The organism is Myroides sp. N17-2 (assembly GCF_002286775.1).
Classification (GTDB): domain Bacteria; phylum Bacteroidota; class Bacteroidia; order Flavobacteriales; family Flavobacteriaceae; genus Flavobacterium.
The window spans coordinates 57,672-115,342 of the sequence record NZ_NSGJ01000007.1; the positions used below are offsets into that span (position 1 = coordinate 57,672).

At 35.1% G+C, this 57,671-nt stretch carries 40 protein-coding genes (1 of these 40 only partly in view); 17 read left to right on the forward strand and 23 right to left on the reverse strand.

Annotation, left to right across the window (positions count from 1 at the left end; translation table 11 throughout):
* Positions 1-152: 152 nt before the first annotated feature.
* The 16 genes from deoC to CF599_RS04955 form a co-directional block, all read right to left on the reverse strand.
* A complete protein-coding gene (deoC, locus tag CF599_RS04880; protein ID WP_121964922.1) occupies positions 153-899 on the reverse strand; it encodes a deoxyribose-phosphate aldolase in 747 nt (248 codons plus the stop codon).
* Positions 900-955: 56 nt separating this feature from the next.
* Positions 956-1,336, reverse strand: a complete 381-nt coding sequence (locus CF599_RS04885) for a VanZ family protein (protein WP_121964923.1) — start codon at positions 1,334-1,336, stop codon at positions 956-958.
* Positions 1,326-1,706 carry a glycine cleavage system protein GcvH gene (gene gcvH, locus CF599_RS04890; RefSeq protein WP_121964924.1) on the reverse strand — a complete coding sequence of 127 codons (381 nt, stop codon included), beginning with the start codon at positions 1,704-1,706 and terminating at the stop codon, positions 1,326-1,328. The genes CF599_RS04885 and gcvH overlap by 11 nt, the downstream gene beginning before the upstream one ends.
* Before the next feature lie 57 nt (positions 1,707-1,763).
* Complete coding sequence (gene sprA, locus CF599_RS04895; protein ID WP_121964925.1) at positions 1,764-9,266, reverse strand: cell surface protein SprA; 7,503 nt, start codon at positions 9,264-9,266, stop codon at positions 1,764-1,766.
* 3 nt (positions 9,267-9,269) lie between these two features.
* Positions 9,270-9,851, reverse strand: coding sequence for a Holliday junction branch migration protein RuvA (ruvA, locus tag CF599_RS04900; RefSeq protein WP_121964926.1), 582 nt, complete (start codon positions 9,849-9,851; stop codon positions 9,270-9,272).
* 95 nt (positions 9,852-9,946) lie between these two features.
* The gene (locus tag CF599_RS04905) at positions 9,947-12,226 is read right to left on the reverse strand and encodes an NADP-dependent malic enzyme (RefSeq protein ID WP_121964927.1); all 2,280 of its coding nucleotides are present in this window, start codon (positions 12,224-12,226) and stop codon (positions 9,947-9,949) included.
* A 64-nt stretch (positions 12,227-12,290) separates the two neighbouring features.
* Positions 12,291-13,217: a tRNA epoxyqueuosine(34) reductase QueG gene (queG, locus tag CF599_RS04910; protein WP_121964928.1), complete on the reverse strand. Its 927-nt coding sequence runs from the start codon at positions 13,215-13,217 to the stop codon at positions 12,291-12,293.
* Positions 13,218-13,241: 24 nt separating this feature from the next.
* Positions 13,242-14,270, reverse strand: coding sequence for a Holliday junction branch migration DNA helicase RuvB (ruvB, locus tag CF599_RS04915; protein ID WP_121964929.1), 1,029 nt, complete (start codon positions 14,268-14,270; stop codon positions 13,242-13,244).
* Positions 14,271-14,514: 244 nt separating this feature from the next.
* A complete protein-coding gene (locus tag CF599_RS04920) occupies positions 14,515-16,317 on the reverse strand; it encodes a cbb3-type cytochrome c oxidase subunit I (protein ID WP_121964930.1) in 1,803 nt (600 codons plus the stop codon).
* A gap of 28 nt (positions 16,318-16,345) precedes the next feature.
* Positions 16,346-17,512, reverse strand: coding sequence for a cytochrome c oxidase subunit II (locus CF599_RS04925; RefSeq protein WP_121964931.1), 1,167 nt, complete (start codon positions 17,510-17,512; stop codon positions 16,346-16,348).
* A gap of 17 nt (positions 17,513-17,529) precedes the next feature.
* Positions 17,530-18,837 (reverse strand): quinol:cytochrome C oxidoreductase, encoded by a 1,308-nt coding sequence (locus tag CF599_RS04930; protein ID WP_121964932.1) that lies wholly within the window; start codon positions 18,835-18,837, stop codon positions 17,530-17,532.
* A 31-nt stretch (positions 18,838-18,868) separates the two neighbouring features.
* Complete coding sequence (locus tag CF599_RS04935) at positions 18,869-19,417, reverse strand: cytochrome c (protein WP_121964933.1); 549 nt, start codon at positions 19,415-19,417, stop codon at positions 18,869-18,871.
* 1 nt (position 19,418) lies between these two features.
* On the reverse strand, positions 19,419-19,946 hold the full coding sequence (locus CF599_RS04940) for a DUF3341 domain-containing protein (RefSeq protein WP_121964934.1): 528 nt from the start codon (positions 19,944-19,946) through the stop codon (positions 19,419-19,421).
* 6 nt (positions 19,947-19,952) lie between these two features.
* Positions 19,953-21,362 (reverse strand): NrfD/PsrC family molybdoenzyme membrane anchor subunit, encoded by a 1,410-nt coding sequence (gene nrfD, locus CF599_RS04945; RefSeq protein WP_121964935.1) that lies wholly within the window; start codon positions 21,360-21,362, stop codon positions 19,953-19,955.
* Between the two features lie 38 nt (positions 21,363-21,400).
* Positions 21,401-24,457, reverse strand: a complete 3,057-nt coding sequence (locus CF599_RS04950) for a TAT-variant-translocated molybdopterin oxidoreductase (protein ID WP_121964936.1) — start codon at positions 24,455-24,457, stop codon at positions 21,401-21,403.
* 34 nt (positions 24,458-24,491) lie between these two features.
* Positions 24,492-25,766, reverse strand: coding sequence for a c-type cytochrome (locus tag CF599_RS04955; protein ID WP_121964937.1), 1,275 nt, complete (start codon positions 25,764-25,766; stop codon positions 24,492-24,494).
* A 217-nt stretch (positions 25,767-25,983) separates the two neighbouring features.
* Here CF599_RS04955 and CF599_RS04960 point away from each other — a divergent pair, with 217 nt between their 5' ends.
* Positions 25,984-26,364: an SPOR domain-containing protein gene (locus tag CF599_RS04960; RefSeq protein ID WP_121964938.1), complete on the forward strand. Its 381-nt coding sequence runs from the start codon at positions 25,984-25,986 to the stop codon at positions 26,362-26,364.
* 184 nt (positions 26,365-26,548) lie between these two features.
* On the opposite strand, the gene leuS is transcribed toward CF599_RS04960, so the two are convergent.
* Positions 26,549-29,362: a leucine--tRNA ligase gene (leuS, locus tag CF599_RS04965; RefSeq protein ID WP_121964939.1), complete on the reverse strand. Its 2,814-nt coding sequence runs from the start codon at positions 29,360-29,362 to the stop codon at positions 26,549-26,551.
* A 313-nt stretch (positions 29,363-29,675) separates the two neighbouring features.
* On the opposite strand from leuS, the gene CF599_RS04970 reads away from it, so the two are divergent.
* From CF599_RS04970 to truB, 4 genes are read left to right on the forward strand one after another with little or no spacing between them, the layout of a single operon-like run.
* Positions 29,676-30,557: an ABC transporter permease gene (locus CF599_RS04970; protein ID WP_121964940.1), complete on the forward strand. Its 882-nt coding sequence runs from the start codon at positions 29,676-29,678 to the stop codon at positions 30,555-30,557.
* 1 nt (position 30,558) lies between these two features.
* On the forward strand, positions 30,559-30,801 hold the full coding sequence (locus CF599_RS04975; protein ID WP_121964941.1) for a DUF3098 domain-containing protein: 243 nt from the start codon (positions 30,559-30,561) through the stop codon (positions 30,799-30,801).
* Between the two features lie 17 nt (positions 30,802-30,818).
* Positions 30,819-31,628 (forward strand): undecaprenyl-diphosphate phosphatase, encoded by an 810-nt coding sequence (locus CF599_RS04980; RefSeq protein WP_121964942.1) that lies wholly within the window; start codon positions 30,819-30,821, stop codon positions 31,626-31,628.
* Positions 31,628-32,356 (forward strand): tRNA pseudouridine(55) synthase TruB, encoded by a 729-nt coding sequence (gene truB, locus CF599_RS04985; RefSeq protein WP_121964943.1) that lies wholly within the window; start codon positions 31,628-31,630, stop codon positions 32,354-32,356. The genes CF599_RS04980 and truB overlap by 1 nt, the downstream gene beginning before the upstream one ends.
* 493 nt (positions 32,357-32,849) lie before the next feature.
* Here the strand turns inward: truB and CF599_RS19705 are convergent, their stop codons facing one another.
* Positions 32,850-33,551 carry a hypothetical protein gene (locus CF599_RS19705; protein WP_216821864.1) on the reverse strand — a complete coding sequence of 234 codons (702 nt, stop codon included), beginning with the start codon at positions 33,549-33,551 and terminating at the stop codon, positions 32,850-32,852.
* Positions 33,552-35,905: 2,354 nt separating this feature from the next.
* Here CF599_RS19705 and CF599_RS05015 point away from each other — a divergent pair.
* Positions 35,906-37,618: a hypothetical protein gene (locus CF599_RS05015; RefSeq protein WP_121964946.1), complete on the forward strand. Its 1,713-nt coding sequence runs from the start codon at positions 35,906-35,908 to the stop codon at positions 37,616-37,618.
* Between the two features lie 5 nt (positions 37,619-37,623).
* Here the strand turns inward: CF599_RS05015 and CF599_RS05020 are convergent, their stop codons facing one another.
* Positions 37,624-37,986 (reverse strand): hypothetical protein, encoded by a 363-nt coding sequence (locus CF599_RS05020; RefSeq protein WP_143824792.1) that lies wholly within the window; start codon positions 37,984-37,986, stop codon positions 37,624-37,626.
* 159 nt (positions 37,987-38,145) lie between these two features.
* On the opposite strand from CF599_RS05020, the gene CF599_RS05025 reads away from it, so the two are divergent.
* Complete coding sequence (locus tag CF599_RS05025) at positions 38,146-38,763, forward strand: YiiX/YebB-like N1pC/P60 family cysteine hydrolase (RefSeq protein ID WP_121964990.1); 618 nt, start codon at positions 38,146-38,148, stop codon at positions 38,761-38,763.
* Between the two features lie 130 nt (positions 38,764-38,893).
* Here the strand turns inward: CF599_RS05025 and CF599_RS05030 are convergent, their stop codons facing one another.
* Positions 38,894-39,493, reverse strand: coding sequence for a thioredoxin family protein (locus CF599_RS05030; protein ID WP_121964948.1), 600 nt, complete (start codon positions 39,491-39,493; stop codon positions 38,894-38,896).
* 172 nt (positions 39,494-39,665) lie between these two features.
* Here CF599_RS05030 and CF599_RS05035 point away from each other — a divergent pair, with 172 nt between their 5' ends.
* The 7 genes from CF599_RS05035 (at position 39,666) to CF599_RS05065 (ending at position 46,922) form a co-directional block, all read left to right on the forward strand.
* Positions 39,666-40,460, forward strand: coding sequence for a patatin-like phospholipase family protein (locus CF599_RS05035; RefSeq protein WP_216821865.1), 795 nt, complete (start codon positions 39,666-39,668; stop codon positions 40,458-40,460).
* A 45-nt stretch (positions 40,461-40,505) separates the two neighbouring features.
* Positions 40,506-41,225, forward strand: a complete 720-nt coding sequence (gene pyrH, locus CF599_RS05040) for a UMP kinase (protein WP_121964950.1) — start codon at positions 40,506-40,508, stop codon at positions 41,223-41,225.
* Between the two features lie 9 nt (positions 41,226-41,234).
* On the forward strand, positions 41,235-41,798 hold the full coding sequence (gene frr, locus CF599_RS05045; RefSeq protein WP_121964951.1) for a ribosome recycling factor: 564 nt from the start codon (positions 41,235-41,237) through the stop codon (positions 41,796-41,798).
* A gap of 187 nt (positions 41,799-41,985) precedes the next feature.
* Entirely contained in the window at positions 41,986-43,077 is a 1,092-nt protein-coding gene (locus CF599_RS05050; protein ID WP_121964952.1) for a Glu/Leu/Phe/Val dehydrogenase dimerization domain-containing protein, read from the forward strand.
* Between the two features lie 219 nt (positions 43,078-43,296).
* Positions 43,297-44,730: an asparagine--tRNA ligase gene (gene asnS / locus CF599_RS05055; RefSeq protein ID WP_121964953.1), complete on the forward strand. Its 1,434-nt coding sequence runs from the start codon at positions 43,297-43,299 to the stop codon at positions 44,728-44,730.
* A gap of 112 nt (positions 44,731-44,842) precedes the next feature.
* Positions 44,843-46,297 carry an RNA polymerase factor sigma-54 gene (gene rpoN / locus CF599_RS05060; protein ID WP_121964954.1) on the forward strand — a complete coding sequence of 485 codons (1,455 nt, stop codon included), beginning with the start codon at positions 44,843-44,845 and terminating at the stop codon, positions 46,295-46,297.
* A 10-nt stretch (positions 46,298-46,307) separates the two neighbouring features.
* Positions 46,308-46,922, forward strand: coding sequence for a hypothetical protein (locus tag CF599_RS05065; RefSeq protein ID WP_121964955.1), 615 nt, complete (start codon positions 46,308-46,310; stop codon positions 46,920-46,922).
* Here the strand turns inward: CF599_RS05065 and CF599_RS05070 are convergent.
* The 3 genes from CF599_RS05070 to CF599_RS05080 are packed head-to-tail and all read right to left on the reverse strand — an operon-like array spanning position 46,910 to position 50,591.
* Positions 46,910-47,605, reverse strand: a complete 696-nt coding sequence (locus CF599_RS05070; protein ID WP_121964956.1) for a porin family protein — start codon at positions 47,603-47,605, stop codon at positions 46,910-46,912. The genes CF599_RS05065 and CF599_RS05070 overlap by 13 nt on opposite strands.
* A 10-nt stretch (positions 47,606-47,615) precedes the next feature.
* On the reverse strand, positions 47,616-48,821 hold the full coding sequence (locus tag CF599_RS05075; RefSeq protein ID WP_121964957.1) for a DUF3078 domain-containing protein: 1,206 nt from the start codon (positions 48,819-48,821) through the stop codon (positions 47,616-47,618).
* Between the two features lie 3 nt (positions 48,822-48,824).
* Positions 48,825-50,591, reverse strand: a complete 1,767-nt coding sequence (locus CF599_RS05080) for a 1-deoxy-D-xylulose-5-phosphate synthase (protein WP_121964958.1) — start codon at positions 50,589-50,591, stop codon at positions 48,825-48,827.
* Between the two features lie 72 nt (positions 50,592-50,663).
* Between CF599_RS05080 and CF599_RS05085 the strand changes: the two genes are divergently transcribed.
* The 3 genes in view from CF599_RS05085 to pbpC are tightly spaced (at most 59 nt apart) and all read left to right on the forward strand, a layout consistent with a single transcriptional unit that may run on beyond the window.
* The gene (locus CF599_RS05085) at positions 50,664-51,107 is read left to right on the forward strand and encodes a nucleoside deaminase (RefSeq protein WP_121964959.1); all 444 of its coding nucleotides are present in this window, start codon (positions 50,664-50,666) and stop codon (positions 51,105-51,107) included.
* A gap of 15 nt (positions 51,108-51,122) precedes the next feature.
* Complete coding sequence (locus CF599_RS05090) at positions 51,123-56,651, forward strand: alpha-2-macroglobulin (protein ID WP_121964960.1); 5,529 nt, start codon at positions 51,123-51,125, stop codon at positions 56,649-56,651.
* Between the two features lie 59 nt (positions 56,652-56,710).
* Positions 56,711-57,671, forward strand: the 5' portion of a protein-coding gene (pbpC, locus tag CF599_RS05095; RefSeq protein ID WP_121964961.1) for a penicillin-binding protein 1C. It continues 1,424 nt past the right edge of the window; 961 of the gene's 2,385 nt are visible here — the first part of the coding sequence; the start codon lies at positions 56,711-56,713; the stop codon falls past the right edge of the window.

Sequence of the window (57,671 nt, forward strand, 5' to 3'; positions counted from 1 at the left end):
TACCAACACGTTAAACTAACATTTAGAAGTCAATAACGCATTAAGTCTCAAAAATAAAGTAACACCCCATAATAGAATAGATCGGAGACTTAAAGGCATAAAAAAAGACATCTTTATAAGATGTCTTTTTCATATTTTGGAAGATATATTACTTAGTAACTATCTACAGTACCTGTACCATCAACGATAGTCTTAGCAGATGATGTTCCTAAACGCTTAACTCCTAAGTCAATTAACTTAACAGCGAAGTCTTTATCTCTAACACCACCAGAAGCTTTAACTGATAATGGCCCAGCATTCTCTAACATAAGAACCATAGCCTCTAGTGTAGCACCATTAGGCTTTCCTCCTTCTGTTTTATAGAATCCAGTAGATGATTTTACAAATACCTTTTCATAATCCTTCTCACTAAACTTAGACATTACTACATTTTTAATTAATGCAGTTAACTGAACGATTTGATTATCTGTCAAAGCAGCAGTCTCTAATATCCATTTAACAACTTTTCCAGCTTCAAGACCATACTTAGTACACTCTTCTACTTCTTTTTTCACTTTCTCAACTTCTCCGTTTTTAAACGCAGTATAGTCTACAACATAATCAATCTCATCAACTCCATCAGCTACAGCTTGTTTAGCTTCAGCTAACTTAGCTTCAAGTCCACGATTTCCTTCTGGAAAGTCGATAACTGTACCGATTGCTACTTTAGAGTTAGCAGCATCTACCATTTTACGTCCCATTTTTACTTGATCAGGACGGATCATCGCTAACTTAAATTTTTCATCAATTGCTTCTTGAATCAAATCAGCTACTATTTGATTATTTTCTACTTCACTAACTCCAGCTTGATCAGCTAATTTTAAGTAAGTAGAATCCATAAATTCCCTTAAGTCTTTCATAATCTAAATATATTAAAAACAAAAAATGACCCCAACATTGAGGTCATTTTGTAATCTTATTTCTTTCTTTTGAAAAGAGTCAAACATAGTAATACCCCAAATAAACTACCTAGACAGTTTGCTAGTTCATCCGCCCATTCGGCGCTTCGTGTAGGTGAGAAGAAATATTGTAACATTTCGACTATACCACCCATCACACTAGCAATAGTAAAGATAAGGATACTTAACCAAATTCTTGACTTATTTGGCATACTTTTTACACTATATACAAACCAAATTATGGAAAATACAAAATAAAAAGTAAAATGTGCAACTTTGTCCTTATAAGGGATATCAAATCGTGGTGCTTTTGCAATAGCTTCACTACTTAACAAGCAAGCTGCCAAAACAGCTCCTGTCCAGAGTACTCCTAATGCAAAGTATAATTTACGCTCCAATCAATTCTTTATATTGTGCATCTGTTAATAGATCAGCAATCTCATCTACATTAGATACTTTAATTTTAATCATCCATCCTGCTCCGTAAGCATCTGTGTTTACTAATTCTGGTTCAGTCTCTAAACCTTCATTAAATTCAATAACCTCTCCTGACAATGGTAAGAATAAGTCAGAAACCGTTTTTACTGCTTCTACAGTACCGAAAACTTCGTCTTTATCTAAAGTTTGATCCAATGTCTCAACCTCTACATAAACGATGTCTCCCAATTCTCTCTGTGCGAAATCAGTAATTCCTACAGTAGCAACATCTCCTTCGATAGCTACCCATTCGTGATCTTTTGTGTACTTTAAATTAGCTGGTATATTCATTATAATAAGTTTTTAGCAAATGTATAATATTATTACATAATGTGGAATTAATAAGCATTAATTTCCAAAATTATATCGCATTGTAAACCCTGCGCGGATATTCGTGATAGGATACATTGTAGAAATAACTGCTTTAGAGAATGAATGATCATAAAAGAAGAGAACTTGCAAGTTTTTACTTAACATATAGTCTGCTCCTAATCTTAAAGACCACATATCTTGCCCTCCTCCTGATTGGCTATTACCATAATCAAGGTATCTAACCACTGTCTCTCTCTTAGTAAGTGTAAAATCTGCTTTAATATTAATATCACTAGATATTCTACCTCCCATACCTCCATTAGCATAAGATGAAACAAACCCAACATCTTTCACTCTATATCCCAATCCTAAAACGAAGTCATTTCCATTGGTCTCAGTCAATAAATTATTATCAAAACTCAATGACAACATTCTATCTTTTCTCATCTCTAAAGACATTCTAATCGAGGTCTTAGTCTCAGCATCAAATCGAATCAAAGGATTAAACTGCTCAAACATCGTTGCGTTATTAACCACATATTTATCAGGGTAATTTCCGTATTTATTTGGCGTATTTGGCGCTTTATAATAATCCGTATTATAACTAAATAACCCAAGTGTATAAGATGCTCTATATCCGTGAGAAAGAGAGAAGTTTTTAAAGTTTTCTTTAAACCAACCTATTTTCATTAACCCTCTATACTTCAAGTTCCAGTTTGGCAATGGTAAATTTCTAAATAAACCAGTCGATACCTTATTCGCATCTTGTCCTGTGTAAGCTGCCAAGAAAGATGGCAATAACACTGACTGGCTTCCTTTACTATATCCTAATGGAAATCCTTCTTTGTCAAGGTTATTTGGATTAGTAATATCTATACCGCGCTCTGTCGCTAATCTATTCGCTACGATAATACGATTATCTAACATCCTATCGAATGTAGCCGAACTCATTAGATCACTACTAGAGAATGACGTTCCGATCATTACAGTAGAGATACTGAAGTTTCCATAGCTATAAGGAGCCTGTGCCTTGTATTCACCATTCTCTACGGCAAATTGCTCAGAGTAATTATCCGACTTCATACGCTCTGCATATAAATCAATCGTCAAGTCGGGAATCAATACTACAGAAGCATTAATGTTCAATGTCTTATTACTAATCGTTGTATAAGGTTGATTCATTTCAGGGAATTCTGTTAAGTATCCACTGCGAGCAGCACTATATCTAATGTCAGCTTGACTACCAAATACAAATCCTAAATCAGGTTTTGTTGTTCCAAAGAACCCTACACTAGGCAAAAATCCAGGTAACATCGTACCGCTATTTTCAGAGTAATTAACTTGAATATTCTTCACTGATGTAAGCACTCCAATCATCAAATCTTTAGTAGCTGTCATAAAAGCAGAAGGCTCACTATCTCCCTTCTCTTTTTTATCTTTCTTCTTCACATCGTCTTTCGTCTGCACTACTTTTTGTCCAGGTACTATAGCTGCTTTTTTCGCTTTTGAAGTAGTCTTATTACGATCAGTACTCTTCACTAATCCCAAATAGCGATAAAGCGTTTCCATACCTAATGTCGTATTTAAACGTTGCGTTCTAGCATTCTGAATCGTATTTCCTAGATTGTAATTTACACCGTCAATCTCAATATTAGAATATGCTTCTGATGCACGTTGCCAGTTAAAACTTCCTGTATAAGCATAATTAGAACGAATAAATGATAAAGCTGGTATTTTACTAAAAGGCAATTCATAGTTAACAGTTAACTGCTGTGTAAACTGATTCGGCTCACCAATATTAAAATAATCATCCCAAATAGTATTCGAATTATCAATCACTCCATTCACACTATCATAGTAATTACGCACAACATTATTACTACCCCCAATATAACTTAATCTTAAAGATTTAGTCAAATCAAAGTTGAATCCAAAGTTATAGTTAAAGAAGTAGTTTCTTCTGTATAATGGGTCTAGCCCAATACCTTCCACATCTATTAATCTAAACTCTTGTCTATTATACTGACGCATAATATTAGAACTAAATGAGATATTACTTGGCACATAATTAAAGTTAAAATCCTTCAATAATGCCCAATAATTACCTTGCATAAAACCAACCTTCTTAAATGGTTCAATAGTTTTGGTCTCGAATGCATAAGTGTAATCTAATGATGAACGCACCTGTTGTTCTAACATAGATTCTATCTCAAAGTCGTGGTGTTTTACCTCATTATATGAATGTGATAAAGTAACATTCTCTATATCATAAATATGATTTTTCTTCTCAGGATTCTTCTGTTTATTAACCCCAATAAAGTTGATACTTTTACGTCTCGTATAATCCATCGCACGCTTCTCAGCTTCTTCAGCTTCTGCAGAAGACTTCGCTCCAGACTTAATTAAACTCAACTTTAAATCTGGATTCATAGGGTCGTATTCTGGAGTAATAAACTCCTCACTCACTGCGTAATTAAAAGGCAAAGTAATACCCCATTTCTTAGGTAGTAATTGTCCTAAATTCACATTAGTCATTACGCTATATGACTTTCTATCTTCACGACTACGTTGCTGTGGTCCTTGCTCTAATCCTCCAAAACCTATAGTAGATTTCATCCCTGTCACAGAGAAGTTAGCGAAATCTGCAAGATTACCATCAACAGTAGCCATTGCTGCCCATCCTCCTTTATTGTCCATATCAGACATACGCAACTCATCAAACCAAAACTCTCCTGACAATGCCTCTGCTCCAGGTGTAATATTTCTAACACCTATCATCATCATTCTTACCTTACCAAAGTTAGGATTACCCTTAATACCGTATCTCAGTTTATTTGGTTTATCCCCTGCGCTGTTATCTAAATCTCTCTCATCAACATAAAATACCTTAGATGTATCAAACCCAGGTTTTGACACCTCACCCATTTTTAAAACTTTCAACTTTGCTAACAAATCTAGAGATACATCTAGTTCATTCTCTTTAGGCCAAATATTCTCAGGGCTAGTTTCTCCACCATTTGTTATTTTTAAAGGTATCTCTATTTCATAGAAGTTCTCTATAACATCACTACCTAATCTAATGAATGCTGCCATTTCATAATCCTGTAAACGTCTAGTGGCATCTTTAAGAGATTCACCGTGAATAAACATTCTCAATTTCTTGTATTGACGCATATCCACATTAAAGTTCTTAAATACCCCTCTAGCATCTTGACCTAATAATCCATCAGGATATACATTTGGGCTTTTAGGATATACTTTTACAGATAGAGATTGTTCATTCTGATTTATCAAAGTATTATTCATATACACCTGTTCTCTTCTAACTCCAGGAGGAGTCACATAAGGAATAGGCTTACGGTCATAGTTATCTGTTAAGTTTACAGAAGATACATCTACACCTGTATTCGCGTATATTTCTTCTGTCTTATCAGGTCTATTCTCTATTAAGTTTCTAGTATAACGTTTCCAATCAGAACGAACCAAATTCAGTGTTCCGAAACGCATTGTAACTTGTTTTTCAAAACCAGTTAGGTACATACGCATAAAACGAATAGAACGCGTATCTTCGATAGGTCCTACTTTTTTACCTTTAGTATCTACTGGTATTTTATACTGAATCCAACGTACATCAGACACAGAACCATCAGGTAGCTGTACCTTAGTCTCACGCACATCAGTTACATACTCATCACCTACTACAGTATTTGGTTTTACCTTAACCTTGTACTCATAATAAGCATTGATGGTATTCATCGTATTGTCCCCATCGATATCTTCTGCGTCTGGTTGATTACTACCTGCACGTCCACCACCTGCAGGGCTGTTATTCTCTAAGCCGTTATAATCTCTATATCGTTCTAATATACCTCCTTGTGCATCTAAATAGTGAATAAAGTTATCTGCAGCAGGATCGCTAAAACCAGCGAAATCCTTAAAGAACATTCTCTCTTCATCATCATTTAACCCGTCTAATCCAACATCTTGTAATCGTCTATTCTCAGCATTAGTATCAAATGCGTAAACTAAAGAAGGTGCTGAAGGTACTTTCCCCCAAATAGTAGTAATCGTATTCGTTACATTTACCCCAGTATCAGGAAGTCCATTCTCATATTGTTTATGCCCATCTCTTAAAATATCTTCAGAAATAAATCCAAGATTCAGACGTAATTCTCCCGTATTTTGAGCAGTTATAGCATCTCCAGTTTTTCCAATATAAGGATCCATAACCCAAAACTCCACAAACTCAATATTCGCTTGTTCAAAATTCGTAGTTGTAAGACCACGCATAATACCCGCCCAGTTTTTGCGAGGAGTAAGAGATCGAGGGCTAGTTAAATAACTCTTATTGAAGTTATATGGTCCTCTTTCTTCTGGATAGAACGTTAAGTCTAATGTATTAATTACTCTACTCTCTCCATAGGCGATATCCTTATTAGGGAATAACTCATCACTGTAAACTCGTCTTGTTCTATTAGAAGACAAATCAAATTCGGTTACCCCTGCAGGTTTACTACCTACATAGAAAGTCGGGTCAACTGAATACCAAGACATCTTAGATCTTCTATATCCATCTTCTAAACTATAAGCAGGTTCTGTTGCTAGGCTAGTGTCATCTTTTTCCACTTCATTCAATCCATGGAAACCTATAGGCACACTTGACAACTTCCAAGATAAAGGAGATTTAACATCTATCACTGATTGCATTCCTTCGAAGTCATCGATATAAGATGTCGCTTCACCATTCATCTGATCAAGTTTAGAAGATCCTGGCTGTAAATAAGCGAACTCTCCTCTAAATGATACTCGTGATTCTACATCAGTATCTATATTTGGTAACTTATTTACTAATCTAGTCAAGAAAGGTACTTCAGTAGAATACTGTGCGTTTAATCCCCATATCGTGTTATTTACAGATTCTTGACCATAGCTAGATTTATGTGTCATCGGACGTTCAGACATCTGTAAGAATGTACCTCCTAAGATAAAGTCTTTACTAAACTTATGTTCTATATGCATACCAAAGAAACGCTTAGTCTGCTGACCAAACATCGTATTATTCTCAACAGACACTTCTATAGGAGTATTAGATGCTTGTAATCCTGGATCTAGAATCATCACACGACCTCTACTATAATCGACTGTATAATCAACACCTTCTACTAATACACGACCAGCTGCTCTAACAATAACAGAACCTGGAGCTACGTTAAATGACCCAATAGGTATTCCCTCTCCCATAGAGCTAGAGAATTTTCCTTTTAATTGGAATTTATTCTTTTCGTTTTGATTTCTAAGTGCCTCTGTTTTAGTAGTACGATACATACTTCTAAAGACATACTTAGATTGGTTTTTATTATATGTTCCTGTAGTGTTATAATCTTCACTTACTTTATTCTCAGCAAGCTTATTAAATAAATGCTCTCCGAAAGGCTCTACTGTTGTAAAGATAATTCGTCCATACATTGGGTCTATCGTAATCCCCTCAAATGTGTTACTGTTGTATTGGTTGTTATTATTTCCGTAGCCGCTGTTATTTCCATAACCTCCGTTATTTCCAAAGCCTCCATTATTGCCATAGCCACTATTATTACCCCCATATCCACCATTATTACTACCATATCCACCATTGTTATTGTAACCTCCATTATTATTGTTACCATAACCATTGTTCATACTACCCGCATTATTTGGGTTAAAAGTATTTTGCATTCCTCCATTAGGTAAGAAGTCAAAGAAACCATCTCCTCCTGCTTGAGGATCATTAGTATAATTTAATCTATCTAAATGGAATACTTTTAATAAAGGTGTACGTTCTACTCCCTCTGCTAATGGCTTACCATCAACTGAACTAATGTAATTTAATGGACTTGGATCAGTATATAAGATATTAAATCTAAACTTATCTTGAGAGATGTACATTGCATTTGGAATCTGATAAATATTCTTCATCATTAATTTCCAAACAGGCTCTCCTACCATTGTAAGGTTACTCTTTAACATCTTTAATATTAAAGACTCACTACGTGGCACATCAGGATTATTCACATCAATACCTGGAGGTGTAACAGTCACTCCTCCATCAGTACCAAACTCCCCTACTTGATAAATCTTATCCCCTATAGAGTATTGGAAAGATACTGCTAACACTTCATCATTAGACAGTCTCTGATTAAGTGAGATATATCCTAACTGCGGATGAAAGGTAAACTCATTAGCATTAAGCTTACGCGCACCTTCTAAACGAACGAAATCACGTCCTTCTTGTACAGTTACATTAAATCCACTATTACCAGATGAATTTAATCGAATAGCGCTATTTAAGTAATTATTACCTATCTGACCTGGATCAAACTTATTGTTCGCATTATCTGGATAAGCATTATGAATACCATTAAGGGTATAAAAATCAGGTTCAGGTCTAGAGACTACTTCACTATTTGGTTTCCCTAATTTATTTTGTCCTTCTCCTAAATCCTCAAGAGCTATTATATTACGCGCGTTATTACCTGTTTGGTTCACTCGACCATAGCGGTTCGTAATCCAAACTTCCACACGTGTGATTCGTACTCTACTCTTAATGAAAGGATATTTCTCTAAAGATTCATCATAGTTGTTTCTAAAGAATTGAGATAAGAAATAATGTCTATCCTCATCATAATCTAAAGCATACATTTCGAATTCTTCTAACACCCCGCCTCCGTCTGCTCTAATAGAGGTCGTTTGAGATTTTTGTTCTGAGAATACTCCTGTAATAGTTGTACGTCCAAACTGTAATTCAGTCTTAACACCAAACAAACTCTGTGCTCCTCTCACAAGAGAACCACTAATCGGCATACTTACGTTTCCTATTTCTACTTTACGAACGATATCATCTTCATCTGGAGCAAATGAGAGTTTCATCATATTTTGGAAATTAAAAGTAGCCTGTGTATCATAATTTATATTTACAGCTAACCTAGTTCCCACCATACCTTGAAGCCCCATACTAATACGCTGATTAAAATCAAAAGACATATTCTTTCGATTACGCGTAGACACAATAGGATTATCCTGTTTACTATATCGAACCCCCATATCAAACTCAACAGAACCTGTCGGCTTAACATCTATCGTATTAGAACCAAAAATAGTGCTGAATAGTTTAGAGTTTACATAATATCTAGGCAACATATCACGCTTTATCTCCTCATTCTCTTCTCTACCGTGCATCACATTAAACCTCTGTAAGAAATACTTACGAAGTTCGGCACGCATAATTAATTCTTCGAATTCTTTACGCGTTAAAATAAGAGGATAATTGACGTTAAAACCGTCAAATGTTTTAGTTAGATAATAGCTATCCTTATAAGGATTATATGAATATGCCTCTTTTATTATATCAGGATCAGGTATAACTATTTTTCCTATATCATATTTAACTTGAAGGGAATCTACTTCTTGGAGCCCTATATTTTGGGCATGCGAAATTTGCACCCCTAAGAGTAGAATAATTAGCCAAAAAAAAAGTGACTTGGATATAGGAAAATGCTCCTTCAAAATTTATAAATTTTTTAAAGCTTGCTTAATGATGAATTCAACTGATGCATCTGGATCTTGTTTAATGATCTTATCTACAACTTTCTCAGCTGATTTACGAACAAAACCTAATACTTCTAAAGCTGATAACGCTTCATCTGCATTTGTATTGTTAATAACCGGAGAAACTTCATCAATATTATACAATTTTAATACCTTCTCTTGTAAATCTAAGATAACTCTTTGAGCAGTTTTAGCCCCTATTCCCTTTACAGATTGAATAGTCTTTACATCAGCAGAAGCGATAGCTTGTAATAATTCTTTAGGGGAAACAGAAGATAACATATTACGTGCAGTATTACCACCTATTCCTGATACAGAAATAAGCAATTTAAAAAGTTCACGTTCTATTTTATCTATAAATCCGAACAGAGTATGTCCGTCTTCTTTTATTTGTAGGAAAGTATACAATCTCAAATTCTCTGAGGAACCAATTTGAGAAAAAGTATGCAGGGAAATATGGATAAGATATCCTACTCCCCCGCAATCTATTATCACTTCAGTGGCAGTTTTTTCTACTAGGCGTCCTTGAATATGTGCTATCATTGTTATATCAAATTTTACATCAAAAATAACAATAAATATTAACTAATTAATAACAAATAATCAGTCGAGCAACTACTATTCAGAATACCAGTAATTTACTTCTTTTTACGGTTTTCACGTACTTGAGCATCTACTACAGCTACAGCTGTCATATTTACCATTTCGTCAACGCTAGCACCTAGTTGGAATACGTGAACAGCTTTATCTAAACCTAAAATAATAGGACCAATAGACGTTGCTTTGTTCAACTCTTTCAACATTTTATAAGTAATGTTTGCAGAATCTAAGTTAGGGAAGATAAGTGTATTCACTTTCTTGTCTACTAATTTAGAGAATGGGAATTTCTTTTTCAACATTTCACTGTTTAGAGCGAAGTCAATTTGAATTTCACCATCAACTATCATTTCTGGAAATTGTTCGTGTAAGATACTAACCGCTTCCTTCATTTTAGTTGGTGAAGCGTTAGGTGCAGAACCAAAGTTAGCATAAGACAACATCGCTACAACAGGCTCCATACCGAACATACGAACTGTCTTTTCAGTCATAACAGCTATTTTAGCTAAGTCTTCTGCTGTAGGATCTGGGTTAATAGCTGTATCAGCTAAGAACATAGGTCCTCTTTTAGTCATCATTAAGTTTGTAGTAGCAACTCTACTTACTCCCTGAGCTTTAGGGATCAATTCTAAGATTGGTTTCACTACATTAGGATAACTGCGAGAGTATCCTGTCAACATAGCATCTGCTTGTCCTTCGTTAATCAACATTGAAGCGAAATAGTTACGCTCTAACATTAATTTACTAGCATCATATAAAGTTACTCCTTTGCGCTTTCTAGTTTCCCAATAAGCATTAGCAAAAGCAGCTCTTCTTTCTTTTTGCTCTTCAGATTTAGGGTCAATGATTTCTACTTCTTCATTAAACTCTATTTCTTTTTTAAGCTCTAATATAGTCTCTTTATCACCTAATAAGATTGGAGTTACCATACCTTCTTCATAAGCAATTTGTGCAGCTTTCAACACATCTAAATGATCTGCTTCAGCATAAACTACACGTTTAGGTTCAGTCTTAGCACGGTTGATTAACATACGTACTAATTTATTATCTGATCCCATTCTTTCTTCTAAAGAAGATTTATACTCTTCCCAGTCAGTGATAGGAGATAACGCAATTCCACTTTCCATAGCTGCTTTAGCTACTGCAGGAGGAACTACAGAGATTAATCTAGGGTCAAATGGCTTAGGAATAATATACTCTCTACCGAAAGTAAACTTAGTCTCACCATAAGCTATATTAACTTGTTCTGGCACTGGTTCTTTAGCTAACTTCGCTAAAGCTACTACAGCAGCCATTTTCATTTCTTCGTTTATCTTAGTTGCACGCACATCTAAAGCTCCTCTAAAAATATAAGGGAAACCTAATACGTTATTAACTTGGTTAGGATAATCAGAACGACCAGTTGCCATAATAATATCCTTACGAGTTGCTACTGCAAGATTATAATCAATCTCTGGTTTAGGGTTAGCCATCGCAAATACGATAGGATTCTCGTTCATCCCTAATAACATCTCAGGTTTTAATACGTCAGCAGTAGATAACCCGATAAATACATCAGCACCTTTTAAAGCATCTCCTAAAGATATATCAGTATCAACTGCAAATTCTCTTTGTAAATCAGAAATACGAGCATCGTCTTTTTTTAATACTCCTTTACTGTTAAACATTTTGATATTTCCTTGTTTAACACCAAAAGCTACATATAACTTAGCACAAGCAATAGCAGCAGAACCAGCACCAGACACTACCATAGTAACATCCTCCATTTTCTTACCAGCTAATTCCACAGCATTAATCAATGCTGCTGCTGAGATAATAGCAGTACCATGTTGATCATCGTGCATTACAGGGATATCTAACTCTTCCTTTAAACGTCTTTCTATTTCAAAAGACTCAGGAGCTTTAATATCCTCTAAGTTTATACCTCCAAAAGTTGGAGCAATATTTTTTACAGTTTCAATGAATTTCTCAACATCAGTAGTATCTACTTCAATATCAAAAACATCAATATCAGCAAAGATTTTAAATAGTAATCCTTTTCCTTCCATTACTGGTTTAGAAGCTTCAGGTCCGATATCCCCTAATCCTAATACAGCTGTACCGTTTGAGATAACAGCTACTAAATTACCTTTCGCTGTATATTTATATACATTATTTACATCGCTTGCAATCTCTAAACATGGCTCCGCCACACCAGGTGAATATGCTAAAGCTAAATCTCTTTGTGATGAATACTTCTTTGTAGGAACTACTTGTATCTTCCCAGGCGTTGGTTCTGCATGGTACTTAAGCGCTTCTCTACGTAAACTATCTTTATTCATAAATTTACATTTAATGTGATGAACAAAGATAACCTTTTTGTCATACTATTTGGATTTACGGAATTCACTCCCCCAAAAATTGCATATTTCGTAATAACCCTTCGTATTTAGTCCTCTTTATTGCAGATTTTTTAAATATTTCATTAAAAGTCTCTTTCGTTAGTTCCTTCCATTCACGCTTTGAATAGTGTATTAACTCATTATTAGGAATAAATCTATCCTCTTTATGAGGGGTTGCAAAGCGATTCCATGGACAAACATCTTGACAAACATCACATCCAAACATCCAATTATCTAACTTCCCACTAAACTCTTGAGGAATATCATCCTTCAATTCTATCGTCAAATACGATATACACTTACTCCCATTAACAAGGTATGGACTCTCAATAGCACCTGTAGGACATGCATCAATACACTTCGTGCAAGTACCACAATGATCTGTAGTTGGCCCATCCTCTTCTAACTCCAAATCAATTATCAACTCTGCTATAAAAAAGAAAGAACCACTCTTGCGATTAATAAGATTATTATTCTTACCTACCCATCCTAAACCTGATTTAGCAGCCCAAGCTTTATCAAGTACAGGTGCTGAATCAACAAATACACGTCCATCTACAGCCCCTACTACACTCTCTATATAAAACAACAACTCCTTTAGTTTATCCTTAATTATATAGTGATAATCCTCTCCATAAGCATATTTAGAAATTTTAAAACTATCCTCTATCTGTTTCTCTTCAGGATAATAATTCAACGTAAGTGATACTACGCTTTTCGCTCCCTCTACTAATTTAGTGGGATCTAATCTCTTATCAAAATGATTCTCCATATAAGACATCTGACCATGCATTTGATTATTTAACCATTGCTCTAATCGAGGTGCTTCTGTCTCTAAAAAACTAGCTTTCGAAATACCACAAGACGAAAAGCCAAGGCGTATTGCCTCGGCTTTTATCATAGTAGCATATTTGCTTTTATTTTCTATCATTTACCTAATAATGTAACTCACGTACTACGAATCAAATAATCCTCCTTGTGTACTTGCTTTCACACGTCCTAAATGAGTGTATGCTTTATCAGTAGCTTCTCTACCTCTTGGTGTACGTAGAATAAAACCTTCTTGTATTAAATAAGGTTCGTAAACCTCTTCAATAGTCTCTCCATTCTCTGACACAGCAGTAGCTAAAGTAGACAAACCTACAGGCCCTCCCTTAAACTTGTCAATAATAGTGCTCAATATCTTATTATCCATCTCATCTAGTCCAAATGAATCTACATTTAAAGAATTCAATGCATACTTAGAGATTTCTATATCTATACTTCCATTTCCTTTTATCTGTGCAAAATCACGAACACGGCGTAACAGTGCATTAGCAATACGAGGCGTTCCTCTACTACGTCCAGCTATTTCGATAGCTGCTTCAAGATCAATATGAACACCTAAAATAGCAGAACTACGCTCTACAATAGTTGCTAGTAACTCTTTATTATAATACTGCAATCTACTTTGAATACCAAAACGCGCTCGCATTGGAGAGGTTAAAAGTCCTGAACGTGTCGTAGCACCGACTAAAGTAAAAGGATTTAAATGAATCTGAACAGTACGTGCATTAGGTCCAGACTCTATCATAATATCTATTTTAAAATCTTCCATAGCTGAATATAAATACTCCTCTACAATCGGACTTAAACGGTGTATCTCATCAATAAACAAGACATCTCGCTCCTCAAGATTAGTCAACAAACCTGCTAGGTCACCAGGCTTATCAAGAACAGGTCCTGAAGTTATCTTTATTCCAACATCAAGCTCATTCGCTAAAATATTAGCCAACGTAGTCTTCCCTAATCCAGGAGGCCCATGAAATAAAGTATGATCTAAGGCTTCCCCTCTAAGATTAGCAGCTTCCACAAAGATCTTTAAGTTCTCTAAAACTTGCTCTTGTCCAGCAAAATCATCAAATGATAGGGGACGCAATTTCTTCTCAACATCAATTTCCTCAGAAGAAAAGTGCTTATTCGTTGGGTTTAAATTCTCATTCATAGTACAAATATAATCCAAATATTAAACCCGAAATACGCGATAGACATATAAACGAAAAGTAATTATATAAGATAGGTCTGAATTAGCAACGCAAGCATACTATAGTATGGTTATAGAACTAATGAAAGAGCTATGAAATAGAATTGCTTTGTAGTACTTGACTAATGCATTTTGGGTTAAAACCTACAATAACAAAAAAAGTCATCCTTACGGATGACTTCTATATTTCGAATAAAATATTCTATTAATGATGTAATTGCTCTTCACCTTCAACGTAAGGCATATTCTGAGGAGCAAAGTCGTCTGGTAATCCAGGTTTACTATAGTCATAAGGCCATCTGTAAACAACTGGTAATTCTCCAGGCCAGTTACCATGAATGTGTTCTACTGGTGTAGTCCACTCAAGAGAGTTACTTCTCCATGGGTTTTGTGTAGCTTTCTTACCGTAGAAAATACTGTAGAAGAAGTTCCATAAGAACACTAATTGGAACGCTGCTCCAACTAAAGCAAATACAGTAATCAATACGTTTACGTCATAGAACTCATCAAATAACGGGAATGCCGTATTAGAGTAGTAACGACGAGGTAAACCAGCTAATCCGATGAAGTGCATTGGGAAGAATACTCCGTAAGCACAAACTGCAGTTACCCAGAAGTGGATATAACCTAAGTTTTTGTTCATCATACGTCCAAACATTTTAGGGAACCAGTGGTAGATACCGGCAAACATTCCGTAAAGAGCAGAAATACCCATTACTAAGTGGAAGTGAGCAATAACGAAATAAGTATCGTGAACGTTGATATCTAATGTTGAATCTCCTAAAATAATCCCTGTTAAACCTCCTGTGATAAACGTAGATACAAATCCAATACAGAATAACATTGACGGGTTCATTTGGATGTTACCACTCCAAATTGTAGTTATATAGTTGAACGCTTTTACTGCTGATGGAATTGCAATTAACAACGTAGTAAATGTAAATACAGATCCTAAGAATGGGTTCATACCAGATACGAACATGTGGTGTCCCCAAACGATTGTTGATAAGAAAGCAATACCTAAGATAGAAGCGATCATCGCACGGTAACCGAAAATTGGCTTACGAGCGTTACAAGCAATTACTTCTGACGTAATACCCATTGCTGGTAAAATTACGATGTAAACCTCAGGGTGACCTAAGAACCAGAATAAGTGCTCATATAATACAGGTGATCCACCTTGGTAGTGTAATACCTCTCCAGCTAAATAAATATCTGATAAGAAGAATGAAGTTCCAAAACTTCTATCAAATAATAATAATAAAGCTGCTGATAATAATACAGGGAATGATACGATACCAATTACAGCTGTTGTGAACAATGCCCACACTGTTAATGGTAATCTTGTCATTGACATCCCTTTTGTTCTTAAGTTAATAACTGTAGCAACATAGTTTAACGATCCCATTAAAGAAGATGCGATAAAGATTGCCATTGATACTAACCATAATGTCATACCCATCCCTGAACCAGGAATAGCTTTTGGTAATGCACTCAATGGAGGATAAACCGTCCATCCTGAAGATGCAGGTCCACCTTCTACGAATAATGATATAATCATTAATACAGCAGAGATGAAGAATAACCAGTAAGACAACATGTTTAAGAATCCTGAAGCCATATCACGTGCTCCAATCTGCAATGGAATAAGTAAGTTCGAGAACGTACCACTTAAACCAGCAGTTAAAACGAAGAATACCATAATAGTACCATGCATGGTAACTAGAGCTAGGTAAGCATCATTTTTCATAACTCCGTCTGGAGCCATTTTATCACCTAATAACCATTTGAATACTGTAAAAGATTCTTCTGGCCAAGCGATTTGCATTCTAAATAAAAGAGACATTACAATCCCTATGATTCCCATAATAATACCTGTAATCAAGTATTGTTTTGCAATCATTTTGTGGTCTAAACTAAACACATATTTAGTAAAGAAGTTCCCTTTATCGTGATGATCATGATCATGTGAATGATCGTGATTGTTTTCGTGTCCTTCTACTGACATAGTATAGATTGTTTTTAATATGTGAGTTTTATTTTACTACTTGAGCGATAGCTTCTGTTTGTGCTTCTTCAGTCACTACAGGAGCCTCTTCTACAGCAGGAGCAGGTGCATTACTTGCTTTTTCAGCAGCAACTTGCTCTTTTAATGTAGGAAGTCCTTTTAACCAAGCGTTAAATTCTTCAGGAGTTTCTACTACCACTTTCATTTGCATGTTATAGTGTGATGCTCCACAGATCTTATTACATAACATTAAATAATCAAATGTATATGGATCTAAAGCTTCTTCTCCTTTTTTAATTAACTCTTGACTTCTTTCAGCTCTAAGAGCATTAATATTACCCACTTTTTTAACAATAGCCTCACGTGTTCTCATTTCCTCTGTAGTAACAGTTGGAACGAAAGCAAACTGAGTAACCATACCAGGAACACAGTTCATCTGTGCTCTAAAGTGAGGTAAGTAAGCTGAGTGAAGAACGTCTTGTGAACGGAACTTCAATACCACTTTTTTACCAACTGGTAAATGTAATTCTTTAGCCATCATATCGTCAGCAGCATTAGGGTCAGACATATCCACACCTACTAAATTAACTCCTTCGATAAAACGTACGTTCGCTTTTCCTAATGTATTATCTGTACCTGAATAACGAACATCCCATCCAAATTGCTTAGCATAAACTTCAACAATAAGAACGTCTTCTTCTTCATCAACAAACATAATATCATTCCAAGCAAATAATCCATAAAGAATCAAACCTGATAATGTAATTACAGGGATAATTGTCCAAAGTGCTTCTAACTTATCATTATCTGCAAAGAAACGAGCTTTTCTACCTTTTAAACCACGACCTTGAAATGCAAAGTAGTGCAGTAAAAACTGTGTAAAAACTTGAACAACTCCGATTAACCCCATTGAGATCCACATTAAATTGTCAACCTCTTTTCCGTGCTCTGACGCAGGGTTATCCATCAAAGGAAAACTTCCATACTCTACTAAACAGAAGATAGTAAAGATATAAATGAATCCTAAGAAAGCGAAAGTTAAATAACCATTTATGTTATTATCCTTCTCATTAGCGATCTCTGTAGTTATATCATCAGGAGAAGATCCTACTTGTGTCAAGTCAAAGATCTTAGTTAATTGCCATACAGCAACACCTAACAATACAACCGCAGCTAATATTAATAAACTTGTCATTTGTTTATTTTTAAATATTAATAGTGAAAATGTTTACTCTCTTCAATCAATGGGTTGTTTTTAGCCAACAATGGTGCTTTAGCAATCGCACTAAATCCTACATAGATAAATAAACCTACGAAGAACATAAACGATGCTATCTCAGAAACACCAATAAACCAAGAACCTCCAACTGTACCAGGAGCAATCATCATAAAGAAGTCAATATAGTGACCTACAATAATACATGATCCTGCCATAACAACGATCCAAGTTAAACGTTTGAAATCTGTATTGATCAATAATAATAAAGGCAATAAGAAGTTCAATACTAACATTCCGAAGAATGGTAAGTTATACTCTTGAATTCTGAAGATGAAGTAAGTTACCTCCTCAGGAATATTAGAGTACCATTGTAACATGAATTGTGAGAACCAAAGATAAGTCCAGAATATACTTAATCCAAACATAAATTTAGCTAAATCGTGAATATGGCTTGTATTAACATATTCTAGGTACCCTTTGTTCTTTAAGTAAAGAGTAACAAAGGCAATAGTAGTAATTGCAGTTACAAAGAAACTAGCGAATACATACCATCCGAATAACGTACTATACCAGTGAGTATCAATTGACATAATCCAATCCCATGATGCCATAGACTCAGTAACGATAAAGAATACTAAGAAAGCAGCAGAACCTTTAAATATCTTTTTGTAGTATGATAAATCACCTGTAGCATCTAAAGCTAAAGATTGTTTACGAACATATATTCTGTAGAAATTCCATCCAGCTAAATAAATAACTGTTCTAATTAGGAAGAAAGGTACATTTAAGTATCCTGATTTCCCAGCGATTAGATGATCCGCTTCAACTACTGCAGGGTCAGACCATATAAACAGGTGATTACCTCCCATTACTGATACTACTAAAATCACAAGGAAAATAACAGAACCTGGTAATACATATGCAGATAATCCTTCCATAACTCTAAATAACACTGGAGACCATCCAGCACTTGCAGCGTTGTTAATTGCGTAGAATACAAGTATACCTACTGCAACCAACATAACAAAAATACAAGCTATGTATAAAGCAGTCCATGGTTTATTTTTTAACTGTCCATAAACGTGCTCTGCATGGTGATCATGGTCAGCTGAATCTGAAACAGAATGATCTGCAGCAGATACGTGATGCTCACCACCATCATGATGAGCTTGCTCAGTTAAGATCTGCTTTACTTCAGCAAGATCTTTTGGCGCAGTTAAAAACCCATATGCAATCCCCATAAGCCCTAAAGCCATAAGCACGATTGCAAAAGTTTTTAAATTTTTTGAAAATGTGTACATATCTAAACTTTCAAATAAGTTTTACAATTTATTATTCTGATTTCAATTTTAAAACGTAATCCGTTACTAACCAACGCTCATGTTGAGTTAATTGATTAGCGTGAGATCCCATCGCATTCAAACCATAAGTAATTACGTGATAAATTCCTCCTTCTGTAAGTTCTCTCTCTTTATAGTTAGGAACCCCTAAGAATTTCTCTTTTTTCACTAAGTTACCTTTTCCGTCTCCAGCATCTCCATGACATACTGAGCAGTAAATTGTATACAACGTTTTACCTTTTTCTAAATCTTTCTCTTCAGCAGATAACGGAGACTTTAAATTTAATTTAGCCTCTGCTAAACCTTCAGGAGTATTTGCATACTCTTCAGGTGAAAATCCACGTGGTATAGATCCTTCAGCAGGTAATTGTCCTTCTTTACCATTTTTAAAAACTGTAGTAGGAACCTCAGAATATGTTTCATAAGCTGAAGATTCATACATATTAGCCATGAATTGATAATTTGGACGCTCTTTATTAAAACAAGAAGTAGTCAAAACTGATACTCCTACTAAAGCTACTATTTTATATATCGTTTTCATTCTACAATTGCTTTTCAATTACTTTAACTTCAACTGCACCTGTTTTCTTGAAGAACTCTATAGCTGACTCTTCATCAGTATTTAAAGCTACTTCCATCAAAAAGTGATCATCTGTAGTTCTCACATCCGGATTCTCAGCTTCTTTGAAAGGCCATAATTTACTTCTCATAAAGAATGTAAGAACCATTAAGTGAGCTGCAAATAAAACTGTCATCTCGAACATAATTGGAACGAAAGCTGGCATATTTTGAATGAAGCTAAAACTTGGTTTACCTCCGATATCTTGTGGCCAGTCTACAATCATAATATAATACATCATAAATGTACCAAAAGAAAGTCCAATCAAACCATAGATAAATGCACAAACCGCAAGTCTTGTTGGTTTTAGCCCCATTGCCTTATCTAGTCCGTGAACTGGGAATGGAGTATAAATTTCCTCAATATGATGATGAGCATCTCGTGTTTCTTTTACAGCATGTAACAACACATCATCATCGTTGTATAGTGCGTGAATTACTTTATTACTCATAATATATTAATGATTTAAAGATTGATGATTCTCTTTGCTGTCTCTTTCTTTCTTGTAAAACTCTCCTGAAGACTTCAAGATAGTTTTCACCTCTGCTTGTGCGATTACAGGGAAACTTCTAGAGTATAATAAGAATAATACGAAGAAGAAACCAATAGTACCGATATAAATACCAGCATCTACAAAAGTAGGTTGGAACATAGTCCATGATGATGGTAAGTAATCACGGTGTAATGACGTAACGATAATTACGAAACGCTCAAACCACATACCAATGTTTACAATAATAGAAATAACGAATGAAGCTAAGATGTTTGTTCTAATTTTCTTAAACCACATTACCTGTGGAGAAATTACGTTACAAGTCATCATTAACCAATATGACCACCAGTAAGGTCCTGTTGCACGGTTTAAGAATGCGTATTGTTCATACTCTACTCCTGAATACCAAGCAACCCATAACTCAGTGATATAAGCTACACCAACGATAGAACCTGTAATCATAACAACAATGTTCATTAACTCGATGTGTTGTACCGTAATATAGTCTTCTAAGTTAGAAACTTTTCTCATAATGATAAGCAACGTGTTAACCATTGCGAATCCAGAGAAGATAGCTCCTGCTACGAAGTATGGAGGTAAAATAGTAGTGTGCCATCCAGGAATAACTGAAGTAGCAAAGTCAAAAGATACAATCGTGTGTACAGAAAGTACAAGAGGAGTAGCTAAACCAGCTAATACTAATGAAACTTCCTCAAAACGTTGCCAGTCTTTTGCACGACCTGACCAACCAAATGATAAAATTGAATATACTCTTTTTGTAAATGGTGTAATAGCTCTATCACGTAACATAGCGAAGTCAGGTAGTAAACCAGTCCACCAGAAAACTAATGATACTGATAAATACGTAGAGATCGCGAATACGTCCCATAATAATGGTGAGTTAAAGTTAACCCATAACGATCCGAACTGGTTAGGAATAGGTAATACCCAGTATGCTAACCATGGACGTCCCATGTGAATGATAGGGAATAAACCAGCCTGAACTACAGAGAAAATTGTCATTGCCTCTGCAGAACGGTTAATCGCCATTCTCCATTTTTGTCTAAATAATAATAATACAGCAGAAATTAATGTACCCGCGTGACCGATACCTACCCACCAAACGAAGTTGGTAATATCCCAAGCCCATCCAACGGTTTTATTTAATCCCCAAGTTCCAATACCTGTACCTACAGTGTAAGCCATACAACCTACTCCCCATAGAAACGCTATTAAAGCTAATGTAAAAACTCTCCACCATAGTTTGTTTGCTCTACCTTCTACAGGTCTAGCCACATCCACAGTTATATCGTGATATGATTTCTCACCAATAACTAAAGGTTTTCTAATGGGTGCTTCGTAATGTGACGACATAATCCTTTATATGTTTCTTTAATTAATAATTCTTTTAACTAGATATTTCTAACCTTAACGTGATAGAATACATTTGGTTTTGTACCAATGTGCTCTAATAAATGGTAAGATCTATCTGACTCAGCTAATTTAGTAATTTCTGACTCTTTATCATTTACATCTCCAAAGATCATTGCTCCACTTGAACAAGCTGCTGAACATGCAGTCTCAAATTCATTTGGACGAACTGCTCTACCTTCATTCTTAGCTTTTAAGATTGTAGATTGAGTCATTTGGATACATAATGAACATTTCTCCATTACCCCTCTTGAACGAACTACTACGTCTGGGTTTAATACCATACGTCCTAAATCATCATTCATGTTGTAATCGAACTCACTATTTTGAGAGTATAAGAACCAGTTGAAACGTCTTACTTTGTAAGGACAGTTATTCGCACAGTATCTAGTACCTACACAACGGTTGTACGCCATATGGTTTTGACCTTGACGACCATGTGATGTAGCAGCTACTGGACACACAGTCTCACATGGAGCGTGGTTACAGTGTTGACACATTACTGGTTGGAAAGCTACCTGTGGATTTTCAGCTGGATGCTCTAATTCTTGGAATGCCTCACGGTATTCTCCGAATCCTTTTGTACCTTCTTTCTTAGCCACATCTCCTGCGAATGTATCCTCAGAAGAATAGTATCTATCGATACGTAACCAGTGCATATCTCTACTTCTTCTTACTTCTGACTTACCTACTACAGGTACGTTATTTTCAGCGTGACAAGAGATTACACAAGCACCACATCCAGTACATGCATTTAAGTCAATTGATAAATTAAAGTGGTGACCCACTGATCTATCAAATGATTCCCAGATATCGATAGTAGAAGCTTTAACTTCAGCGTGATCATAAGATACTACTGGTTTAATGTTCCAAGTCTCTACATCTTCTTTGATAAATTTCTCTAATGTTGTATCTTTTAAGATATCACCTCTACTCATTAAAGTGTTTTGTAACTGAACACAAGCGAACTCATGGTTACCTCCTTCAACAGTAATAGCAGCACCTTGCACTCCATTAAAGTCTTTGTATAATGTGTAAGCATTAACACCTACTTGCATCTCCTCTTTAAGAGCAGCTTTTCTTCCGTATCCGAAAGCTAAACCGATAGTTCCCTTAGCTTGTCCTGGTTGGATTAAAGCTGGTACTTTTTCTAATTTAACTCCGTTAGCTTCGATAGTAACATAGCTACCATCTAAACCTCCGTTAGCTACGTGGAAATTCTTAATTCCTAAAGCTTCAGCATCAGCCTGAGATACAGTTACGTAGTTATCCCAAGATACACGAGTGATCGGATCTGGAAACTCTTGTAACCAAGGGTTATTTGCTTGTTGTCCATCTCCCATACCTGTTTTAGTATAGAACACTAACTCTAATCCATCTACTTTCTTAGCAGATCCTAATGCAGAAGCTGCAGAAGCGAAATCAGCAGAAGCAGATACTTTAGCGTTTTCTCCTATAACAGCAAAACCATCATGAACCAATTGATTCCAAGTTTTGTCAGCTACGTAAGATTTACCAACAGTTTTTACATATTCGTAGTAAGCTGTGTTATTACCAGCCCATAACAATAATAAATCTTGTAATTGTTTAGTATCGAATAAAGGACGGATAGTAGGTTGCATTACTGAGTAGTGACCTTTTTTGATCATTACATCACCCCAAGACTCTAAATAGTGAGGAGCAGCAGCAGCTATTGTAGTAAGTAATGCAGTTTCGTCTTCTTTTAATGAGAAAGCAACTGACATTTTTACTTTTTTCAATCCTTCTACGAAAGCAGCACTATCAGCTAAAGTATAAACTGGATTAACACCTGACATAATCAATGTGTGAACTTTTCCAGCATTCATATCTTTAACTAACTGACCAACTTCAGTAGCATTACCTTTACGTACATTTTTAGTTTGCTCTGGTAAGAAAGCTTGAGATTGTAACTTCTCATTAATAGCGAATACTAATAATTGAGCATTTACATCATCAAGTCCTGACACAAGAACAGCTCTTGAACCACCACTTACTAATTGAGCAGCAGCTTTAGTAACAGCCTCAGCGTATTTACCTTCGATAGCAGGAGCAGATACATTAGCACCAACTACTACATTGTAAATCTTAACTAAGGCAGCTTTTTGTTGAGCTACAGTTAATGGAATTCTAACATCAGCATTAGCACCAGATAAAGACATATTTGCCTCGATTTGGATATGCTTAGACATTTTTCCATTTTTAGGAATACGATTTTGAGCATAAGCTGAATCGTATCCTCCACCTTGCCAATCTCCTAAGATATCAGCACCTACAGAAACCACAACATCAGCGTTACCGAAATCGTAATCAGCTAATCCACGTACTCCATACGCTTTCTCATAAGCATCTGCAGCAGCAGAAGATGATACAGCATCATAAACAACGTGTTTAGCAGTAGGGTTAGCAGTGATAAACTCTGCTATAATCTTATCAGTTGATGGACTAGCCATTGTATTAGTTAATAATACGATGTTTCCTCCATTTGATTTAGCATCTTGTAAACTTGCTTTTACTTTAGCATCTACTTCATCCCATGAAGCACTTTTACCACTGATTTTAGACCCCTTCAAACGAAGGCTGTCATACATTGATAAAACTGATGCATTTACACGAGCATTAGCTCCTGAGTAAGCATTAGCTAGTCTGTTATTATCAACTTTGATTGGACGTCCCTCACGAGTTTTGATCAAAACGTTTACAAAGTCAAATCCATCTGCTATAGTAGTTGCATAATAATCTGCAATTCCAGGAATTATCTCTTCTGGCTGAACTACATACGGAATAGATTTTACAACAGGCCCCTCACATGCAGCTAATGTTGCTGCTGCAGTAGAAAAACCTACATATTTCAAAAAGTCTCGACGAGTTGTTGATGAAGAAGACAATTTATTTTGATCCCCAAGAAACTCATCAGTAGGAATTTCTTCAACAAACTCATTGTTTCTTAGCGACTCAACAATAGAACTATTTTCATTCAGCTCCTCAACACTTTTCCAGTATTTTTTGTTTGATGCCATTGTATATATATATTAGCTTCTTATTCTTAAATTATTAATAGTGACATTTACCACATTCTAAACCACCCATTTGAGCTACAGTCAATTTCTCAACTCCGTATTTCTCTGATAATTCTTTGTGAATCTTAGCGTAATACTCATTGCTCTCTAACTTAACGTCAGTTTTTCTGTGACAATCGATACACCATCCCATTGTTAATGGAGAGTGTTGTCTCATAATTTCCATTTCTTCAACTGGCCCGTGACAAGTTTGACATTCTAAACCAGCAACGTTAACGTGTTGAGAGTGATTATAGTATGCAAAGTCAGGTAAGTTGTGTATTCTAACCCATTTAACTGGTTTTTCTTTTCCAGTATATTTCTGAGTAGATGCATCCCATCCTACTGCATCATATAGTTTCTGAATCTCTCCAGTGTAGAACTCAGGAGTGTATTTACCGTAATCAACTCCAGCTTCACCTGTAAACTCACCAATGTTTTTATGACAGTTCATACAAACATTCAATGATGGAATACCAGATGTCTTACTAGATCTAGCAGAAGAGTGACAGTATTTACAATCAATACCGTTATCACCAGCGTGAATCTTGTGAGAGAAGTGAATTGGCTGTACTGGTTCATACCCTTGATCAACACCTACCTGCATCATCCAACCATACGCGAAGTATGATCCGATCAGAATAAGTACTAATGTAGACACAATCACTAAAAACTTGTTTTTAACGAATGCAGCACATAAAGGAATAGTTTTGCGGACTTCAGGAGTTAATCCATTAGCTTCAACTACTTTGTTTAATACCTTCTTAACGAAGAATAACATAGTAACCAAAAGCATCAACACAATAATTAATGCTCCTAATACAATCATATTAGAAACACCATCATTATTCGATGTACCTGCCGCTCCAGCTGCTCCAGCCACAGGTGCCGGTGCTTCTGCCTTAACTTCTGACGTATAAGCAATAATGTTATCAATATCCTCATCTGACAATGCAGGGAAGTCATTCATAACAACCTTATTCCAGTCGTTAAATAATTTAACAGCAGCAGCATCTCCAGATTTAATTAATGAAGAACTACTTTTAATCCACTTGTGTAGCCAAGCTACATCATGTCGTTCAACTACTCCACGAAGAGCTGGTCCAGTAGAATTCCCATCTAACTTGTGACATGCCGCACAGTTAGAGTTAAACAATTCCTTACCTTTTGCTGCATCTTGAGCAAACGAAATTGTAGTAAACGATAGCATTAACGCTAAACAAAAGAATAAAATCTTTGAAAACGAATTATGGTTACCCACTTTTTTCATAGTTATAAAATGATTTTCAACTAAACTTGGTATTATTTAACAGCCAATTAGACTGCTATCCTATACACCTTATTTACAAACTCCGACAAAAATACAATTTATGACTTACTCTTAAAACCTTTAAACGGCTTAAAAGTCAATTTATATGCGTTCTAAATAACATCTGATTACCTCATTATCAAGATAATTTGTAAATTTGCTCTAAACATTATTCATTATGAGATTTTTAAGAAATATTCTTGTCTTAAACTTAGTCCTATTTGCTAATAATCTGATTATAGCACAGTCTTCTAAAACCACGCTAAATGAGCCCTCAGCAGTAAAAGAGCTACTTAACAAGAAAAAGAACGCGAATACCTCTACTGCAGTAAATGACAAATTCAAGATTCAAATCTTTTATGGAAAAAACACAGAGGCTAGATCTGCCTTAAGTTCGTTCAGAAGAATATATCCTGAGGTAAATGCTACCATTGTTTATACCAATCCTTCTTATAAAGTATTAGTCGGAAATTATAAAACTAGACTTGATGCGGAGCGCAATCTAAAAGCCATTCAAAAAGACTTTGAACATGCATTACTTATCAGACCAGGTAAATAATTCACAAATTTATAATAGACAAAAAGGGTTGCTAGTAAAAACTAGCAACCCTTTTTATTTATATAAAAACACCAATCAACCTATTTCAAAATACAAAAAGCCTTAACTCGAGAGCTAAGGCTTTTCTTATACTATTCACATCATTTAATAATGTGTCTTTACTGTATTCAAAACATGTGAAGTTTTACCCCACCAAGTTAATAATCTTACCCGGTACGATAATTACCTTTTTAGGAGCATTCCCTTGTAGTTGAGCTATTGTACGCTCATCTGCTAAGATAGCCGCTTTGATCTCTTCTTCAGTTAAATCTAATGGTAACTCAATCTTAAATCTCATTTTCCCATTAAACGACACAGGGTATTCCTTAGCACTCTCTACTAAATAAGAAGCTTTAAATTCTGGAAACTCTGCATAAGTAAGAGATGTAGCGTGTCCTAACATAGACCATAACTCTTCTGCGATATGTGGCGCATATGGGGAAACGATAATTGCTAATGGCTCTAAGATACCTCTGTGGTTACACTTTTGTTGAGATAATTCATTTACACAAATCATAAATTGAGAAACCGAAGTATTGAAAGAGAAATTCTCTATATCTTCAGTAACCTTTTTGATTGTCTTATGAAGTGACTTATACATCTCTGGAGTAGGCTCATCATTTATCACGACTACACCATTATCATCAGCATATAATCTCCATAGTTTTTTTAAGAAACCTGCTACTCCAGAAATACCAGCAGTATTCCATGGTTTTGCTTGTTCTAATGGCCCTAAGAACATTTCGTATAAACGTAGTGTATCTGCTCCATATTCTTCACAGATATCATCTGGATTAACCACATTATAGTAAGACTTAGACATCTTCTCTACCTCATGACCAACGATATATTTACCATTCGCATTAAGAATAAACTCAGCTCCAGCATAATCAGGTCTCCAAGCTTTAAACTCTTCTGTATCTAATTCTGAAGAAGAATTCACTAAGCCCACATAAGCATATAGCTGCTGTACTTTTTCATCCTTAATCATATCCTTAGATATAAAGGTATTCGTACCCTCTATTCTATATACGAAAGCAGAAGTTCCTAAGATCATTCCTTGGTTAATTAATTTTTTGAAAGGCTCTTCTGTTGGAGCAACTCCAAAATCTTTTAAGAACTTATTCCAAAAACGACTGTATAATAGGTGTCCTGTAGCGTGCTCATTCCCTCCTATATATAAGTCTACATTTTGCCAATATGCCAATGCCTCTGGTGAAGCGATATCTTCAGTATTCTGAGGATCCATATAACGCATCCAGTACCACGAAGAACCAGCCCATCCAGGCATTGTATTTAATTCTAGAGGGAATACAGATACTCCATCTATTTTGTCGTTTTCTACTACTTTATTATTTACTGTATCCCATGCCCATACTGCAGCATTTCCTAAAGGTGGTTGTCCATCTTCAGTAGGTAAGTATTTTTCTACTTCTGGAAGAACGATTGGAAGATATTTCTTGTCAATCATCTTTGGAAGATTATTTACGTAGTACACAGGGAAAGGTTCACCCCAATAACGCTGACGAGAAAATACTGCGTCGCGTAAACGGTAGTTCGTTTTACCTTTACCATGTCCTATTTTTTCTAATGCTTCGATAGCTTTAACAGTAGCTTCTTTATAGCCTAATCCATTTAAGAAATCAGACTCTATTAATAAGAAACCTTCTTTATCAGCATAAGCTTCTTCTGTAATATCTTGATTAAAGATATTTTTGATTGCTATATTAAAATGCTTAGCGAATGCATAATCTCTAGTATCACCAGCAGGCACAGCCATAACAGCTCCTGTACCATAACCAGCTAATACATAATCACCAATCCATATCTCGATTGGCTCTTTCGTGAATGGGTGTTCAGCATATGCTCCAGTAAACACACCAGAGATAGTCTTCACATCTGCCATACGATCACGCTCACTACGCTTAGAAGTAGCTTCTACATAAGCTTCAACAGCTGCTTTTTGATCAGCAGTAGTAATCTTACTTACTAAATCATGCTCAGGAGCTAACGTCATAAAGCTAACACCGAATATCGTATCAGGTCTAGTAGTAAACACTTCGATAGTATCCTCTCCTTCTTTAAGATTAAACACTACAGACGCCCCTACAGACTTCCCGATCCAGTTACGTTGACTCTCTTTAATACTCTCTGTCCAGTCAATATCATTAAGCCCTTGTAGTAAACGCTCTGCATAAGCAGATATACGCATACTCCATTGCTTCATTTTCTTTCTCACTACAGGATGACCCCCACGCTCTGACAGACCATCTTTGATCTCATCATTAGCAAGTACAGTACCTAACGCAGGACACCAGTTTACTTCTGTCTCTGCTAAGTAAGTCATTCTATATTTAAGTAACATTGTCTCTTTCTCATCTGCACTGAATGCATTCCACTGATCTGCACTGAATACTTCGATAGCATCGTCACATACAGCCTGCACATTTGCATTTCCTTCTTTTTCAAAAATCGCTACTAATGTATCAATCGATTCAGCTTTATCACTTACCTTATTATACCATGCATTAAAAAGTTGGATGAATATCCACTGTGTGTGCTTATAATAATCCGCATTAGAAGTACGTACCTCTCTACTCCAATCAAAAGAGAAACCAATTTTATCTAACTGCTCTCTATATCTAGCAATGTTCACTTCTGTTGTTACAGCAGGATGTTGCCCTGTTTGGATAGCATACTGCTCAGCAGGAAGTCCAAAACTATCATATCCTTGAGGGTGGAGAACATTAAAACCTTGTTGACGTTTAAAACGAGTATAGATATCTGATGCGATATATCCGAGTGGATGCCCCACGTGTAACCCTGCTCCAGATGGATAAGGGAACATATCTAAGATGTAATACTTCGGTTTATCAGTGTTATTCTCGGTTTTGAAAGTTTGGTTTTCTTTCCAAAATTTCTGCCATTTAGCTTCAATTTCGTTTGGATAATACTTCATACTATAATTTATATATCAAATTTTACACTTGGGTCTTTGTTTAACTACTACAGATTATGCCGCTGAGCTCAGTAAATATGCAACTACAACAGTCCTAATATTTTTGACTAAGCTAAGATAAATACTTTAAAAAATGAACTGACTTACAGAACACTTCTACCCTATCTATCAACAACTAATCTGTGATTTCATCAAAAATCCCATCAGTTCAGGCAAAAATAAACTATATTTATAACAATTAGAAAACTTTAATCGTTATTGTCTTAATAAAAACGTTTTTGTTTGTTATTTTTACGCACTTAAATTAGATTGTATGGCAAGCTCTTATGAAAAATATCAAAAGCGAAGATTAATCTCTTCTTATTTTTCTGTTATCCTTAGTATTTTCTTAGTGCTATTCCTTTTAGGATCACTATGCTTATTCGTTATTAACTCTAAAAAAATCTCAGATAACTTTAGAGAGAATATACCGATGACAATATTCATCGAAAAGAGCACTACCAAAGCTGATTTAGACAAATTCGGTGCATCATTAGGCAAAAAGAACTATATAAAAGAAGTGAAATTCGTTTCTAAAGAAGAAGCTGCTAAAGAACACCAAGAAACCTTAGGAGAGGACTTCGTAGAATACTTAGGTTTTAACCCATTGCAAGATTCTTATGACATCCACCTTAAAGGTGAATATGTAGTGAATGACAGTATCGATACTATCCTTAAAGAATTAAATGCGAATACAGCTATATCTGATATTAAATACGATAAACAATTAGTAGATCTAGTAAATGAGAATGTAGATAAAGTAGCTCAATGGGTACTTATATTAGCTGCATTCCTAACTGTAGTATCTATGCTATTAATCAATAGTTCACTGCGTTTACTAATCTTTTCTAGTCGATTCACGATTAAAACAATGCAAATGGTAGGTGCTACTAAGCGCTTCATTAGAAGACCATTTATTAATCACAGTATGAAACTAGGGATTATCGGTTCTATATTAGCTATTATTGCAATCACAGCACTTACTTTCTACGCAGACAGTAAGATGCCAGACTTAAACATCAATCCTAAAGAGGATTATATGCCTTTAGTAATTGTATCTATTGGTATACTAGTACTTGGAATGCTTATTACTAGTATTAGTACATTCTTTGCTACACAAAGATTCTTAAACCTAAAATCAGACGAACTTTATTAATATGAAAGATCAAGATCAAAACAAAGGTGCTCTTCTTTTCTCTAAGAAGAATTACATTATTCTGCTAGTAAGTATTGCACTTGTTGCTTTAAGTTTTTTCTTAATGGCAGGGGCTACTAATGATGTACCTACAGAATTTAATGAAGACATTTACAGCTTTAGACGTATACACTTAGCGCCAGCTGTATTCTTTATCGCTATGGGAGTAGCAATCTACGCAATATTCAAAAAAGATAACAAATAACAAACTACATACACTAAATGGATTTAATACAAGCTATCCTCCTAGCCATAGTAGAAGGACTAACTGAATATCTACCTGTATCTTCTACAGCACACATGATATTTTTAAGTTCTGCTTACGGCATTCAAGAAGACGAATTCGTTAAACTTTTTCAAACTGCTATACAGTTCGGAGCTATCCTAGCCGTTGTTGCACTATATTGGAGAAAGTTCCTTGACTTCAGTAAACTTAACTTTTACAAAAAACTAGTACTAGCGGTTATACCAGCTTTAGTTTTAGGTAAGTTATTTGACGAAGCCATAGACAAGGTTTTAGGAGAAACTATCTATATCGCTATTATGTTGATAATAGGTGGTATTGTATTAATTTTTATAGATAAATACTTCAAGAACCCAAAGACGGTTAGAGAAGAAGATATCACTGTTAAGCAAGCTATAACTATTGGTTTTTGGCAATGTCTAGCGATGATGCCAGGCACGAGTAGATCTGCTGCTTCTATCATCGGAGGTATGCAACAAGGTCTGTCACGTCAAGTAGCTGCTGAGTTCTCATTCTTCTTAGCTGTACCTACTATGGCAGCTGTGACTGTATATTCTATCGTATTAAAGAAATATGAATCAGGAAGAATAGGATACGAGATATTATTAGACAATCCAGATAATATGAAGTTATTCTTATTAGGTAACGTCATCGCGTTTGTTGTATCTATTGTCGCAATCAAATTCTTTATCGGAATTATCAAAAAATACGGTTTCAAACCATGGGGATACTATCGTATCATCGCAGGAGCTTTATTACTACTATACTTCGGATATCTTAAACAATAATGATACAATACAATAAAGAAGCCTTCCAAGAAGGGCAAATACTCTTAATAGACAAACCGCTTACTTGGTCATCGTTTCAGGCTGTGAACAAGATTAAATGGCTATTAAAAAAACACTTTGAATTGAAGAAAATTAAAGTAGGACACGCAGGGACATTAGATCCATTAGCGTCAGGACTACTGATTATCTGTACAGGCAAATTCACTAAACAAATCAGTGAACTACAAGGGCAAATCAAAGAATACACAGGAACAATCACTTTAGGCGGAACAACTCCTTCTTATGACTTAGAGACAGAGATAGACCAGACCTATCCTACAGAGCATATCACTGATAGCATACTAGACGAAGCTAGAGTATCATTTATCGGTACGATAGAACAACGTCCTCCTATCTTCTCTGCTCTTAAGAAAGACGGTAAACGCCTTTATGAGCACGCTCGTAAAGGAGAAGAAGTAGAGATACCTACTCGTCCGATCACAATCGAAGAGTTCGAATTAACTAACGTAGAGATGCCTAATGTAGATTTTAGAGCAGTATGTTCTAAAGGTACATACATCAGATCTCTAGCTTATGACTTCGGCCTTAAAGTTAATTCAGGAGCACACTTAAGTGCATTACGCAGAACTAAAATAGGTGACTTCGATGTTGCAAACGCTGTTACTCCAGAACAATTTGAAGAACAGTTATTAAAAGCACTAGGCATCGACACTTCAGTACAAGAGTAACATTTACCTAAATACATAATCAAAAGCTACAAGGAGACTTGTGGCTTTTTTTATTCCATCCATCACCCATTACTATATTGCTTTGGGGTTAAGCCTGTATATCGTTTAAAATAACGAAAAAACAAGGTTGCTTCCTTAAACCCAGATTACGCATTAGCCAAATACTGCAAAGCAATTCTACTTCATAGTTCTTTCATTAGCTCTAAAACCATACTATATTATGCTTGTATCACTAATTCAGACCTACCTTGTATAATTACTTTTCGTTTATATGTCTATCGCGTAATCTGGGTTAAATCCAAGTTCTTCTGATATTTTGTTTATATTCATACTTGATGATTTCAATAAAGACTTCGCATACAGAACGACTACCTCATTTATCCAATTGGGAACACAAATATTATGAGATATAAACAGTGAAGAGTGAGGCTTTTTCTTAATGCTATACACTATGTCACACCATCCCTTCTACCAATCCTTATTAGGAGATTATCTAATAAGATATGACTATTTTACCTGTCAAAGACATACTGCTCCGAGTAGCAAAAATCAGCTCACAATCACATACTTTATTAGCATAGTTCGTTTTAATCTTATAAAATGATTTTTTAAATTGTATTTTTTCTATCCATCTTTTACAGACTTCTTCAATAAACTGTTTCGTATTTATATCCGAATCACTTACAACACATTGAACTGTTAACATCTGTTCATTATTTGCTAATACTGCACTAAATTTCAGATTATCAAGTTTAGTAATACCTGCCAATCCATACTCAAAATCCATGATAAAACCATCTATATTCTCCTCATCATATGGGCTACAATTAGATGGTAAGCCTGTAAAGAACGAGTCAAAATCCCAATAGTTAAAATCTTCTCTTAGAATCTTGGTTATTCTACCATGTCCCACTATTTTTTTTCCTTCTCTAACCTCAAACGTTTTTCCTATATAAAATTGTCCCACATGAAAGAGCAGGCTCAGGGTTATAAGCCTAACAGCAACAGTATCTCCAAGTACACAGACATCTTTATCCATAAATTCTTGTGATGCATCCCAATCATTTCCATCATAAAAAAACTGTCCTCGATAACCTGACCTTACATCACTTTTTCTCCCTCCCTCTTGCTCAGTCAAATAGTAAATATCAGCTTCAAGTTCAGGTTCTAAGGATTTATTTTTTTGTTCTATCATAATTAAACCATTTAACTCGAGTAGTAAACTTCTTATTATCCAAAATTCTTAATAAATCACTGCAAAACTAAACTTCACTTTCATTAACCATTAGAATAGACTCATCACTGACCTTATAATACAACTCGTGAAGTAGCACATCTCGATACCAAATATAACGATAACTCCTATCTCCAAAAATCTTCTTTGTACGTCTTCCTTAAGCTCCATATTCAAAACACACACATACCTAATATTCTATTTATAAATAAAAAACCTTAATCTGTCAACATCTAGAAGAACAATTGATAGAATAGAACCCTAAATCTACCTAGGTAAACCCATACAATGAAATAATGTCATTTATGCTATCACATAAATAACTTCCACTCCCCTTTCCCCCTATTCTCCTCAGAATCTAGTCACCTTTCCAAAACAGCACAGGAAAACAGGTATTCTTGAGAAAGCAATCGAGAGCAAAAAACCTTTTAAGAGAATTATAAAATGTAACATCCTCTTGTTGATATCTCCTGAATAAGTGCAGTTTCACTGCCCTATTCCTACTCAGGAGGTCTGATTCAGCAAGCGCACCTCACGAGTACCTCACGCATTGCCCAATACAATAGTATTCAAAATAATAGAAATAAACCCCTGTTTAAATTTGATTAGGATTATAAAAAACCTAACTTGTTCCTTCTTCCTTCCAGTCAGGACTTAGTCACCTTCCCAAAACAGCCCCTCGTCGGGGAAAAATAGGCATTCTTGGGAAGAAATTGGGAGCAAATGCACTTTTAGACCGACCTAAAAACAGGCTAATACCTTGTCAATACAGCGTTTATAGTCTAAATAACCTACTACGATTTATGTCTACTTGTGTTGATTTAGCACGTTTTATGCTCATTTGTGTTGATTTGTGTCTATTTGATACCATATTTATCTTTGCTGCTAAAATGTATTGATCTAATTTCTAAATTTACTCCTTATCACATTCTTTTGCAAAGGTCGACATACTAAAATTGGTATTTGGAGGCAGAGGGAACAAAAGTCCATTTTTTGTCATTTTTTGCCAAATTTTTCCTATCTCGACTTAAAACTAGGAGACTTGTCGAAACATATAATTAAGTTACAATCCCTTATACACAAAGGCCTGAGAAGGGTATAACGATGGATTTGTTCGGGAAGAGTTTTGGAAGGCTTTTGTAGTTGTTCGGAAAACAGCCCCTCTTTCCGAACAATTGTTGGATTCTTCCGCAGCCCTTCCGAAGGAATGGGTGTATCAAACTAAACAAAATACTGAATTACAATATATTACAATTTTAAAAAGAGCCCATTTTAGGCCAAAAGTGGACTTTTTTGCCCTTTTTAGGTCATTTTTGCCCAAAAGTGCCTATCTCTCAAAAAAAGAATTTTAATAACTGTAATTTTGTTGTGTAATCAATGGTGATTTGATACCCGATATAATAAACTAAGCGAAAGTTGAGAACTATTGGAAGTTTGAAAACTGAGGTATGAACAACTCAAAAGTATCTTTTATATATCGCTGATTATAAGTAAATTTACGCTAATTGTTTTAATTTCACAACTTATGAAAATAGAAAATGACCAACCTAATAAAGCAGCAATAACTTCCCGAAACATCGCTTTTAATAAGAGTTTAATCAGTCATGTGTACTATGACGAAGATGGCGATTGGCAATTAATTCTTTGATGGAATTACCATTAAAGAAGAAGACGCTATAGTAGTATCCATTCAACAAATCTTAGCATTAGATCCTACATTAAAATCTTTACCCGAAATGGAAATAGGAGAAAGTGCAACTAGAAGTTCTTTAACAGATAGTTGGAAGAAAGTGTAGAAGCATAGAAATAAACATAGCTTATAGACATGGTTTAATATCATAACCTGATACTCATATGAATGAAAACAAGGCTATATATTTAGACTTCTACATTAATAAATGTATTGACAATGAATCACTTTGCAAAAGCATTGCTGAATTACTTGGAATTACCAATCTAGATATACTAATAGAGGATATTAATCACTTCCTATATTGTACAAAAAAACGAGCAAAAGTTCTTAAAGTAATAGGTTATACACAAATATACGAGGGAGACTTTGAACAGGGAGTATCCTTGACCATATATATTCAACATAAATTACTAGACAAATATCTATTCTTGCTAAAACTTTCAGAATTACTGAATATTCAAATACTCATCGGTGACAACACCTCAAATCCTTATAGTTTCATATTGATAAATACAGATAACACTATAAACAACATTTCTATACAAGATAACGAAGATAGTGCCATAAATCTAACTGATAAGTACAAATCCTTATTGAAAACAAACTAATTAAACACCTTACTATGAGAACTAAGAGTTATTTCTACACAGTACTATTTATCGTTATGTTATCAAGTACTTATTTGATAGTAAATCATTATATTACTAGAAAAACCTTAGATCTATCTCATCAAAACTTAACCATTATACCTCCGATACCAGATTACGTAGAAATACTTAATCTATCACATAATAATATCCAGTATGTAAACACAGGTTACTTGCCTAGGGGGATGAAAAAATTAGATTTGTCTAACAATGAATTAAATAATCTACCACAATTAAGTGAATTGGCACTAGAAGAAATAGATCTAAGCCATAATCATATCGGTGGATATGCTGATTCTGTCCGAACACATTTATACAACCCACTTCTCAAAAAACTCAATATAAGTAACAATAGGATCAATGGGGGACTGAGGATCTTAGACGGAAACCTAGAATCTCTTACTATTTCAAATAATATTATCAACAGTGTGTTTATTTACACGCCTTTGAAAGAATTGTCTGCTACTCAGAACCAACTTGAGGAGTTTTATGTCCCTTCAACTTATCTAGAGTACCTAGATGTTAGCGATAATAAAAAACTCTCTAACCAATGGTTAATAGACAAACCAGCTAATAAGACTATAGTAATTACTGATTTGCCTCTTGAAAGTATTACTTTTAATCAAAAGAAACTCCCTCAACTGCATAAATACAGTACATCATCTGACTCATTTAAAAACGAACACCTTATCACTTATTCACACGATAGTCTTCCTATCTCCTATAAAGGAAAATTATACCATAACACAGTAAGACTACAACTGTTTAAACTTAAAGACAGCTTCACTGGTCATGACTACTTTGCTCATTATTATATAGGGCAAGGCGATTTAATTGAATTACATGGCAAGTTGGATTTAGACAAAAAAACAATGCTACTCAGTGATACAAAATCCACTATAAATCTAGAAATCAGCCTATCTTCTGATTTAACACAAATAGAATCTGTTTATATAGACCATACTAAGGTAGAGAACTTGGTATTTTCTCCAATTGGTAATGTGGTCAGTAGTGTTCTACGATATAATAACTACTATGCACGTAAATCAATCTATCCAAATATCATCAACACCTACGATGAAGAAGATACAATGTGCATCGATGTCAATACTCACTTCAATAACTTTACTCGCTCTTACACCTATCCAACTATTAATACAAATAACGCTAAAATAGATAATAAGTCGAATATGCTTATCGAACAATTAATGTTAACAAATAGTCCTTATATCTACAGTATCAAACATGCAAAGGTAATCATGCCATTACTATTTGCACAGAAATCAGTATCGCGAATAACGAATGAATGGGCAGCTGAAGATATATCTAATGTAAAAGTACTCCAAAACAATACTTCTGTTCTTACTATTGCTATAAGCAAACGACAAAGACTAGCCTTAACTATGGAATCTAAAGATTACTATGACAGATATAGTATCAACCTTAAGACTGGTGAATTTCTAACATATAAAGATTACTTCAAGAAATTAGATAAGCATAACATCATAGGTCTTATCTATGCTCGCTTAGTTGAAGATAAGTTTCTCATAAACTTAAATGTAAGAGACATTACACTAATGGATAACATTGTGATAGTAGGTAATCAAGTTACCTTTCATATAGTGATTAAAAATAACGACGTGCTGTTAGACAAACACATGGAAATAAATATGGATAGGCTAAAATAGAACGTCTAACTCTTAAAAGATAGCTTATACTCCACTCCATTTGTATCTGTGCCGATGAGTCCTCCCTCTTGTACGCGTCTTACTTCTATATAAAACTGCGGAGTTAGGCTATCTTTAGTGATATACCCGGCACCTATATCCCCTTTTAGAGTTACTTGACCTGTATAGACATCACCTGTTTTACTCGTTCCTTCTATTTTATATTCTTTAGAATCTTCATCTAGATCACGTACAACAGAGATTACAGGAGGTAGATTCTTTACATCTTCTCCTTGCTCAATAATCTCTTGATTTTGTCTACATCCCATCAATGCCAATAAGCATAAGAAAAGAATTAGATGGTCCCAACTACATCTATTTAACAACATATTTTTCCTTTTTCCTAAACGAAAATAAGGATACTATTAAGGATAACATACCTTAAAAAAGTAAAGCATAGGTTTTTATGAGGGAACGAATGAACATCAATTGTTTTCTTGAGTTTGATAATCAATATCGATAGCCTTATCTTCGCAAAAAGAACTATTATGCGCAACATACTATTATTACTACTCTTAAGCACTCAATTTATTTGGGGACAGAAAATAGATTATAAAGAAGGTGATTTCATCTTTCAGAATATCAACTGTGGTCCATTATGTGAAGCCATTAATGAAGTTACTCATGGCTATAACAATATTAATTTTAATCATATCGGTATGGTGATAGAACATGAGGGGACATTACAAGTAGTAGAAGCGACTTGGCCTGCTGTGTGCATCACTCCACTTGATAAGTTTATCGCTAAGAATGTAGAAGCACAGTATGTAGGTAGATTATTACCCGAATATCAAGGATTGATTCTTGATGCCAAGACCTTTAGTATTGCACAAGTTGGGCTACCTTATGATCTGAATTACCTAATGGATAATAATAAATATTACTGCTCAGAGTTAATATATGATGCATTTAAAAGTGCTAATAATGATGAAGAAGTTTTTAAGTTATTTCCTATGACTTACAGGTCTAAAAAGACGAATGAGTTCTTTCCTGTATGGTTAGATTATTTTAAAAACATGAACCAAGAAGTTCCGGAAGGATTGCCAGGTTGTAATCCTGCAGGGATGTCCTTATCAGATAAGATTTTTATTATAGGTGCGTTGTGATATCGTGGAGTTGTGATGTTGTAGATATTTCTGTTTATAAAAGGAAATTGTATTGAACAGAAAACCAAAAACACAAAAAAACATAAAGTGAAAAAGCTCTTTCAACTGACTGAAAGAGCTTTTTTTATTACTATTCAAAAGATGTCATTAGTTCTATCACCTCTTTTTGTACTTCATGTCCTTTGTCCTTAGTGTACCACATCTGTAAGGCTACTTTACCAGCTTCATCTACTACACCGTGAGCGGCTTTATAATCAGTGATAACTTTTTGCGCTAGTACAGGTCTTGGTCCCCAATGTCCTAAAACTTTTAAAGTATCTTGTTCTACAATGATTAATTTAGGGATAGCCCTACCTCCATTAGTAAGAAAAGCATCCATCAACTCAAGATTTTGATCTCTAAACACTATTCTTAATTCGATGTTATCAGTTGACTCTGCCATCTTATTAAGTATAGGTACTATCTGTGCTGCATCACCACACCAGCACTCAGATATCACTACCCAAGTATATTTCTTCTTTAATCCGGCTAATTTAGCAGCTACATTCTCCTCTACTTTCATCGTTTTATCAAGTCTATGTAATCTCGCTTCATTCAGCTCAGCATAAGCCAAATAATCCTCTTCTAAATTCAGAAGACTCTTATCAGTAGTAAGTGCTTCTGTCACATAATGACGAAACTCTTTATAACTTAAACTTTTAACTATGTATTTTGGATCAATGTTTATCATTTTGTTTAACTTTATTGTTTGTTACTACCAAAGATAAACCTTTTAAAGGAAATCAATGTCATAACTAAGAACTAGGAATAAATAATACAGTAATTTCTTCTAACAAAAGATAAAGAGGAATGCCTAACCTAGTATAAGTCTATGACTTCCTGAAAAGATAATAAATAGAATAATGAAAGAGAACAAAATAGGATTAGTACTATCAGGTGGAGGTTATAAAGGGATCGCTCATGCCGGAGTACTACAGTTTCTAGATGAACAAAATATCAAACCAGACTTTCTAGCCGGCACTAGTGCTGGCTCTATCGTCTCTTCCCTATATGCAGCAGGTATAGAACCTAAAGAGATATTAATCTTCTTTAAATCTGTCAACTTGTTTAACTGGCAACACTTTACACTAAAAAAGGCAGGACTAATAGATGTAAATACTTTTGATAGATATCTAAAAAAGGTATTTGGGGAAATGACTTTAGGAGAGTTGCCTATACCTGTATATATCAATGCGACGAATATAGTAACTGGTGAACTACATGTATTCAAGAAAAAAACAAAAGTAGTAGATGCGATATTAGCGTCAAGTGCTTTCCCTGGTGTATTTTCTCCTTATCAAATCGGTCATAAACTTTATAGTGATGGTGGTATACTTAACAATTTTCCTATAGATGTAATTAAAAAGAAATGTGACTTTATCATCGGTAGCAATGTGACCCCTATAGAAGAAGCAACACCTGAAAATTTAACATCAATCAAGGCGGTAACTATTCGAGCTTATGAACTTATGACAAGAATGCAGAATGCTCGACAAGGTCAATTATGTGACTGGTTAATAGAGCCTAAAGAGCTGAATATGTACTCTACTTTCGAAAGGAGTAAGAAGAAAATGGATGAGATTTATGAATTAGGCTATAATACAGCAAAAGAGTCCTTTACAGAGAATCAACATATTTTTCAAAAAGCTACCCCTTAGAAATATATAATCTTTATATTTGCAAAACTTTAAAAATTTCTTTCAATGAAGTACAAAAGAATTCTGCTAAAATTAAGTGGAGAAGCTTTAATGGGTGATCAACAATATGGTATTGATCCTAAAAAACTAGCAGAATATGCTGCTGAAGTAAAAAAAGTTCACGAATTAGGTGTTGAAATTGCAATTGTAATAGGTGGAGGAAATATTTTTAGAGGTGTCGCAGGTGCAAATGTAGGAATGGATCGTGTACAAGGAGATTATATGGGAATGCTAGCTACTATAATCAATGGTATGGCGTTACAAGGAGCTCTAGAGGCTGCTGGTATGCTAACTAGATTACAGACTGCTTTAAAAATAGAAGCTGTAGCAGAACCTTATATCAAAAGAAGAGCTGTTCGTCACCTAGAAAAAGGAAGAATCGTAATCTTCGGTGCAGGTACTGGTAACCCATACTTCACTACTGACACAGCTGCTGTATTACGTGGTGTAGAAATTAACGCTGATGTAATCTTAAAAGGAACTAGAGTAGATGGTGTTTATACAGCTGATCCAGAAAAAGATCCTACTGCTATTAAATACGAAAAAATCTCTTTTAGTGACTGTTTAACAAAAGGATTAAATGTAATGGATACTACGGCATTCACTCTAAGTAGAGAAAATGACTTGCCTATCGTAGTATTTGATATGAATAAAGAAGATAATTTATTAAAAGTTTGCCAAGGTAACGAATCAGTAGGTACTACTGTTGCTGTAAACATTAATTAAATCAAAGTTATGACAGAAGAAATCAATTTAATAATCGACGCTGCCAAAGAGTCTATGGATAATACTGTAGCTCACTTAGATAAATCATTATTAAACATCCGTGCTGGAAAAGCTTCACCACAGATGTTAGGAGCTGTATTCGTAGATTACTACGGTTCTCCTACTCCACTATCTCAGGTAGCTAACGTTAATGCTGCTGATGCGCGTACACTAACAGTGACTCCTTGGGAGAAAGCAATGTTACAACCGATCGAGAAAGCAATTATGATCGCTAACTTGGGATTAAATCCAATGAACAATGGAGAGAACATCATCATCAACATTCCTGCTCTAACAGAAGAAAGACGTAAGGACTTAGCAAAACAAGCTAAAACAGAAGCTGATGATGCTAAAATCGGTATTAGAAATTCTCGTAAGGATGCTAATAACGATATCAAAAAAGAAGAAAAGAATGGTACTTCTGAAGATATCTGTAAAGATGCTGAAGAAAGAATTCAGAAATTAACTGATGGTTACATCAAAAAAATAGATGATATTCTTGCTGTTAAAGAAGCAGAAATCATGAAAGTTTAAAAGATCCGCAAGTATGCGGATTTTTTTTTACCCTATACGCTACTCTTTTTGAAACATTTTTGAAGGATTCACATATCTATACCGATATACTCATATCTACTTAATAATCAATGCTTTTTTAGTTATCTTTATAAAGCTTATATAAATTATATCTATAAGCAATACCTAATCCCAAAAGACATTGATTATGACTACAAAAATCTATTCGCCAGAAGAATTAAAAACTATGGCACCTGTATTTGGACAAGTTTCATTTGACAATCACGAGCAAATCGTATTTTGTCACGATAAAGAGTCTGGATTAAAAGCAATCATCGGTATACACAATACTACATTAGGACCTGCATTAGGAGGTACTAGAATGTGGAACTACGCTTCTGAATGGGAAGCACTAAATGATGTACTTCGTCTATCTAGAGGGATGACCTATAAATCTGCTATATCAGGATTAGATCTTGGAGGAGGAAAGGCAGTAATTATGGGAGATTCTAAAAAAGACAAAAGCCCAGAATTGATTAAAGCATTTGCTCATTATGTAAATTCTTTAAGTGGTAGATATATCACAGCAGAGGATGTAGGATCTACTACTGCTGATATGGACTTAATCCATACTATCACACCTCACGTAACTGGTATATCTGAAAGCCTAGGTGGATCAGGTAATCCATCACCTGTCACAGCTTATGGTGTATTTATGGGGCTTAAGGCTGCTGCTAATTTCCAATTCGGAACAGACAACTTAAGCGGTAAGAAAGTACTGGTACAAGGTATTGGTAATGTCGGTGAGACATTAGTAAAACATCTAACTGAGCATGGTGCTATAGTAACAATCACAGATATAAATGAAGAAAGAGTCGCTGAAGTAGCTAAAAAATATAATACTAAGATATTCACAGGATCAGATCTATATCTTGAAGATGTTGATATCTATGCTCCATGTGCTCTAGGAGCAACAATCAATGATGACACTATCGAAAAAATTAAAGCAAAAGTTATCGCGGGTGCTGCTAATAACCAATTAGCAGTTGAAGCAATACACGGTAAACGTTTGCAAGAACGTGGTATCGTATACGCTCCAGACTTTTTAATCAATGCAGGAGGTATTATTAATGTTTTTGGAGAGATAGCAAATTATGGACTAGATGAAGCTTTAAAACGCACTGAGAATATCTATAATACAACTTTAGAAGTACTAAACTATGCTAAAGAACACAATATGACTTCTCAACAAGCTGCAATGAAAAAAGCAGAGGACAGAATCAACAGCAAAAAACAATAGCTTAACAACACACATATTAACACGCAAGGCAGTCTCATTAGGGGCTGCCTTTTTTGTCTCATATAAACTCGCGTATTATTATTAACTAAATAGTCTACCATACGCAATATTTACAGTAATATCACAATTTCTTTATTCCATAATACACAATAATTTACTATTTTTGCAAGTATTTGAAATTGTCGAAATAAGACAAAGATTACTAAATTATAAATCACGATGAAACATACGAAAATTAACGATCTACTAGCAGGCAAAGGCCTACTTCATGAAGTCAAAGCAAAAGGATGGGTAAAAACGTTTAGAAACAACCAATTTATCGCCTTGAATGATGGGTCAACGATTAACAATATTCAATGTGTTGTTGATTTAGATAAATTCCCTGCGGAGTTGTTAAAAAAAGTTCATACTGGAGCTGCAATTTGTGTTAGAGGAACATTAGTGGAGAGCCAAGGAGCTGGTCAAACTGTAGAGATACAAGTAGAAAACTTAAAAGTATACGGTGAAGCTAATCCTGAAGAATATCCTATACAACCTAAAAAACACTCACTTGAGTTCTTACGTGAGAATGCTCACTTAAGAATCCGTACGAATATGTTCGGAGCTATTATGAGAGTGCGTAGCGTACTATCTTTTGCTGTACACAAGTACTTCCAAGACAATGGATTTAACTACTTCAATGCACCTATCATTACTGGATCAGATGCTGAGGGAGCTGGAGAAATGTTTAGAGTAACTAACTTAAATTTAAATAACCTACCTCGTACAGAAGAAGGGGAGATAGATACAAAACAAGATTTCTTTGGAAAAACAACTAACCTAACTGTATCAGGACAATTAGAAGCTGAGACTTATGCTATGGCATTAGGATCAGTATACACATTCGGACCTACTTTCCGTGCTGAGAACTCTAATACTTCTCGTCACTTAGCAGAATTCTGGATGATCGAACCTGAGGTGGCATTTAACCACTTAGATGATAACATGGACTTAGCAGAGGACTTTATCAAATACGTAATTAACTACGTATTAGAGAAATGTGCTGATGACTTAGAATTCTTAGACAAACGTCTATTTGAAGAAGAGAAATCTAAACCTCAAGCTGAACGCAGTGAAATGTCGTTATTAGAAAAATTGCGTTTCGTAGTAGAGAACAACTTTAAACGTGTAAGCTACACTGAAGCAGTTGATATCTTAAGAAACTGTAAGCCAAATAAGAATAAAAAATTCAACTATATCATCGACGGATGGGGTGCTGATTTACAAAGTGAGCATGAGCGTTACTTAGTAGAGAAACACTTTAAATGTCCAGTAATCTTATTTGATTACCCAGCTGACATCAAAGCATTCTATATGAGAATGAACGAAGATGGTAAGACTGTAAGAGCAATGGATATCCTATTCCCTGGAATCGGAGAGATCGTAGGAGGTTCTGAAAGAGAAGAGCGCTACGATGTTCTTTTAGAGAAAATCGAAAAGATGGGAATAGACAAAGAAGAATTATGGTGGTATTTAGACACTAGAAAATTCGGAACAGCTCCACATAGTGGTTTTGGTCTTGGTTTTGAACGTCTTGTGCTATTCGTAACAGGAATGACAAATATTAGAGACGTTATCCCTTTCCCTAGAACACCGCAAAACGCTGAGTTTTAATATAACAATAGCTTCATAAAAGTGTTTACTTTATCACATTTTTTCATTAAATTTGAAAAAGAATATGTTTTAAAGTAAACACTTTTTTCTATTTATACTAAATATTTCACGAATGCTTAAACAGAGTCTACAACTTAAATTATCACAGAAGTTATCTCCTCAACAAATCCAGTTGATGAAGCTAATTCAGTTACCTACTTTAGCCTTTGAACAAAGACTGAAAGAAGAACTAATTGAAAACCCAGCACTAGAAACAGGAAAAGAGAACGAATCGACTGAGGTAGATGAGTTTGACAATGACTTTGAAGATTACGATAATGAACGTATCGAAGCTGAAGATATCAACATAGACGAGTATCTTAGTGATGATGAAACTCCTGAATATAAACTACAGTCTAACAACTATAGTAAAGATGATGATGAGTATGAAATGCCAATTATCGCTCATGAATCATTTCACCAAGATTTACTTAATCAATTAAATACTTTTATGCTAACGGAGGACGATCGTAAGATAGCTGAGTTCTTAGTTGGAAGTATTGACGATATGGGATATTTAAGACGTGATACTCAAGATCTAGTGGATGATTTAGCTTTTACTCAAGGGATCTACACAGATGAAGAAACGGTAGAAAGAATACTTCTAATCGTACAAGAGCTAGAGCCTGCAGGTGTAGGTGCTAGAGATTTACAAGAATGCCTGTTATTACAATTAAAACACAAAACTCAAACTGATGCAATAGATCTAGCAACAGAGATTATAGCTGATCAATTCGATGCTTTCACTAAAAAACACTATGATAAGTTACTTCAAAAATATGGTGTTTCTAAAGAAAGTCTAAGAAATGCAATAGATGAAATAGAAAAACTTAATCCTAAACCAGGAGGTTCATACATCGGTAATGACAGAGCTGTAGAGCATGTCATTCCAGATTTTACAATTAAAATAAACGAAGGAGAATTAGAGCTATTACTCAATGGTAGAAATGCTCCTGAACTTCATGTGTCTAAAGATTATCAAGATATGTTACAGTCTTATAAAGAGTCTGCTAAATCTTCTAACTCACAAAAAGACGCAGTACAATTTATTAAACAAAAATTAGATGGTGCAAAGTGGTTTATTGACGCTATAAAGCAACGTCAAGAGACTCTTTTTGTGACAATGCATGCCATCTTAGAGTATCAAAGAGAATACTTTCTAACTGGGGATGAGACTAAACTTCGTCCTATGATTCTAAAAGACATAGCTGACTTAATAGGGTTAGACATATCTACAGTATCACGTGTAGCCAATAGTAAGTATGTAGACACTCCTTATGGCACAAAGCTTATTAAAAACTTCTTCTCTGAAGCAATGGTTAATGATCAAGGTGAAGAGGTATCTACTCTAGAAATAAAGAAAATATTACAGAATATTATAGGGGATGAAGATAAGAAAAAACCTTATCCTGATGATAAGCTAGCTGAACTACTAAAAGAGAAAGGCTATCCTATCGCAAGACGTACAGTAGCGAAGTATAGAGAACAACTGGATATACCTGTTGCGAGAATGCGTAAGCGTATTTAATACATAGACAATGAGAAAAACAGCTAAATTCTTCTCTTATCTATTTCATCCGATAACAGTACCTTTTTTAACGACATTACTATACTTCTCTATATCAAGCGCCTATTTTTCTGCTATAGAGATATCTATTATACTTGGACAAGTTCTTATTATGACTTGTCTATTGCCTATATGTATCTATTTTCTACTTAAATCACTTGGTCTGATTAGCACAAGTGTAATGGTTAGTGCAAGAAAAGAGCGCATTCTTCCATTTATAATCAATATAGCTCTGTTATTTATCCTTAAAGATTATATCTTTTATAATAACAGTGCCTATACGATACGTGTATACATCTGGGGACTGATGAATACTTATTTATTATTACTCCTATTCACACTGTTAAAACAGAAATCAAGTGTACATATCGCCACGCTCACTACAAGTCTAATGTTCTTTATACATGTATTAATAGAACTACAACAGCCGAATATTATGGGTGTCATTCTATTTATTTTCTTAATCGGTTTTGTCGCTTCTGCTAGGTTGCTATTGCGCGCTCATACTGCCAAAGAAATAGTTCAAGGTTTTTTCATTGGTATTCTACCCACAGTAATATACAGTGTTATTAACTATAAAATATAAAACATAACTCCTACGTTAAGAAGTTTAAGTTTATTATTATCCCATTTTAATACATCGTCTTTATAGATATTATTTAATCCATAATACATATAGAAATTCCAAGTATTGAATCCTGCAGACACATACATTCCATAAAGCCATTTGTTCACATTTGGATCATCTCTAAAAGTAGAGGAATACTCATTAGTAGAAGTCTTGCTACGATCCCCAAATACATAACTAGCTTTAAATCCTAAGTGTACTCTCCAGAATTTATGACTATAAGGAGTAGAAGTACGCCATCTTAGCTCTAAAGGAAAATCAATAGCATGTAGAGACAAACTACTCTTCTTAAAGGACCCAAGAATAACATGTTCATTCTCTGGCGTTATACCAAGATTTCCTCTAAGATTCAAATATGAATATCCTATACCTGGTGCTAATGCAATAGTACGGTCTTTATTTACAGGAAAGTCTCTTAAAAAACCTCCACTCATACCTATTGACACCGAACTAGGAGAAAAACCCGCAGGCTTATCTTGCATTAAAGTATGCGTAATTCCAAAATAAAACTGATCTTCTCTATACTTAAAATCAATAGAATTTATAGAATCTTGTACCGCAGTATTCTCTTCTATAGGTTCCTGTGCATTAGCAGCAAAAAAGCTCATCATACAAACACAAACAATTAATATTCTTTTCATAGCTTATAAATTAAAAGGCATAGGTTAATCCCACACCTAATGTTTGTTTAAACTGCATTTTTGGACCTTCCATAACCTGCGTACCTTCTCTCATCACCTTCGTTTTCACATTGTCATCATAGATCATATAAGTACCTACATTCGCTCGAACGTAATCATTTACTTTTAAGTCTAACTTCATCTCGAACATCATATTGATATTACCAAAGTTATTCAGATAATCACTATATAACGTCAATTTATGCTGATAAAACATATTTTTAAACACCTCTTTTTTCCACTCACTACTCACTAATAGACCTACCTCTGCCTTATAACGCGAACCGTTTCTAATAATATTACCAAACTCATCTTTCTCTGCTTTAGTAACTCCAAAAGCACCTTGATCAGCCAACGTTTGATCATTTACAAAAGTAGCCTTATGTGTTAATGGAGAAATATAAAACTTCATCTGTGTTTTTGGATCCACATACTCCGCTCCGACCCCGACAAATAGATAAGCAGGTGCAAACCATGCTGATACTGGATTATCAGTATCTGGGTAATTATACCCATTAGTAAACTGAGTCTTAAAGTTTAACTTAGTCACATAGTACCAGTCCGAAATAGCTGTAGATCGATAGCCTACTGTTGAGTTTAGCTCCAATACATCGTCTGTTTTACGAAGTTCTCGATCAGACTGCTTATTTATACCATATCTTACGTTTAAATAGTTATCCCACACTAAACGTCCTTTTATATACTTCCTACCGAATTCACCTTTTAAAAGCCCAGAAATAGAGTTGTCTCCTCCAGCACTCCAATTGACAAAAGCAATCTGATTAAAGTCAAGCCCTAAGCGATTACTCTTCTCCCAATATCCAATAATCTCATTATTAATAGGTAAAACACTTAAATTAATACTCGGATTATAACTTGTTTTAATTTGGTTAACCTTAGGTTTCTTTTTCTCAACAAATATTTCAGGTCTCAAGAAAAACTCATCTCCTCTTTCACCACTTCCACGGCTTAAAGTAGGTCCACTATAGTCCTTAGCAGGCAAAAAGCCCATTAAAGGATTGAAAGGATTTTCTTGAAGATTAATACTATCTTTCTTTATAGTTTGAATATCATTTGCACTTTCTGCTTTCTTTGTTTCAGTTGTTACCTGTGCAAAAGATTGTGCACACGCTCCCAATACAACTAAACCAACCAAACCTCTCTTAATCTTTCCCAAAACCTAATTCTTTATTATTCCAATTAAACTTTCTACGTCTATTCCACACTCTTGTTGTTGTTCTAATACAGTTGCATGTTCTATAAAAACGTCTTTCACACCTAGTATCTCCACTTGAATCTGTGGATAATACTTTGATACAAACTGACTCACTATACTGCCAAAACCACCTATCACTGTACCATCTTCTATTGTATATACTTTCTCATGAGATTGGCATATACTATGCAGCATTTCTTCATTCAATGGCTTAACAAACATAAAGTGATAATGTGACCATTCGTGACACTCTATAGCGTCCATTGCCTTAATCACGTTATTACCAATTGTTCCCACAGAAACAAATGCAAATTTATTTCCTTTTTTCAATTGAGAAGCACTTCCTACATTAATTTTCTCAAAAGGTAGTTGCCAAGTATGATTAATATACCCCTTACCACGTGGATAGCGTATCGCTAATGGATAATCAATACCTAACTGAGCAGTATAAAGAAGATTGCGTAGTTCTAATTCATTAAGAGGGGTAGCAATAACCATATTGGGAATACAATTTAAATACGCTATATCGTATACACCCTGATGTGTTGCCCCATCTTCACCCACTAATCCTGCTCTATCTAGACAAAATACTACTGGCAGATTCTGTAAAGCGACATCGTGTATAACTTGATCATAAGCTCTCTGTAAGAAAGTAGAATATATAGCACAGAATGGAATAAGTCCTTCTGTTGCCATACCCGCAGCAAGTGTTACAGCATGTTGTTCTGCTATCCCAACGTCTATCGCTCTGTCAGGGAAGGCATCCATCATAAACTTAAGAGAACTACCCGTTGGCATAGCTGGTGTAATACCTACGATGCGTTCATTCTCTTTGGCCAATTCTACTAAAGTCAAGCCAAAAACATCTTGAAACTTTGATGGAAACTCACTTTCTTCTTTCTTTATAAGCTCTCCAGTATCTTTATTAAATTTACCAGGTGCATGATATTTTACTTGATTCTCTTCCGCCTGTCTTAATCCCTTTCCTTTAGTAGTAATAACATGTAAGAACTTAGGTCCTTTGATTTGTTTTAGGCGTTCTAATTCTTTGATAAGACGCGGAAGATCATGTCCATCTATAGGCCCATAATAATCAAAGTGCAATGACTTAATCATATTATTTGCACGCGGATTCTTTCCTTCTTTTACTGAAGTTAGATAGTCCTTAAGCGCTCCTACACTTGGATCTATACCTATGGCGTTGTCATTAAGAACAACAAGCATATTGGCATCAGTGACTCCTGCGTGATTTAATCCTTCAAATGCCATACCTGAAGCGATAGAGGCATCACCTATCACTGCGATATGATGTCTATCTTCTTCTCCTTTTAACTTTGCGGCAAATGCCATACCTAACACAGCAGATATGGCTGTAGAGGAATGCCCTACTCCGAAAGCATCATACTCACTCTCTTCTCTTTTAGGAAAACCACTAATTCCATTTTTCTGTCTATTTGTATGAAAGACATCTTTTCTTCCTGTTAGAAGTTTATGCCCATAAGCTTGATGTCCCACATCCCAAACTAAATTATCTATCGGTGTATTAAAAACATAATGAAGAGTAATCGTCAATTCGACTACTCCTAGACTAGCCCCTAAATGCCCTTCTTTACTAGCTACTATATCAATAATAAACTTACGCAACTCTATTGCGAGTTCTTTAAGTTCTTTAACTGATAGTTTCTTGAGATCTTCCGGGGTACTAATATGTTCAAGTAGGTTTTTATACATTCTAAATAAAATAAAAACAAAATTACAATTTTGTTTTTACTTTTGACTTTGCATTTATGTTAACACAATACAATGGATACAATTTTTACAGACGAATACTTTATGCGTATCGCCTTAAGTGAGGCAAAAGAAGCTTATCAAAAAGGAGAAATCCCTGTAGGGGCTATCGTAGTCGCTAATAATCAAATAATCGCGAAGAGCCATAATTTAACAGAGCTACTTCACGATGTTACTGCTCACGCAGAGATACAAGCTATCTCTTCTGCCGCCAATCATTTAGGCGCTAAATATTTGAAAAACTGCACTTTATTCGTAACTTTAGAACCTTGTCAAATGTGCGCTGGGGCTTTATATTGGAGCCAAATCACTAAGATTGTGTATGGCGCATCTGACGAAAAGAGAGGTTTTAAAGCTATCGGAGGACAACTACACCCTAAAACCGAAGTCATTTCTGGTGTTTTAGAACAAGAGTGTGCTATGCTTATGAAAACATTTTTTGAAAACAAAAGAAAATAATAATTGACTACCGCTATGAAAATCAAAAGTCTACTAATCCTTATTTGCTGTGCATTTATATCACTGCAATCATGTAAGAAAAATGGGGATCTCAATGTCAATCTATCCAACCCCAAGCTATTTAGTGAGTATATACTAGCTTTCACTGCTGGGGTTATCTCTACTAAAGACCCGATTGATATTAATATTCCAAAGAATTGGAAGAATTGGACCGCTAATGAAGAGTTAGATAAAGATCTCTTTACTATCACTCCTGCTGTTAAAGGTAAAGTAGTTTACTTGCCTAATGACGTGATCCGTTTTGTTCCTGAAGAGAGATTGAAACAAGATCAACGTTATAATATTACCTTTCACTTAGGTAAAGTTACCGAGACAGAAGAAGCTTTAAAAGATTTTACTTTTATGGTAATGACTGTTCCTCAGACTTTCCATACTGATCTATTAGATCTTCAATATGTCAGTGATACTGAATATGTCCTTAATGGAACACTGACTACGAGTGACTGGCTAAGTACTGCAGATGCTAAGAAAATATTATCAGCTGTACAAGACAAGAAGAACTTAGATATCAAATTTAGTACTGATGATAAACAAGAGAGTAAAGAGTTTAAATTCACTATTAACAAGATAGTTAGAAAGGCAGAAGAGTCTACTATGGAGGTGTCTATTAATGGAAAAGCAATAGATAATGCTGCTAAAAGTACAGATGTATATACTGTACCAAGACTTAATGACTTCTATCAGTTCAGAGTAGAACCCGTAGAGAATGATCCACAGGCTTTCTGGATTAACTTCTCTAACCCTATTAAGAAGAATCAAGACTTCAGTGGACTAATCGACTTAGAGAATAACGATGCTAATCTAACTTTCTCTACAGATGGTAACGTACTAAAAGTATTTGCTGACAAGGCTCTACAAGATAAAGTACTTGTAAGAGTTAGTGCAGGTATTCAAGATTCTAGAGGAAACAAAACATTAACCTCACAAGTATATGAACTAAACTTCGGAACACTTAAACCAGATGTGCAGCTTATTAATAGTGGTACTATCTTACCTAGTTCTGAAAACTTAAAGATCAACTTTAAAGCCACTACATTAAATGCAGTTGATGTGAAAGTTTATAAAGTTTATGAAAACAACATATTACAGTTCTTACAAGAGAACAATCTTGATGGTAAGTACAGCCTTTACAGAGTAGCTGACCCTATAGCGAAGACTACAATCAAACTGACTAACCCTAATCCGAATGCCTTATTAAAATATAACAACTATGCGCTAGACCTATCTACACTGATAAGTCCAGACCCTGGTGCTATCTATAGAGTTGAGTTTTCATTTAAGAAAGCTTATTCTCTTTATGACTGTACTAATAGTGAGATAACAGAAGAAGAGGAAGCCGTTGAAGAAGAAACGGATGATACTGATGAAATGGATAGCAATGATGAGTACGATGATTATGAGTATTACTACTATTATGATTGGGAAGAGAAAGACAACCCTTGTTCTACGTCATATTATCATTACCACGAGAAAGCAGCTACTAATGTATTAGCTACTGACTTAGGTGTAATCGTAAAAGGTGGTAATAACAATATCTATACAACAGTAGTTACTAATCTAATCACTACTGATCCTGTAGCTGCTGCGACTGTCGAATTCTACACATTTAAACAACAACTAATTACTTCTGCTAAGACAGATACTAATGGAATACTAACTGTTAACCTAGAGAAGAAAAAGCCTGCTTTTGTTATTGTTAAAGATGACAAGAATACTACTTACGTTAAGATAGATGAGGCCAACTCTTTATCAATGAGTAACTATGATGTAGATGGAACCACTTTAGTTAAAGGAATTAATGGTTTTATCTATACAGAACGTGGTGTGTGGAGACCTGGTGATAATATATACCTAGACTTTATCTTAGACGATCTAGCGAACCCTCTTCCTGCTAATCATCCTATCAAACTTACTTTCTCTGATCCATTCGGAAAGGTAGTTGATCAAGTGGTGCAAAAGAAAAACACAAGTAACCACTACTCTTTCCTACTTAAAACAACGCAAGAATCTGTAACAGGTAATTGGCAAGCTGTAGTAAGTGTAGGGGGAGCTAAGTTCTACAAGCAAATCAAAGTTGAGACAATTAAACCTAACCGTTTAAAAATCAAAAACAACATAGAAGGAAAAACAGTTTACAACAACGGAAATAGCGTTGGTATAGACTATAATGTACAGTGGCTTCAAGGTAGTACAGCTAAGAATCTTAAAGCTGAAGTAGCGCTTAAACTACTTCCTCAAGCAACTACATTTGCTGACTATAAGTCATATTCTTTCTCTAATAGTTTAAGCTCTTCAAGTACACAAGAATCGAATGTCTTCTCAGGTACAACTGATGGATCAGGAGACTTTGACTTCCGTGTAAGTATGAATAACATTCCTGAGAATACAGGTATGCTTAAGGCTATCTTCACTTCTAAAGTATATGAAAATGGTGGTGACGTATCTACTGATGTATCTACTGCTACTATTTCTCCTCATAATACTTATGTAGGGATTAAAGCACCTGAGGCAAACAAGTATGGCTATTATGAAACTGATAAGCCGTTAAACTTCTCTTTTATCACATTAAGTGCTCAAGGAAAAACGAAGTCACACGACATTGATGTAACAGTATATAGAAAAAAAGGATACTGGTGGTGGAGCTCTAATAACGATGGAGCATCTAGCTACAGTAGCTCTGATTATTATTCGATATATAAAGAAACTGCTGATTATACTACTTCTTCTAATGGTACAACATCTTACTCTCTGACAATACCAGAACAAGATTGGGGTACTTACGAAATAGTGGCTCGTGACAAATCAGGTAAACACATAGCATCATCTGTTGTATATGTAGATTATCCTTATTGGTCAGGTAAAACGAAACACTCACAAGGAAAAGAAGCAACAGTATTAGCTATTGCTACTGATAAAAAAGATTACAATACTGGTGAGAAGATTAAACTTTCATTCCCTTCTAGTGAGGGCGGTAGAGCTTTAGTATCTGTAGAGAACGGATCTAATGTGATCGAAACACATTGGGTGAAAACACAAAAAGGAGAAACAACATTTGAGATTACTACTACAGAAGCTATGGCGCCTAATGTGTACATCAATGTATCTGCATTACAGCCTCACGCTTCTACAGTAAATAACTCCCCGATACGTATGTATGGTATCGCGCCTATTAACGTATATAATAAAAAGACAAAACTAGAACCTGTTATCACAATGCCTGATAAACTTAAACCTGAACAAGAATTTACTGTTCAAGTAAAAGAGAAGGCAGGTCAGAAGATGACATATACTATCGCTATTGTTGAAGATGGTCTATTAGACTTAACTAGATTTAAAACACCTAACCCTTGGAATAACTTCTATAGCAAAACTGCTCTAGGTGTGCGTACTTGGGATATCTATGACAACGTTATCGGTGCTTATGGTGGGGCTATTAACCAAGTATTCAGTATCGGTGGTGATGAGGACTTAGGTGCTGGTCAAGTGAAAAAAGCAAACAGATTTAAACCTGTTGTTATTCACTTAGGACCATTCGTTTTAGATGGAGGTAAAACAGGTACTCACAAGATAAAACTACCTAAGTATATCGGTTCTGTACGTGCTATGGTAGTTGCTTCTAACGTAGCAAATAAAGCATACGGTACTGTAGAGAAAACGGTAAAAGTAAATAACCCATTAATGATACTAGGTTCTCTTCCTAGAAGAGCTGTCCCTGGAGAGAAAATAACATTGCCGATCACTATCTTCGCTATGGAGAAACACGTGAAGAATGTAACGGTCAAGGTTAAAACAGACGACAAGTTCCAAATTCAAAATAATGCTACTCAAACAGTAACTTTTGATGAACCGGATGAAAAAGTAGTGTTCTGTGAGTTAGAAGTAATGCAAAAGACAGGTATCACTAAAGTAGAAATAGAAGCAACCTCTGGTAATGAGCGTGCTAGTTATGTAGTAGAGATGGATGTATTAAATCCAAACCCTGTTACAGTTAGAACTGAAGATATTGTATTAGAACCAAACAGTACTAATACTATTGAATGGGAGCGCTTTGGTGTTACAGGAAGTAATAAAGCTACATTAGAGCTATCTACATTCCCTGGCATCAACCTTACTTCTAGACTAAACTATTTAATCAAATATCCTCACGGATGTAGTGAACAAGTAACTTCTGGGGCATTCCCTCAGATATTCCTAGAAGACTTAGTCTATGTAAGCAAAAGCAAAAAAGAAAGCTTACAACGCAATGTGAATGAAGCTTTAAGAGTATTAGCACAACGCCAATTAACAGACGGAAGCTTTAGATACTGGAGTAGTGACGCTTATTCAGATGACTGGACGACTTCTTATATTCTACATTTCATGTTAGAAGCAGAGAAGAGAGGATTTGCTCTCCCTATAGGAAGCAAAGCGAATGCTATCTCATACCAACAGAATGCTGTAAAACAGTGGTCTTATAACAGTCGTTACCAAAATGACTTAGCTCAGGCATATAGACTATATACTTTAGCACTTGCAGGTAATGCTGATTTAGCATCTATGAATAGACTTAGAGAAACGACTAGTCTTTCTAGTGATGCGAAACTGCGTTTAGCTGCTGCTTATGCATTAGCTAACCAACGAGATGCTGCTGTGAAACTAATCGCTAATGCACCTTTAGTAGAGAACAATCAATCTTATTATTACTACTATGGTTCATATGAGCGTAGATTAGCAATGGCATTAGAAACTTTGATCCTTACGAAGTCAAATACAAAACTAATGCACGAATATGCTAACCTACTTGCCAAGCGCTTAGGTTCTAATAGTTGGATGAGTACACAGAGTACAGCTTATGGATTAAACGTAATGTCTACTTATGTGAAAAACAATAAATCAGCAGAAGGTATTAATGTTGATTTCACTAATAGTGGTGCAACTACCAATGCAACTACTAAAAATAATATGTACGAATATGACTTCAAGTCTATCTCTGCGAATAATGAAGTTAAACTTGTAAACAAAAACAGTTCTACTGTATATGCTAGAGTTGCTTACAGTGGTATTCTTCCTGTTGGTAAAGAGTTAGTGGAAGAAAGCAAACTAAGCGTTCGTACTGCATATAGAACACCAGGAGGTATGGCGCTTAACCCAGCATCATTATCACAAGGTACCGAGTTCGTTGCTTTTATTACTATTACTAATAGTAGTACTACTAGTGTAGATAACATAGCGCTTACTCATATTGTTCCTTCTGGGTGGGAGATTGTGAATCTTAGATACACTGAAGCAGGAGGAGATAATAATCCTGTTAGACACACAGATATTAGAGATGACCGTACTAACTTCTACTTTAGCTTAAACGCTAATGAGACGAAGACACTACGTGTGACGCTTAACGCATCTTATCTGGGTAAATATTACTTGCCAGGTGTACACGCTGAGGCAATGTATGATAACTCTTACAGAAGCCGTACAGCAGGTCAATGGATCGACGTAACGAACTAATAGATTGTAAATAATTAAGTAAATACAGGGAATCTTGATTCCCTGTATTTTTATTTTATATGAAGATTAAACCGAACTTTAACTGGAAGACTTGGTCCTTAAAAAAGAAAATTAAGGTAGTCATCCTATTGATATTACTTATCCTATACTATTTCTCATTGCCTTCACAGCTTTTCACTAAGCCGTATTCAACAGTTATAGAGAGTAGTGATAATCAACTATTAGGTGCTCAGATAGCTACAGATGGTCAGTGGAGGTTTCCAGAAGTTGATTCTGTACCCTATAAATTTAAGGAGTGTATAGTCGCCTTTGAGGATGACTATTTCTACTACCACTGGGGACTTAACCCTGTGTCTATGGCCAAAGCCTTTAGTGCAAACTTAAAATCTGATAAGATAGTTAGAGGAGGAAGTACGCTTACTCAACAGACTATACGCCTAGCTCGTGATGGTAAGAAGAGAAACTATGCTGAAAAATTAATAGAAGCGATACAAGCTACTCGTTTAGAGTTTAAATACAGTAAGGACAAAATACTTAGACTATATGCCTCACACGCTCCTTTCGGAGGTAATGTCGTGGGGATAGATGTAGCTGCTTGGCGTTATTTTGGAACGACACCAGAACATCTGTCATGGGCAGAGTCTGCTACATTAGCAGTATTGCCTAATGCTCCTCGTCTTATCTATCCGGGTAAGAATCAAGAGACTTTACTTAAGAAAAGAAATGCGCTGCTAAAGAAACTTCTAGACAAGAAAGTCATAGATGAGAGTACCTATCTCTTAGCTTTAGAAGAACCTTTACCGCAGAAGCCGCATGAGTTACCTCAGATGGCTCCTCACCTACTTCAGTATATATCAAAAACTAATCGTCAACAGCGTAACAATACTACGATAGATTATAATATACAACAAAGGGTAAATGACATCGTCAAAGGGTATTACTTTAATTATAGTCAATCCGAAATCTATAATATCGCCGTAATAGTCATAGATGTGGAGACACGTAATATTATCAGTTACG

Bases quoted from the DNA above. Each gene is read 5' to 3' on its own strand.
- deoC (WP_121964922.1), bottom strand. From the start codon at position 899: ATGAAAGACTTAAGGGAATTTATGGATTCTACTTACTTAAAATTAGCT.
- gcvH (WP_121964924.1), bottom strand. From the start codon at position 1,706: ATGAATATACCAGCTAATTTAAAGTACACAAAAGATCACGAATGGGTA.
- ruvA (WP_121964926.1), bottom strand. From the start codon at position 9,851: ATGATAGCACATATTCAAGGACGCCTAGTAGAAAAAACTGCCACTGAA.
- CF599_RS04905 (WP_121964927.1), bottom strand. From the start codon at position 12,226: ATGAATAAAGATAGTTTACGTAGAGAAGCGCTTAAGTACCATGCAGAA.
- queG (WP_121964928.1), bottom strand. From the start codon at position 13,217: ATGATAGAAAATAAAAGCAAATATGCTACTATGATAAAAGCCGAGGCA.
- ruvB (WP_121964929.1), bottom strand. From the start codon at position 14,270: ATGAATGAGAATTTAAACCCAACGAATAAGCACTTTTCTTCTGAGGAA.
- CF599_RS04920 (WP_121964930.1), bottom strand. From the start codon at position 16,317: ATGTCAGTAGAAGGACACGAAAACAATCACGATCATTCACATGATCAT.
- CF599_RS04925 (WP_121964931.1), bottom strand. From the start codon at position 17,512: ATGACAAGTTTATTAATATTAGCTGCGGTTGTATTGTTAGGTGTTGCT.
- CF599_RS04930 (WP_121964932.1), bottom strand. From the start codon at position 18,837: ATGTACACATTTTCAAAAAATTTAAAAACTTTTGCAATCGTGCTTATG.
- CF599_RS04935 (WP_121964933.1), bottom strand. From the start codon at position 19,417: ATGAAAACGATATATAAAATAGTAGCTTTAGTAGGAGTATCAGTTTTG.
- CF599_RS04940 (WP_121964934.1), bottom strand. From the start codon at position 19,946: ATGAGTAATAAAGTAATTCACGCACTATACAACGATGATGATGTGTTG.
- nrfD (WP_121964935.1), bottom strand. From the start codon at position 21,362: ATGTCGTCACATTACGAAGCACCCATTAGAAAACCTTTAGTTATTGGT.
- CF599_RS04950 (WP_121964936.1), bottom strand. From the start codon at position 24,457: ATGGCATCAAACAAAAAATACTGGAAAAGTGTTGAGGAGCTGAATGAA.
- CF599_RS04955 (WP_121964937.1), bottom strand. From the start codon at position 25,766: ATGAAAAAAGTGGGTAACCATAATTCGTTTTCAAAGATTTTATTCTTT.
- CF599_RS04960 (WP_121964938.1), top strand. From the start codon at position 25,984: ATGAGATTTTTAAGAAATATTCTTGTCTTAAACTTAGTCCTATTTGCT.
- leuS (WP_121964939.1), bottom strand. From the start codon at position 29,362: ATGAAGTATTATCCAAACGAAATTGAAGCTAAATGGCAGAAATTTTGG.
- CF599_RS04970 (WP_121964940.1), top strand. From the start codon at position 29,676: ATGGCAAGCTCTTATGAAAAATATCAAAAGCGAAGATTAATCTCTTCT.
- CF599_RS04975 (WP_121964941.1), top strand. From the start codon at position 30,559: ATGAAAGATCAAGATCAAAACAAAGGTGCTCTTCTTTTCTCTAAGAAG.
- CF599_RS04980 (WP_121964942.1), top strand. From the start codon at position 30,819: ATGGATTTAATACAAGCTATCCTCCTAGCCATAGTAGAAGGACTAACT.
- truB (WP_121964943.1), top strand. From the start codon at position 31,628: ATGATACAATACAATAAAGAAGCCTTCCAAGAAGGGCAAATACTCTTA.
- CF599_RS19705 (WP_216821864.1), bottom strand. From the start codon at position 33,551: ATGATAGAACAAAAAAATAAATCCTTAGAACCTGAACTTGAAGCTGAT.
- CF599_RS05015 (WP_121964946.1), top strand. From the start codon at position 35,906: ATGAGAACTAAGAGTTATTTCTACACAGTACTATTTATCGTTATGTTA.
- CF599_RS05020 (WP_143824792.1), bottom strand. From the start codon at position 37,986: ATGTTGTTAAATAGATGTAGTTGGGACCATCTAATTCTTTTCTTATGC.
- CF599_RS05025 (WP_121964990.1), top strand. From the start codon at position 38,146: ATGCGCAACATACTATTATTACTACTCTTAAGCACTCAATTTATTTGG.
- CF599_RS05030 (WP_121964948.1), bottom strand. From the start codon at position 39,493: ATGATAAACATTGATCCAAAATACATAGTTAAAAGTTTAAGTTATAAA.
- CF599_RS05035 (WP_216821865.1), top strand. From the start codon at position 39,666: ATGAAAGAGAACAAAATAGGATTAGTACTATCAGGTGGAGGTTATAAA.
- pyrH (WP_121964950.1), top strand. From the start codon at position 40,506: ATGAAGTACAAAAGAATTCTGCTAAAATTAAGTGGAGAAGCTTTAATG.
- frr (WP_121964951.1), top strand. From the start codon at position 41,235: ATGACAGAAGAAATCAATTTAATAATCGACGCTGCCAAAGAGTCTATG.
- CF599_RS05050 (WP_121964952.1), top strand. From the start codon at position 41,986: ATGACTACAAAAATCTATTCGCCAGAAGAATTAAAAACTATGGCACCT.
- asnS (WP_121964953.1), top strand. From the start codon at position 43,297: ATGAAACATACGAAAATTAACGATCTACTAGCAGGCAAAGGCCTACTT.
- rpoN (WP_121964954.1), top strand. From the start codon at position 44,843: ATGCTTAAACAGAGTCTACAACTTAAATTATCACAGAAGTTATCTCCT.
- CF599_RS05065 (WP_121964955.1), top strand. From the start codon at position 46,308: ATGAGAAAAACAGCTAAATTCTTCTCTTATCTATTTCATCCGATAACA.
- CF599_RS05070 (WP_121964956.1), bottom strand. From the start codon at position 47,605: ATGAAAAGAATATTAATTGTTTGTGTTTGTATGATGAGCTTTTTTGCT.
- CF599_RS05080 (WP_121964958.1), bottom strand. From the start codon at position 50,591: ATGTATAAAAACCTACTTGAACATATTAGTACCCCGGAAGATCTCAAG.
- CF599_RS05085 (WP_121964959.1), top strand. From the start codon at position 50,664: ATGGATACAATTTTTACAGACGAATACTTTATGCGTATCGCCTTAAGT.
- CF599_RS05090 (WP_121964960.1), top strand. From the start codon at position 51,123: ATGAAAATCAAAAGTCTACTAATCCTTATTTGCTGTGCATTTATATCA.